This window comes from Aestuariivivens marinum (assembly GCF_022662175.1).
GTDB lineage: Bacteria > Bacteroidota > Bacteroidia > Flavobacteriales > Flavobacteriaceae > Aestuariivivens > Aestuariivivens marinum.
Genome location: NZ_JAKMCR010000006.1, coordinates 57,672 through 115,342, shown reverse-complemented (window position 1 = coordinate 115,342; position 57,671 = coordinate 57,672). Strand labels below are relative to the sequence as shown.

At 35.1% G+C, this 57,671-nt stretch carries 53 protein-coding genes and 2 tRNA genes (2 of these 55 cut by a window edge); 29 read left to right on the top strand and 26 right to left on the bottom strand.

The window, feature by feature from the left end:
• The 7 genes from MR053_RS12935 to MR053_RS12905 form a co-directional block, all read left to right on the top strand.
• A protein-coding gene (locus MR053_RS12935; protein WP_242132834.1) for a MotA/TolQ/ExbB proton channel family protein crosses the window boundary here: on the top strand, positions 1-91 show its final stretch. It extends 608 nt beyond the left edge of the window; the window shows 91 of its 699 coding nt (coding positions 609-699); the start codon falls outside the window, past its left edge; it ends in the stop codon at positions 89-91.
• Between the two features lies 1 nt (position 92).
• Entirely contained in the window at positions 93-485 is a 393-nt protein-coding gene (locus MR053_RS12930; RefSeq protein ID WP_242132833.1) for an ExbD/TolR family protein, read from the top strand.
• The gene (locus tag MR053_RS12925; RefSeq protein WP_242132841.1) at positions 485-1,333 is read left to right on the top strand and encodes an energy transducer TonB; all 849 of its coding nucleotides are present in this window, start codon (positions 485-487) and stop codon (positions 1,331-1,333) included. Before MR053_RS12930 ends, MR053_RS12925 begins: the two co-directional genes overlap by 1 nt.
• Positions 1,334-1,345: 12 nt before the next feature.
• Positions 1,346-2,563: a bifunctional folylpolyglutamate synthase/dihydrofolate synthase gene (locus tag MR053_RS12920; RefSeq protein WP_242132832.1), complete on the top strand. Its 1,218-nt coding sequence runs from the start codon at positions 1,346-1,348 to the stop codon at positions 2,561-2,563.
• 63 nt (positions 2,564-2,626) lie between these two features.
• Positions 2,627-2,701 (top strand) — tRNA-Val (locus tag MR053_RS12915).
• A 57-nt stretch (positions 2,702-2,758) separates the two neighbouring features.
• Positions 2,759-2,833 (top strand) — tRNA-Val (locus tag MR053_RS12910).
• Between the two features lie 153 nt (positions 2,834-2,986).
• Complete coding sequence (locus MR053_RS12905) at positions 2,987-3,757, top strand: LuxR C-terminal-related transcriptional regulator (protein WP_242132831.1); 771 nt, start codon at positions 2,987-2,989, stop codon at positions 3,755-3,757.
• A gap of 131 nt (positions 3,758-3,888) precedes the next feature.
• Here the strand turns inward: MR053_RS12905 and MR053_RS12900 are convergent, their stop codons facing one another.
• Both MR053_RS12900 and gldJ read right to left on the bottom strand, forming a co-directional pair.
• Complete coding sequence (locus tag MR053_RS12900) at positions 3,889-5,166, bottom strand: UDP-N-acetylmuramoyl-tripeptide--D-alanyl-D-alanine ligase (RefSeq protein WP_242132830.1); 1,278 nt, start codon at positions 5,164-5,166, stop codon at positions 3,889-3,891.
• Positions 5,167-5,313: 147 nt separating this feature from the next.
• The gene (gldJ, locus tag MR053_RS12895) at positions 5,314-7,002 is read right to left on the bottom strand and encodes a gliding motility lipoprotein GldJ (protein ID WP_242132829.1); all 1,689 of its coding nucleotides are present in this window, start codon (positions 7,000-7,002) and stop codon (positions 5,314-5,316) included.
• Positions 7,003-7,264: 262 nt separating this feature from the next.
• On the opposite strand from gldJ, the gene porU reads away from it, so the two are divergent.
• From porU to MR053_RS12870, 5 genes are all read left to right on the top strand, one after another.
• Positions 7,265-11,149, top strand: a complete 3,885-nt coding sequence (porU, locus tag MR053_RS12890) for a type IX secretion system sortase PorU (protein WP_242132828.1) — start codon at positions 7,265-7,267, stop codon at positions 11,147-11,149.
• Positions 11,150-11,246: 97 nt separating this feature from the next.
• Positions 11,247-12,452: a type IX secretion system outer membrane channel protein PorV gene (porV, locus tag MR053_RS12885; protein WP_242132827.1), complete on the top strand. Its 1,206-nt coding sequence runs from the start codon at positions 11,247-11,249 to the stop codon at positions 12,450-12,452.
• Between the two features lie 99 nt (positions 12,453-12,551).
• Positions 12,552-13,034 carry a cytidine deaminase gene (gene cdd / locus MR053_RS12880; protein ID WP_242132826.1) on the top strand — a complete coding sequence of 161 codons (483 nt, stop codon included), beginning with the start codon at positions 12,552-12,554 and terminating at the stop codon, positions 13,032-13,034.
• A gap of 294 nt (positions 13,035-13,328) precedes the next feature.
• Positions 13,329-14,327: a pyruvate dehydrogenase (acetyl-transferring) E1 component subunit alpha gene (gene pdhA, locus MR053_RS12875; protein WP_242132825.1), complete on the top strand. Its 999-nt coding sequence runs from the start codon at positions 13,329-13,331 to the stop codon at positions 14,325-14,327.
• 3 nt (positions 14,328-14,330) lie between these two features.
• Entirely contained in the window at positions 14,331-15,971 is a 1,641-nt protein-coding gene (locus MR053_RS12870) for a pyruvate dehydrogenase complex dihydrolipoamide acetyltransferase (protein WP_242132824.1), read from the top strand.
• A gap of 82 nt (positions 15,972-16,053) precedes the next feature.
• Here the strand turns inward: MR053_RS12870 and MR053_RS12865 are convergent, their stop codons facing one another.
• Together MR053_RS12865 and MR053_RS12860 are read right to left on the bottom strand one after the other, a co-directional pair.
• Entirely contained in the window at positions 16,054-16,326 is a 273-nt protein-coding gene (locus MR053_RS12865) for a DUF4242 domain-containing protein (RefSeq protein WP_242132823.1), read from the bottom strand.
• Positions 16,327-16,474: 148 nt separating this feature from the next.
• On the bottom strand, positions 16,475-17,317 hold the full coding sequence (locus MR053_RS12860) for a helix-turn-helix domain-containing protein (protein ID WP_242132822.1): 843 nt from the start codon (positions 17,315-17,317) through the stop codon (positions 16,475-16,477).
• Between the two features lie 118 nt (positions 17,318-17,435).
• Between MR053_RS12860 and MR053_RS12855 the strand changes: the two genes are divergently transcribed.
• Positions 17,436-18,413: a M28 family peptidase gene (locus MR053_RS12855; RefSeq protein ID WP_242132821.1), complete on the top strand. Its 978-nt coding sequence runs from the start codon at positions 17,436-17,438 to the stop codon at positions 18,411-18,413.
• Positions 18,406-19,089 (top strand): SDR family NAD(P)-dependent oxidoreductase, encoded by a 684-nt coding sequence (locus MR053_RS12850; RefSeq protein ID WP_242132820.1) that lies wholly within the window; start codon positions 18,406-18,408, stop codon positions 19,087-19,089. Before MR053_RS12855 ends, MR053_RS12850 begins: the two co-directional genes overlap by 8 nt.
• A gap of 76 nt (positions 19,090-19,165) precedes the next feature.
• Here MR053_RS12850 and MR053_RS12845 read toward each other — a convergent pair whose 3' ends face one another.
• Together MR053_RS12845 and MR053_RS12840 are read right to left on the bottom strand one after the other, a co-directional pair.
• Positions 19,166-19,315, bottom strand: a complete 150-nt coding sequence (locus MR053_RS12845) for a hypothetical protein (RefSeq protein WP_242132819.1) — start codon at positions 19,313-19,315, stop codon at positions 19,166-19,168.
• A 135-nt stretch (positions 19,316-19,450) separates the two neighbouring features.
• The gene (locus MR053_RS12840; RefSeq protein WP_242132818.1) at positions 19,451-19,654 is read right to left on the bottom strand and encodes a hypothetical protein; all 204 of its coding nucleotides are present in this window, start codon (positions 19,652-19,654) and stop codon (positions 19,451-19,453) included.
• A 94-nt stretch (positions 19,655-19,748) separates the two neighbouring features.
• Here MR053_RS12840 and MR053_RS12835 point away from each other — a divergent pair, with 94 nt between their 5' ends.
• The 4 genes from MR053_RS12835 (at position 19,749) to MR053_RS12820 (ending at position 23,875) form a co-directional block, all read left to right on the top strand.
• Positions 19,749-20,345 (top strand): SprT-like domain-containing protein, encoded by a 597-nt coding sequence (locus MR053_RS12835; protein WP_242132817.1) that lies wholly within the window; start codon positions 19,749-19,751, stop codon positions 20,343-20,345.
• A gap of 78 nt (positions 20,346-20,423) precedes the next feature.
• The gene (locus MR053_RS12830; protein WP_242132816.1) at positions 20,424-21,539 is read left to right on the top strand and encodes a mannose-1-phosphate guanylyltransferase; all 1,116 of its coding nucleotides are present in this window, start codon (positions 20,424-20,426) and stop codon (positions 21,537-21,539) included.
• A gap of 3 nt (positions 21,540-21,542) precedes the next feature.
• Positions 21,543-23,009: a DUF389 domain-containing protein gene (locus MR053_RS12825; protein ID WP_242132815.1), complete on the top strand. Its 1,467-nt coding sequence runs from the start codon at positions 21,543-21,545 to the stop codon at positions 23,007-23,009.
• Positions 23,010-23,146: 137 nt separating this feature from the next.
• Complete coding sequence (locus MR053_RS12820; protein WP_242132814.1) at positions 23,147-23,875, top strand: hypothetical protein; 729 nt, start codon at positions 23,147-23,149, stop codon at positions 23,873-23,875.
• 17 nt (positions 23,876-23,892) lie between these two features.
• On the opposite strand, the gene MR053_RS12815 is transcribed toward MR053_RS12820, so the two are convergent.
• Complete coding sequence (locus MR053_RS12815; protein ID WP_223550920.1) at positions 23,893-24,660, bottom strand: ABC transporter ATP-binding protein; 768 nt, start codon at positions 24,658-24,660, stop codon at positions 23,893-23,895.
• Complete coding sequence (locus tag MR053_RS12810) at positions 24,660-25,397, bottom strand: MlaE family ABC transporter permease (RefSeq protein ID WP_223550922.1); 738 nt, start codon at positions 25,395-25,397, stop codon at positions 24,660-24,662. Before MR053_RS12810 ends, MR053_RS12815 begins: the two co-directional genes overlap by 1 nt.
• Positions 25,398-25,501: 104 nt before the next feature.
• Between MR053_RS12810 and pafA the strand changes: the two genes are divergently transcribed.
• Positions 25,502-27,142: an alkaline phosphatase PafA gene (gene pafA / locus MR053_RS12805; RefSeq protein WP_242132813.1), complete on the top strand. Its 1,641-nt coding sequence runs from the start codon at positions 25,502-25,504 to the stop codon at positions 27,140-27,142.
• A gap of 191 nt (positions 27,143-27,333) precedes the next feature.
• Here pafA and MR053_RS12800 read toward each other — a convergent pair whose 3' ends face one another.
• From MR053_RS12800 to gcvP, 4 genes are all read right to left on the bottom strand, one after another.
• A complete protein-coding gene (locus MR053_RS12800; protein WP_242132812.1) occupies positions 27,334-28,185 on the bottom strand; it encodes a glycosyltransferase in 852 nt (283 codons plus the stop codon).
• A gap of 24 nt (positions 28,186-28,209) precedes the next feature.
• Positions 28,210-28,731, bottom strand: coding sequence for a class I SAM-dependent methyltransferase (locus MR053_RS12795; protein WP_242132811.1), 522 nt, complete (start codon positions 28,729-28,731; stop codon positions 28,210-28,212).
• Between the two features lies 1 nt (position 28,732).
• A complete protein-coding gene (locus tag MR053_RS12790; protein WP_242132810.1) occupies positions 28,733-29,791 on the bottom strand; it encodes a 3-oxoacyl-ACP synthase III family protein in 1,059 nt (352 codons plus the stop codon).
• Positions 29,792-29,876: 85 nt separating this feature from the next.
• A complete protein-coding gene (gene gcvP / locus MR053_RS12785; protein ID WP_242132809.1) occupies positions 29,877-32,726 on the bottom strand; it encodes an aminomethyl-transferring glycine dehydrogenase in 2,850 nt (949 codons plus the stop codon).
• Positions 32,727-32,857: 131 nt separating this feature from the next.
• Here gcvP and MR053_RS12780 point away from each other — a divergent pair, with 131 nt between their 5' ends.
• On the top strand, positions 32,858-33,691 hold the full coding sequence (locus MR053_RS12780; RefSeq protein WP_242132808.1) for a hypothetical protein: 834 nt from the start codon (positions 32,858-32,860) through the stop codon (positions 33,689-33,691).
• On the opposite strand, the gene MR053_RS12775 is transcribed toward MR053_RS12780, so the two are convergent.
• The 5 genes from MR053_RS12775 to MR053_RS12755 all read right to left on the bottom strand — a co-directional run bounded on the left by MR053_RS12775 (position 33,688) and on the right by MR053_RS12755 (position 38,677).
• On the bottom strand, positions 33,688-33,948 hold the full coding sequence (locus MR053_RS12775; protein WP_242132807.1) for a hypothetical protein: 261 nt from the start codon (positions 33,946-33,948) through the stop codon (positions 33,688-33,690). The genes MR053_RS12780 and MR053_RS12775 overlap by 4 nt on opposite strands.
• A gap of 3 nt (positions 33,949-33,951) precedes the next feature.
• On the bottom strand, positions 33,952-34,503 hold the full coding sequence (locus MR053_RS12770) for a sigma-70 family RNA polymerase sigma factor (protein WP_242132806.1): 552 nt from the start codon (positions 34,501-34,503) through the stop codon (positions 33,952-33,954).
• Positions 34,504-34,789: 286 nt separating this feature from the next.
• Positions 34,790-36,829 carry a M3 family metallopeptidase gene (locus tag MR053_RS12765; RefSeq protein ID WP_242132805.1) on the bottom strand — a complete coding sequence of 680 codons (2,040 nt, stop codon included), beginning with the start codon at positions 36,827-36,829 and terminating at the stop codon, positions 34,790-34,792.
• Positions 36,830-36,969: 140 nt separating this feature from the next.
• Positions 36,970-37,452: a 5-(carboxyamino)imidazole ribonucleotide mutase gene (purE, locus tag MR053_RS12760; RefSeq protein ID WP_242132804.1), complete on the bottom strand. Its 483-nt coding sequence runs from the start codon at positions 37,450-37,452 to the stop codon at positions 36,970-36,972.
• A 70-nt stretch (positions 37,453-37,522) separates the two neighbouring features.
• Positions 37,523-38,677 (bottom strand): 5-(carboxyamino)imidazole ribonucleotide synthase, encoded by a 1,155-nt coding sequence (locus tag MR053_RS12755; protein ID WP_242132803.1) that lies wholly within the window; start codon positions 38,675-38,677, stop codon positions 37,523-37,525.
• Positions 38,678-38,827: 150 nt separating this feature from the next.
• Between MR053_RS12755 and MR053_RS12750 the strand changes: the two genes are divergently transcribed.
• Positions 38,828-39,937 (top strand): adenylate kinase, encoded by a 1,110-nt coding sequence (locus tag MR053_RS12750; RefSeq protein WP_242132802.1) that lies wholly within the window; start codon positions 38,828-38,830, stop codon positions 39,935-39,937.
• Between the two features lie 55 nt (positions 39,938-39,992).
• Complete coding sequence (obgE, locus tag MR053_RS12745) at positions 39,993-40,991, top strand: GTPase ObgE (RefSeq protein WP_242132801.1); 999 nt, start codon at positions 39,993-39,995, stop codon at positions 40,989-40,991.
• Here the strand turns inward: obgE and MR053_RS12740 are convergent.
• A complete protein-coding gene (locus MR053_RS12740) occupies positions 40,988-41,671 on the bottom strand; it encodes a cell division ATP-binding protein FtsE (protein ID WP_242132800.1) in 684 nt (227 codons plus the stop codon). The two genes, obgE and MR053_RS12740, sit on opposite strands and share 4 nt — an antisense overlap.
• 192 nt (positions 41,672-41,863) lie before the next feature.
• On the opposite strand from MR053_RS12740, the gene MR053_RS12735 reads away from it, so the two are divergent.
• From MR053_RS12735 to MR053_RS12720, 4 genes are all read left to right on the top strand, one after another.
• The gene (locus MR053_RS12735) at positions 41,864-44,881 is read left to right on the top strand and encodes a tetratricopeptide repeat protein (RefSeq protein ID WP_242132799.1); all 3,018 of its coding nucleotides are present in this window, start codon (positions 41,864-41,866) and stop codon (positions 44,879-44,881) included.
• A 38-nt stretch (positions 44,882-44,919) separates the two neighbouring features.
• Positions 44,920-46,644: a porin family protein gene (locus tag MR053_RS12730; RefSeq protein ID WP_242132798.1), complete on the top strand. Its 1,725-nt coding sequence runs from the start codon at positions 44,920-44,922 to the stop codon at positions 46,642-46,644.
• Between the two features lie 138 nt (positions 46,645-46,782).
• Complete coding sequence (locus MR053_RS12725) at positions 46,783-47,265, top strand: DUF1287 domain-containing protein (protein WP_394800340.1); 483 nt, start codon at positions 46,783-46,785, stop codon at positions 47,263-47,265.
• Between the two features lie 17 nt (positions 47,266-47,282).
• On the top strand, positions 47,283-47,768 hold the full coding sequence (locus MR053_RS12720) for a hypothetical protein (RefSeq protein ID WP_242132797.1): 486 nt from the start codon (positions 47,283-47,285) through the stop codon (positions 47,766-47,768).
• A gap of 14 nt (positions 47,769-47,782) precedes the next feature.
• Here MR053_RS12720 and MR053_RS12715 read toward each other — a convergent pair whose 3' ends face one another.
• Positions 47,783-48,478 carry a class I SAM-dependent methyltransferase gene (locus MR053_RS12715; RefSeq protein WP_242132840.1) on the bottom strand — a complete coding sequence of 232 codons (696 nt, stop codon included), beginning with the start codon at positions 48,476-48,478 and terminating at the stop codon, positions 47,783-47,785.
• 56 nt (positions 48,479-48,534) lie between these two features.
• Here MR053_RS12715 and MR053_RS12710 point away from each other — a divergent pair, with 56 nt between their 5' ends.
• Both MR053_RS12710 and MR053_RS12705 read left to right on the top strand, forming a co-directional pair.
• Positions 48,535-49,026, top strand: coding sequence for a YkgJ family cysteine cluster protein (locus MR053_RS12710; protein WP_242132796.1), 492 nt, complete (start codon positions 48,535-48,537; stop codon positions 49,024-49,026).
• Positions 49,027-49,054: 28 nt separating this feature from the next.
• Positions 49,055-49,894: a sterol desaturase family protein gene (locus MR053_RS12705; RefSeq protein ID WP_242132795.1), complete on the top strand. Its 840-nt coding sequence runs from the start codon at positions 49,055-49,057 to the stop codon at positions 49,892-49,894.
• 4 nt (positions 49,895-49,898) lie between these two features.
• Here the strand turns inward: MR053_RS12705 and MR053_RS12700 are convergent, their stop codons facing one another.
• Positions 49,899-51,176, bottom strand: coding sequence for an exo-beta-N-acetylmuramidase NamZ family protein (locus MR053_RS12700; RefSeq protein WP_242132794.1), 1,278 nt, complete (start codon positions 51,174-51,176; stop codon positions 49,899-49,901).
• 8 nt (positions 51,177-51,184) lie between these two features.
• Here MR053_RS12700 and MR053_RS12695 point away from each other — a divergent pair, with 8 nt between their 5' ends.
• A complete protein-coding gene (locus MR053_RS12695; protein ID WP_242132793.1) occupies positions 51,185-52,420 on the top strand; it encodes an ABC transporter permease in 1,236 nt (411 codons plus the stop codon).
• Positions 52,421-52,540: 120 nt separating this feature from the next.
• Here the strand turns inward: MR053_RS12695 and trpA are convergent, their stop codons facing one another.
• The 6 genes from trpA to MR053_RS12665 all read right to left on the bottom strand — a co-directional run.
• On the bottom strand, positions 52,541-53,305 hold the full coding sequence (trpA, locus tag MR053_RS12690; protein WP_242132792.1) for a tryptophan synthase subunit alpha: 765 nt from the start codon (positions 53,303-53,305) through the stop codon (positions 52,541-52,543).
• An 84-nt stretch (positions 53,306-53,389) separates the two neighbouring features.
• The gene (gene trpB, locus MR053_RS12685) at positions 53,390-54,571 is read right to left on the bottom strand and encodes a tryptophan synthase subunit beta (RefSeq protein WP_242132791.1); all 1,182 of its coding nucleotides are present in this window, start codon (positions 54,569-54,571) and stop codon (positions 53,390-53,392) included.
• Between the two features lie 62 nt (positions 54,572-54,633).
• Positions 54,634-55,272, bottom strand: a complete 639-nt coding sequence (locus MR053_RS12680; protein WP_242132790.1) for a phosphoribosylanthranilate isomerase — start codon at positions 55,270-55,272, stop codon at positions 54,634-54,636.
• A gap of 4 nt (positions 55,273-55,276) precedes the next feature.
• Positions 55,277-56,062, bottom strand: a complete 786-nt coding sequence (trpC, locus tag MR053_RS12675) for an indole-3-glycerol phosphate synthase TrpC (protein WP_242132789.1) — start codon at positions 56,060-56,062, stop codon at positions 55,277-55,279.
• A 10-nt stretch (positions 56,063-56,072) separates the two neighbouring features.
• Positions 56,073-57,068 carry an anthranilate phosphoribosyltransferase gene (trpD, locus tag MR053_RS12670; protein ID WP_242132788.1) on the bottom strand — a complete coding sequence of 332 codons (996 nt, stop codon included), beginning with the start codon at positions 57,066-57,068 and terminating at the stop codon, positions 56,073-56,075.
• Positions 57,069-57,175: 107 nt separating this feature from the next.
• Positions 57,176-57,671, bottom strand: the 3' portion of a protein-coding gene (locus MR053_RS12665; protein WP_242132787.1) for an anthranilate synthase component II. 71 nt of this gene lie beyond the right edge of the window; 496 of the gene's 567 nt are visible here — the last part of the coding sequence; its start codon lies off the right edge, out of view; it ends in the stop codon at positions 57,176-57,178.

Below are 57,671 nucleotides of genomic sequence, written 5' to 3'. Positions count from 1 at the left end.
TAACCATTTGGTAGTTAGAACCGATAAAGTCGTGTATCAAATGGAAGCCAATTCGTTAGAGTTCTTAGATCATTTAAACGAGCCAGCTTAATATGAATTTTAGAGGAAGAAATAAAGTTACACCAGAATTCAATATGTCGTCCATGACGGATATTGTATTCTTGTTGCTCATCTTTTTTATGATTGCGTCAACCTTGGTTACTACCAATGCTATAGATATTCTGTTGCCCAAAGCTAGTGGAAAGACTGAGAATAAGCGTTCGGTAGCGGTAAGTATCAAAAAAGATTTAACATACTATATTGATCAAAAAAGGGTAGGTGAAAGCGTATTGGAAAATGAATTGCTAGCAAAACTCTCAGACCAGGACAAACCTACTATTGTTTTACGAGCAGAGAAATCGGTGCCTGTTGAAAATGTAGTCAAAGTAATGGATATCGCCAACAGAAACAAATTTAAAGTGATATTGGCAGTAAAACCTAAATGATGAAGTATTTCGAAACCAAACATGAAAGAGATTCAGCAAAATTAACAGCGTTAATTACTGTTATTATTTTGCTTATGTTATTTGTGGTTGGTACAAAGTACATGGATCCTCCAGAGGAATATGGTGTGGCTGTGAATTTTGGAAACACTGATTTTGGTCAGGGAAACATTCAGCCCAAAGCTCCTGTAAAATCTGAGCCCAAAAACATACCAGAGCCTCCGCAACCGGAGGTTACAAAATCGCAACCCTCTCCTTCAACAGTAACAAAAGAAGAAGTGCTTACTCAAGAAAACGAAGAAGCTATTGCAATAAAAAAACAAAAAGAGGCAGAGGCCAGAGCTAAGGCAATTGCAGAAGCTAAAGCTAAAGCAGAAGCGGAACGTATCGCTAGGGAAAAAAGAGAACAGGAAGAAAAAAAGCGCAAGCTGGATGCTTTAATAGGTGGTGTTAGTAAATCGGAAGGCACAGAAACAGGTAGTGAAGGTAACGATAATAAAGCAGGCGATAAAGGCCAGTTGGATGGTGATCCTTATGCGCCAAGTTATTTTGGTGGTCAGGGTATAGGCAGTGGAGGTGTTGGCTATGGATTAAACGGTCGAGGTCGTGCAACTTATAAAACATTAAAGCAGGACTGTAATGAGTCTGGTTTAGTTATAGTGAAAATTATAGTGAACCAAAATGGGAATGTCATTTCAGCAGAACCAGGTCAAAAAGGTACAACTAATACTGCTCCATGCTTGTTTAAGCCTGCAAAAGAAATTGCCATGTCCCATAAATGGCCTTCAGATCCTAAGGCACCTACAAGACAAATTGGGTTTGTTAGTGTGAATTTTAAATTAAGTCAGTAGTACTGTTACAAAATGACCTATCAAGAAACTGTCAATTGGATGTTTTCACAACTCCCAATGTACCAGCGGCAGGGTAAAACGGCTTTCAGAAAAGACCTGTCAAACACTTTAAAATTTTCAGAATATTTAAATTTCCCAGAACGCCATTTTAAATCGGTTCATGTAGCTGGTACTAATGGTAAAGGTTCTACAAGTCATATGCTGGCTTCAGTTTTGCAAGAAGCAGGTTATAGAGTAGGGTTGTATACCTCTCCACATTTAAAGGATTTTAGGGAGCGTATTAAAATAAACGGAAAACCTGTGAGTAAAATGTTTGTTGCAGGTTTTATAAAGCGTAATAGACCTTTTTTTAAAGCTAATCAATTATCTTTTTTTGAAATGACTGTTGGTATGGCTTTCGATTATTTTTTCAAGCAGCAGGTAGATATAGCCATTATTGAGGTTGGTATGGGTGGTCGCTGGGATTCTACCAATATCATTACGCCAGAACTTTCTGTTATTACCAATATTGGATTGGACCACACGCAATTTTTAGGAGATACTTTAGAGGTTATAGCTTTTGAAAAAGGAGGAATTATAAAAGCTAACGTGCCAGTAGTGATTGGTGAAACCCAAAAGGAAACCAAACTTATTTTTGAAGATTTGGCTCGAAAGGCAAATTCTAATATCGTATTTGCCGATCAGGAACCTAATCAGGTTTTAGCGAGTGACTTAAAAGGACCATATCAGTCTAAAAACATAAAGACTGTGATACAAGCTGTAACAACTCTTAAAAACATCGGGTATATAATAACAGACCTCCAATTGAAAAGTGGGCTTTTACATGTTGTGAAAAATACAGGTTTATTAGGACGTTGGCAGGTTTTGGGTGAAAATCCAAAAGTGGTTTGCGACACCGGGCATAATAGAGAAGGGTTGGCTTATACCATGCGGCAACTTCAACACGAAATCTTTAATAAGTTACACCTTGTTTTTGGGGTTGTTAGCGATAAAGATATAAGTTCTATTGCAGATTTATTGCCAAAAGAGGCGACTTATTATTTTTGTAAACCAGATATTCCTAGAGGAAAGGATGCTACAGAATTAAAATTGACTTTAAGTGAGTTTGGTATTAGGGGCGAGGCTTATAATTCAGTGAGTGAGGCTTATAACAATGCTTTTAAAAATGCTTCTCCCAACGATTTTATTTTTGTTGGAGGGAGTACATTTGTAGTAGCAGAAATAATTTAATTTTTTTAATAAAAAAGTTTTGCCAATAGAAAAACTGCTTTATATTTGCAGTCCAATTGCAAAGGGCGCGTAGCTCAGTTGGTTCAGAGCACTTGGTTTACACCCAAGGGGTCAGGGGTTCGAATCCCTTCGCGCCCACAAAAGCTTCCAAAAAAGGAAGCTTTTTTTATATATTTACTTTTTGAAAATATTAATGGGTCGTTAACTCAGTTGGTTCAGAGTGTTACCTTGACAGGGTAGAAGTCACTGGTTCGAATCCAGTACGACCCACATTTTCTTTTATGATTTTCTGAGTTATCTTTTATAAGAACAGTTAAACGTCCTAAATTTACTTTTTAAGGGGCCTATTTTTTATTTGTTAGAATATGTATTAATTTCATATTACATTGCTATTTATAAATGGTAATGTTTTATACTAAATCTATGCAACATACAGATATAAAAGGTAGATATAAAACAATATTTGAATCTTATGGTAATCCTTCAATAGATGAACATATTAAAAAAATTATAGAACTAGATTGCTTTTTGCCATACAGTTCTACATTTTTTTGTGTAACCAATACACAGGATTTAACCTTTGAATATGTTAGTAAGAATGTAAAGGCATGTTTGGGTATTGAAGCTGATGAAATGCAAAAAAAGGGAATGCGGTATTTTTGGAGTAGGATTCACCCCGATGATATTGATAAGTGGTTGAAGGTACTTAAAGACTTAATGGAGTTTACCCTTTCAGAGATTCCTATTGCAAATCGACAACGAATGAACTATACTTGGAACTATCGGTTGAAGAATAGAAGTGGTGAATATGTAAACATTATACAAAACACAAGTCCTCTAGAATTTGATGCTAACATGAAGCCTATAATTGGATTGGCTCATTATACTATTTTACATGAGAAATTAACCTTGCCATTTACGGCATCTGCTAAGTTTTTAAACGTTAATAATGAATATGAGACTCTTTATTACAATAACTTTTCCCAAAAACTATTAATTGACGGCATTAGTAATAGGGAACGTGATATTGTTAGGTTGTTGGTGTTAAACCATAGTAGTAAAGATATAGCCAATAAATTGAATATAAGCTCTAATACAGTAGATACACATAGGCGAAATATTTTAAAAAAACTAAATATTTCTTCTACAGGGGAACTAGTTGGACTCTTAAAATTAAATACCCATTGGATTTAAAGCTAGAAAAATACTCAATTTGAGTATTGTGAAGTGTTTTTAAAAGTTGGAAATTTACCTTGCTATTAATTTAGTTTTGGGAGAATTTATAAAAGTGTCTTTTCATGTAAATGAAATAGGCACTTTTTATTTTAATAAATAATATCTAAGACCCGTTCCAAAGCCATTCCGCGAGATCCTTTTATTAGTATAGTAGCTTTATTCATTTCGCTCATGTTAAAATGGGTTTTAAAATTATCAAAAGAACTATACGGCTTTACTGTTTTTGAATTGGTTTTTGATTTGTAAAAGTTTTCCCCAACTAAAAAGGTTTGGTCTATATTCAGCAATGCTACTAAATCGGTAATGGTTTGATGTTCCTGTACTGCATAATCCCCTAATTCAAACATATCACCCAAAATCGCTATTTTTTCTCCTGTTTGCTTTTCTAAATTCAATAGGGCAGCGTGCATACTAGTTGGGTTTGCATTATATGCATCCAAAATAATTTTTAGATTCCCTCTTTGAATGATTTGTGAACGATTGTTATTGGGTATGTAGTTTTCTATAGCCGATTTTATGCGCTTATCATCAACTTTAAAATAATGCCCTATGGCAATGGCAACTGCAATATTATTAAAGTTATAATCTCCAATAAGCTGACTGTTTATTTCTAAACCATTATAGCTTAGTTTCACAAGAGGATTGGCTCCTGTAAAATTTATTGTAAGATCTTGTTGTGAATTGCCAAAGGAATAAGTGTTAGCATGTTGGGTTTTTTCAACTTGAATGGAATCGTTGCTGTTAACGAAAATGGTCTTGCTATTGGTAATTAGATAATCATATAGCTCGCTTTTTCCTTTTATAACGCCTTCAACACCACCAAAACCTTCCAGATGTGCTTTTCCAAAATTAGTAATATAACCATAATCAGGCTGTGCAATGTTACACAGACACTCGATTTCTTTTTGATGGTTAGCCCCCATTTCAACTATACCTATTTCTGTATCTTGAGTCATTGACAACAAGGTTAAGGGAACGCCTATATGATTATTCAAATTCCCAATAGTTGCAGTTGTATTGTATTTTTGTGATAATACGGCATTAATCAATTCTTTAGTAGTTGTTTTGCCATTGCTTCCTGTTAAGGCAATGATGGGCAATTTTAAAAAAATCCTGTGATAGGAAGCTAGTGCCTGTAATGTTTCAAGAACATTATTTACAATAATAGTTTGGTTGTTTATTGCAAATTTCGGTTCGTCTATTATAGCATATTTGGCACCAAGTGTTAAGGCTTGTTCGGCGTATGTATTACCATTAAAATTTTCTCCTTTTAAGGCAAAAAACATATCATTTTTAACCATATTTCGTGTATCGGTATTAGCCTTGTTGCATTCTAAAAAAAGCTGATGTAGTTGTTCTATGTTCAATGTTTTTATAATAAGTAACGTTAGATTCAGAAACAACACTTCTACAGGTTTGATGTAGCATCCTAGTGTGACAGTTTCAAAAAAATAAATGTAATAAAAAAGCCCTAACCGAAGTTAGGACTTTTTAAATGTTTTTACCAAATATTTTTAGTTTTTGGTTTTGTTTTTTCTTTTGGTTTTAGAGCCTACTCTAGACATGGCACATCTAAATCCTATATAGTCGGTAGCCATATCTTCAGGGTAATAGCGACGTTGCGCAGGGTCTAACCAATATTCCCTGTCTTTCCACGAGCCACCTTTATAAACCCTAACATTATCATTAATCAATGAGGTTCTATTGTTATCCTTGTCATGTTCTCTTATTAAATTTCCTAAAGAATCACGTTCTACACGATGTCTAGGTGAGTTGTACATCAACTTCGTGTCAGCAGAAGCATCGCCTTCCCCATCTTCATCAAAACTTTCAAAAAATCTTGATGAGCGTTTATCACCATCCCTAAAGTTTATTTGATTACTTCTGTCAAAATTCGTTCTTAGATAGGTTTCATCTTCATCAACAGGAACTTGTAAAATCTCACCAGGTAAATTTCTGGCTACTAGTTTTCCAGTAGATAAGGTGTCATAAACAATATCTTCTGGCGTAACTACTTTAACCTGTCCTTCTTCATCAATAGCGTTTTTAGTATAAACATTCCCTCTAAAATAGTTGAAATCATTAAATTCATCATCAACAATTGGTCGGTATACATCGGCTACCCATTCGGCAACATTACCTGCCATATCGTATAAACCATAGTCGTTTGGATCGTAAGACTTAACTTCATTAGTAATATCGGCACCATCATCGGACCATCCAGCAATTCCACCATAATCACCTTTTCCTTGCTTGAAATTAGCTAATTGATCACCACGTATTCTACGTTTTCCAGCACGGGTATATTGTCCATCCCATGGATATTTTTTACGACCTCTATAAACGTTGTAGCTTCTAATTTCACTCAATCCAAGTGCTGCATATTCCCATTCTGCTTCTGTAGGTAGTCTATATTTTAAAGGAATGATTCCCGATTCCCTTTTAGCATAAATGTTTACAGGATTACCATCGGCATCTACTTGTGCATTTCTATTTCTTCCACTATCCGGATTGATAACTTCTTCGTTTCCACCATAGGTCATGGTTGGAGCATTAATGTAGGTATCAATATTAAATGTAGCATCTGCAGAAACATCTGTAAGGTGAGAGCCTCTTTTGGTATAGCCAGCTTTTTGTAAAGCCATTTCGCCGACACGGTCCGATCTCCAGTTAGCAAATTCAACCGCTTGAATCCAACTCACACCAACTACAGGGTATTCGGCATAGCCCGGGTGACGCAAATAGTTTTCCGTCATAATTTCATTAAAACCTAATCGATTTCTCCATACCAATGTATCTGGTAAGGCACCATGGTAAATGGCCCTAAAATTTTCGTCTGTTGGTGGGTAAACACGTTTAATCCAATCTAAATATTCTAGATACATTACATTGGTAACCTCTGTCTCATCCATGTAAAATGACTGTACGTGCTGTTGGTTAGGTGTATTGTTCCAATCGTGCATTACATCGTCTTGTACACGACCCATGGTAAAAGTACCTCCCTCAATAAAAACTAATCCTGGAGCAGTTTCTTGCTCTTCAAAACGAGTATTGTATTGAAAACCACCTTCACGGTCGTTGATTTGCCATCCTGTAGCTCTGGAAGTATTTTTAGAACTTGTTGACTTTTTACAGCTTATGGCCGCTAAAGACAACCCTAGTATTAGCAGAGTTTTGAATGTTACTACTTTTTTCATATCCATATCTTTAAGTAAGCTAATTTATATTTTGGTGCTGCAATATAAGAATTAAACCGAAGATTGCAAGCAATTTTTAGCATTTTGACCAAAAAAAAGTGTATTTCACCTTATTTTTTATGTATTTCATCGATATTTTTCTTGTTTTTTGGTGTCGATTTGTCTTGTATTAACGTGTGTTTTACAAATTTATTATCGTATTTTTGAAGCGAAAGTAAAAATATTATATTTTTAATAATAACGCCATTTTATTAACGTTATTCTTGCAATGAAAGAGAAATTTTTAATTCTATTTTTGTTTTTTAACGCTTTAGCTTTTTCACAACAAAAACAGTTTACAATTAATTGGGAGGGTGTTCAAAAACTTTCAGCAGGTAATAACACCATCGAAATACCTTCTTTTAATAAAGGCAACTTTAGTTATGATTTTGAAACAGGTCTATTATTTGTTTCACAATGGGAAACCAGTTCACCTATTAATGAATCTTCCATTGTTTTGAGCAATGTAAGCTATAAGCCTATTTCTAAAAGTGATTTAAAAGACCTTGATTTAAATAAAATAACGAATAAACTAATTTATAGTTTGCATAATTCCTATGCTAGGAATAAGAAATATGCCTTTTTTAAGTTGTCGCCAATAATAAAGGATGGGAATGGCAATTATAAAAAAATCATTTCGTTTCAAATTGAATATAAAAGCGGTGAGGTTAACAGGGCAATTTCAAACAAAAGTTTTAAAAGGTCACGTAATATCACAAATTCGGTATTGAATTCTGGTGAGTGGTATCGTTTTTATGTTGATACTACGGGTGTTTATAGGTTGACAAAAAGTTTTTTGCAGCGCTTGGGCGTTAATGTTAATAATGTGGATCCCAGAACCATTAAGCTTTATGGTAATGGTGGCAGAATGATACCATATAGTAATGCGGTAAGCCAGCCATTTGATGTTATGGAGAATGCAATAAAGTTTATTGGACAAGATGATGGGGTTTTCAATGATGAAGATTATATATTGTTTTATGCTGAAGGACCAAAAGGCTTCGATGCTCAAAGTAATACCAATATTAATTGTTATACAGATAAGACCTATTATTATATTAATGTAAGTTCTGGTAATGGCAAACGCATTCAATCCATGGTTCAGCCAGATGCGGTTCCTAATATGACAATTGACACCTATGAAGATTATCAATTCCACGAAAAAGATGAGCAAAATATTGCATCTTTGGGAAGACGTTGGTTTGGAGAGCGGTTTGATATTGAAAATGAAAAATCTTTTGAATTTAATTTTCCTGACTTAATAACTGGAGAGCCTATTCGGCTAAACGTTTATGTAGCTGCAGCCTCATCAGCTCCTAGTACCATGCAAGTTAGCGTGAATGGGAATGAGGTTACTACACTTAACATGGCGGGGGCTTCTGGAGCCAATTTGGCAAGTGCTGCACAGTATAATGGAGATGTTAATGTGGGGTCATCTAATGTTGTTGTAAATTTAATCTATAACAATCAAGGAAACCCAAGTGCTTTGGGGTATTTAGATTACGTTTCAATTGAAGCAACTAGATCACTAAACTTCAACAATAAACAATTTCAGTTTAAAAACAGTAATGTGGTTTCTGCTTTAGGTATAGGGCAGTACAATATCTCGAATGCATCTCAAATCTCCGAGGTTTGGGAGGTTACAGATATATTTAATATTACAAGTTTTGAAAATAACGAATCTTCTCCTACTTTAAGTTTTAAATCTACTTTAGGCGTTTTAAAGACCTTTGTAGCTGTAACTCCACAAGATTATTTCGAACCAAAAGTAGATGAAACAACCACAGTTCCCAATCAAAATATTAAAGGAACGATATTCACCAATTCACAAGGAGAGTTTCAGGATGTTGATTATATTATAGTTGCTAGAAACGATATGTTGGGACAGGCCGAACGCTTGGCAAATATCAATATGGATAGATACGGTATTAATGCAAAAGCTATAGGGTTGAATGAAATTTATAATGAGTTCAGTACAGGAAACACAGACATAGGGGCAATAAGAAATTTAGTGAAATATGTTTATGATAATGCCAGTGCTCCAGAAAAGAAGCTAAAATATTTATGTCTTTTTGGAGATGGTTCTTTCGATTATAAAGACCGTGTACAAAATAACACCAATGTTGTGCCATCTTGGTACTCCCTTAACAGCTTTAATCTTACCAGTTCTTATGTTTCTGATGATTTTTATGGGATGATGGACGATAACGAGGGAATGATGTCCAACAGTGATAAATTGGATATTGCTGTAGGTCGCATACTAGCCGATACACCACAACGAGCAAAGGATATGGTAGATAAGGTGGAATTGTATTATGCTAAAGAAGCTTATGGCAGTTGGCGAAATAATTTTATTGCCGTTTCTGATGATGTCGATGAAGATTGGGAAGGTATTTTGCAACAGACCACTAATAGCTTAGGTGATATGGTCGCAGCTGAAAAGCCGTATATAAATGTTATTAAAATTCATAGTGATGCCTATAAACAGGAAGTTTCGGCTGGGGGAGAACGCTACCCCTTAGTAACCGAGGCTTTGGTTAATGGAATTGATAAAGGGGCTTTGGTGGTTAATTATTTTGGACATGGAGGTGAGGATGGTTTATCGGGAGAACGTATTTTTTTAAAACCAAATATAGAAGATCTGCAAAACATTTGTAAGTTGAATTGTTTTGTGACAGTAACCTGTGAATTTACCAAGTTCGATAATCCGTTAAGGGAAACAGCAGGAGAATTTACCTATTGGAACAAGGAAGCAGGAGCCATAGGGTTAATTACAACCACTAGACAAGTATTTGTGATTTTCGGAACCAATTTCAATAATGTTTTAGAACAGTATTTGTTTTCGTTTAGTGATAATGATACTTATGCTGATTATGAATACCCTTCGGCAGCAGAAGCGTTACGATTAACTAAAAATGATCCTTCCATATCGAGTCAAAGTCAAAGGCGATTAGTGTTTTATATCGGTGATCCTGCGATGAAATTAACGTTTCCCAAGCCAAACATCAGGCTAACAAAGATTAATGATGTTCAAGTGGGACAGTCAACAGATACACTAAAGGCACTAAGTTATGTTAAACTGGCGGGAGAGGTGACAGATGTAAACGGAAATGTGCTGACCAATTATAACGGAACCCTTTCCTCTACCATTTATGATAAGTTTATAGATAGGCAAACCCTAGCCAATGATGGTACACGGGATTCTAATGGACAACTCATTAAGTTAGATTTCAATACATTAGGAGCTACCATATTTAGAGGGCAGGCCTCAATACAAAACGGACAGTTTGAATTCGATTTTGTGGTGCCGAGGGATGTTGGTATTCCTGTTGGTTATGGAAAACTGAGCTTTTATGCCAAAAATGAGGCATCAACCGAGGACCAAACAGGGGCAAGTATTAATGAGGTTAGAATTGGAGGGTTAAACGAAAATGCAGAAGAAGATAATACGGGGCCAGTGATTACCTTGTATATGAATGATGAAAATTTTGTTTCGGGAGGTATTACAAACGAATCCCCGACATTATTGGCAAAGTTGGAAGATTTAAACGGAATCAATACCGCTAGTGGTATAGGCCATGATATTGTAGCCATAATTGATGGCGATGAAACCAACCCATATGTGTTAAACGATTACTATCAAACCGAAGTTGATAATTATCAAAAAGGTGTCGTAAGTTTTCCGTTTAGGGATTTAGAGCCTGGGTTGCACACGTTAACCCTTAAAGCATGGGATGTTTATAATAATTCTTCAATAGCCGAAATACAGTTCATTGTATTTGATAAAGATCAAGAATTGGTTATTAATAATGTGTTGAACTACCCCAATCCTTTTGTAAATTACACAGAATTTTGGTTTAACCACAATAGTTCTGCACCTTTAGACGTTTCAATACAGATATTCACCGTGTCTGGGAAATTGGTAAAGACCATTAATGGGCAAACCAATGCAGGGTCAAAGATTACAAGTTCCTTGTCTCGAGATATGGTTTGGGATGGACGGGACGATTTTGGTGACAAGATAGGAAAAGGGGTTTATATCTATAAACTCACGGTTAAATCGGCAGTATTGAATAAAAAAGTAGAAAAAATAGAAAAACTGGTCATTCTATAGCCCTGGATAAGACATATGACCGAATATTTTTGCAGCTTTAAGGTAAAGGCTGTAACAGTTTAAAATAAAATTTATATTTGTTAACTAAACTAACTTCATGAAGAATAAATTATTGTTTATAATGGCTTTTGCCATTTTGCTTAAATTTGAAGCGCAGAATAATACCATCCCCTTTGAGGATGACTCTCGGGTAATAACAACAGGGATTCCTTTTTTACTAATTGCTTCAGATGCTAGAGCAGCAGGAATGGGAGATATGGGAGTGGCCACTTCAGTCGATGGATTTTCACAACAATGGAATTCCTCAAAATATGTATTTTCTGAATCCAAATCAGGCTTAGCTGTTAGCTACACGCCCTATTTAAGTAAATTGGTCAATGATATCTTTTTAGGAAATGTAACCTATTTTAATAGATTGGATGAACGTAGTGCTTTTGCAGCTAGTTTAAGGTATTTTTCTTTGGGGGATATTGAATTTGTTGATAATGAGTTTGATACTCCAAGAATTCAAAGACCTAGTGAGCTATCACTTGATGTATCCTATGCATTAAGATTGTCAGATCAGTTTGCTATGTCTGTAGCTATGCGCTATTTAAGATCAGATCTAAGGATACAGGGCGTTGATCAGGATGCTTCGGCGGCGAATACCTTTGGCGTGGATATCTCTGGTTATTATCAAAGTGAAGAAGAAGCCTATAATGATTTTAACGGTCGTTGGCGTATGGGGTTTGCCATTCAGAATATTGGACCAAAATTTAAGTATGATGACGGAGGGCTTGATAACTTTCAGCCAACCAATTTGCGTTTAGGTGCTGGATTCGATTTTATTTTCGATGAGTATAATAAAATAGCTGTTACTGCTGAGTTAGCCAAGCTTTTGGTGCCTACACCACCCAGATACGGTTTTGTGGATTCAGATGATGATGGTGAATATGATAGAGGAAGTGAAGAAGTGGTTATCGTTGAGGGTAAAGATCCTAATGTTAATTTCTTATCAGGTATTTTCCAATCGTTTGGCGATGCTCCTGGAGGGTTTAGTGAAGAGTTAAAGGAATTTACCTATGCTTTGGGTGCAGAGTATGTATACCAAGATTCTTTTGCCTTAAGAGCTGGGTACTTTAATGAAGCAGAAGAAAAAGGAGCTAGAAAGTTTTTTGCTTTGGGAGCAGGGTTTAAATACAATGTAGTGAATATAGATTTATCTTATCTTTTCTCTACATCAAAAGTACAAAGTCCATTGGAAGGTACGTTGCGTTTTTCGTTAACATTTAATATTGGTGCAGGTGAATATACCGAGTATTAATTTACTATAGCTATAAACAGCTTCTCAATATAAAAAGACCATTGCTCACCAAGCAATGGTTTTTTGTTTAAATTAGTGTCAGAATACTATATTTTAAATATGGATGAAATAAAAATAGAATGCATACTATATGCTTTCGATGGGTTAGAGCATTTGCCTGAAGATATTAAAAATTTAATGCATCAAGCTATTGAAGCTAGGAAAAAAGCCTATGCGCCTTATTCTAACTTTCAAGTAGGGGCTGCTTTACTGTTAGATAATGGTAAAGTGATTACAGGAAGTAATCAGGAAAACGCATCTTATCCTTCAGGGTTGTGTGCCGAAAGAACGGCTGTGTATTATGCAGGTTCAAAATATTCTGATACCAAAATTTTAAAAATGGCCATAACGGCAGCTTCAAAAAAAGGAAATACTACAGAGCCCACACCTCCTTGTGGAGCCTGTAGGCAAGCCATAGTAGAGTATGAGGTTAAACAAAACCAACCTATAGAAATATACTTTATGGGTGAATCAGGCAAAGTGATTAAATCTAATTCATTGGAAAATTTATTACCTATGGTTTTTAATAAATCGTTGTTGTAGTGTTAGATGTCAAGTTCAGGGTTTATATTACTTGGCGATCACGATAATCAATTTTTAGGTTTTGGAGTTTATATTTTGTGTTCAATTAACTGTCTTTGGCTATCTGTCTTCTGCCTCATGTTTTATCTACTTTCAAATACCACATTTTATAAATAAAAAATCATCAAAAAGATAATCTTAACTTGAATTAAATAAATTTTTCAATATTTTATTAGTTTAATCACCATCCATTTTTCCAATATCCCACAAAATATTACTTTTGTAGCTCGCATAAATTAAACCCTATATAAGTAGATGCAAAAAATAACGAAAGAAGTTTACCTTAAGTGGTATGAAGATATGCTATTCTGGAGAAAGTTTGAGGACAAACTAGCTGCAGTTTATATTCAGCAAAAAGTTAGAGGATTCTTACATTTATACAACGGTCAAGAAGCGATATTAGCTGGTGCTTTGCATGCTATGGACTTGACCAAGGATAAAATGATAACGGCTTATCGTAATCACGTGCAACCCATAGGGATGGGTGTGGATCCTAGACGTGTTATGGCAGAGCTTTATGGAAAAGGAACAGGTACATCACAAGGTTTAGGAGGGTCTATGCACATTTTCTCAAAAGAACATCGTTTTTATGGAGGTCATGGTATCGTTGGGGGGCAAATTCCTCTAGGAGCAGGTATAGCTTTTGGAGATAAGTACCACGGAAGTGACGCTGTGACTTTATGTTGTTTTGGTGATGGGGCGGCTAGGCAAGGTTCGTTACATGAAACCTTTAATTTGGCAATGCTTTGGAATTTACCTGTAGTATTCGTTTGTGAAAATAATGGTTATGCTATGGGGACATCGGTTGAACGAACAGCCAACCATGAAGATATATGGAAGTTAGGTTTAGGCTATGAAATGCCTTGTGGTCCTGTTGATGGGATGAATCCTGTAAAAGTGGCCAAAGCTTTCGACGAGGCCATACAGCGTGCGCGCAAAGGAGGCGGACCAACATTTTTGGAGTTAAAAACTTACCGTTACAGAGGTCACTCCATGAGTGATGCACAACATTACAGAACTAAGGCAGAAGTAGAAGAGTATAAAAAGATTGACCCAATTACTCAGGTTAAAGATCTTATACTTGAAAAGAAATATGCCACAGAAGCAGAAATAAAAGTTATTGATAAACGAGTGAAAGATAGGGTTGCTGAATGTGAGAAATTTGCTGAAGAATCACCTTGGCCAGAAAAGAATGTCATGTACGATGTGGTTTACGAGCAAGAAGATTATCCTTTTATTCAACATAAATTATAAACTATGGCAGTAGTAGTAAATATGCCGCGTTTAAGCGATACCATGGAAGAGGGAACCGTAGCGGCTTGGTTAAAAAAAGTAGGAGATAAAGTTGAAGAAGGCGACATTTTAGCTGAGATAGAAACCGATAAAGCGACTATGGAGTTTGAATCTTTTAACGAAGGTGTATTACTTCATATTGGCGTTCAAGAAGGAGAAACAACCAAAGTCGATGAGTTGTTGGCCATAATTGGAGAAGAAGGCGAGGATATATCAGAATTATTAAATGGAGGAAGCGAAGCTGCCGAACCAAAAAAAGAAGAGGAAAACACAAAAAAAGAAGCTGTCATTCAGAGCGATAGCGAAGAATCTAGTAAATCTGAAGACGTAGAAGAATTACCCGAAGGTGTTGTTGTAGTGACCATGCCACGGCTAAGTGATACCATGGAGGAAGGAACTGTAGCTACTTGGTTGAAGAAAGTTGGTGATATTGTTGAAGAAGGTGATATTTTGGCGGAAATAGAAACCGACAAAGCTACTATGGAATTCGAATCTTTCCAATCGGGAACCTTATTGGAAGTTGGCTTACAGGAAGGCGAATCAGCCAAAGTGGATGCTTTGTTGGCTATTATTGGTCCTGCTGGTGCCGATATTTCAGGCGTTGTAGCTAACTTTAAAGCACCTGCCAAAGCAATCAAAGAAAATGAACCAAAAGTTGAAGCTAAGGTTGAAAAACCAAAACCAGCATCAGTTGTCACTTCGAGCGCAGTCGAGAAGTCTTATGAACATACCCCAACCCCAGTAACAGCAAATGGAAGGGTATTTGTTTCACCTTTGGCTAAAAAATTAGCGGAAGAAAAAGGTATTAACTTAACCCAAGTTAAAGGGTCTGGTGAACATGGACGTATTGTTAAGCGTGATATAGAAAACTACATCCCTACCGCATCTATGGCTTCGGTGGGTAAATTTGTGCCAGCTGGGCAAGAGGATTTTGAGGATATGCCTAATTCACAAATGCGTAAAGCTATTGCCAAGGCATTGACTAATTCTAAGTTTTCTGCGCCACATTATTATTTGGCTGTTGAATTTGATATGGACAATGCCATTGCATTTCGCCAACAATTCAACTCATTGCCGGATACTAAAATATCATTTAATGATATGGTAGTAAAGGCTTGTGCTTTAGCATTAAAACAACATCCACAAGTGAATTCACAGTGGTTTGCTGATAAGATGCGTTTAAATAATCATGTGCATATTGGTGTGGCGGTTGCTGTACCAGATGGTTTGGTAGTTCCAGTTGTGCGTTTTGCAAACGAACAAAGTCTACCACAAATAGGAGTAGCAGTTAAGGAGTTAGCTGGGAAAGCTAGAAATAAAAAGTTAACGCCACAGGAAATGGAAGGTAGTACTTTTACGGTATCCAACTTAGGTATGTTTGGTATTGATTATTTCACATCAATTATCAATCAACCCAATTCTGCCATCCTATCAGTAGGAGCGATTGTTGAAAAACCAGTGGTTAAAAATGGTCAAGTTGTAGTTGGAAATACTATGAAATTAACATTGGCTTGTGACCACAGGACGGTTGATGGTGCAACTGGTGCTGAATTTCTCCAAACTTTAAGAGCTTATATCGAGAATCCGGTTACCATGCTGATTTAAAATATAGTGTCATTTCAAACTTAAATGAGAAATCTCATAAAATAAAAGCCCTTTTCAATTGAAGCGGGCTTTTATTTTATTTCTATTCTGAAGTTGTGGGATCAATAATAGCATAAACTGTACTTACTGAATTAACTGGGAAACCACCTTGTTTAGCATGTTCTCTAACCATGTCCTCATTAGGTGCAATGTAGACACAATAAATTTTGTTATCGGTAACGTAACTGTGTACCCAGTTAATTTTTGGTCCTAAGTTTTCCAAAACACCACAAGATGTTTGAGAAATGGCTTTTAATTGTTCTGCAGATAATTTTCCAGCATCTGGAATTTCACGCTCAATAACATACTTTGGCATAATACATTAGTTTTATTTCCTACTCATAAGGCTTTTCAGTGACGCCCTGTTTTTTAGTGTGGTTTCTAGACTCCACCTTTTTTGGCCATATAAACCTAAATAATAAAATAGTTTATATAAGTTAAGAATGGGTAGATTTAGAGGAACGTTAATTACAATACACATGTTTTTGTAGATAGTTTGAAGGCAAAAGACCATAGTTGTCATAAAAACACTTGGTAAAATAGGTTGAATTATTAAATCCAGTTCTATGGGCTATTTCAGAAATATTACCTTTTTGATTGTATAATAATTCCAATGCCTTGTGTAACCTAAATGCCCTTATAAACTGATTTGGTGATTTCCCCGTGAGGCCTTTTAGATTTCTATTAAGTTGCGATTTGCTATAGCCAATAGACTTACTAAATGCAGACACATCCAATGTAGGGTCGTTCCAATTTTTTTCAATAAATAGGATTAGTTTAGATAAAAACCGTTCTTCTTTTGGCTTTAATAGCCTAATATGTTCGTTATGTAAAAAATCATTTTTATTATTATTTTCATAAAGGTGTTTTACTCCAGAAGTTATAATAATATCTCCCTTTACATATTCGCATAATTTAATAGTATGTGCTACAGCTTCCTTAAAAACATTACCCTCTAATAGGGTAGGTATTAAAGAGACACCTATTTTTAACTGTCTGTAAGTAGGGTCGAAATTAGGTGTAATATAATTTAAATTGCCATAAATTTTTATAGCACAAAAGATGGTATCGTTGGTAGAATTGAATGAAACAATATAAGAGTTGTCTTTTAGTGAAAGTATGTTTCCGTTAAACTTTTCTATAATTTTTTGGGTACTGTTATGAAATTTTTGATGAAAAAGATCGAACTGATTGTCCTTTAGTCGGTGCAAGTAATCACCCGTTTCCAGTGCCATAATAATGTTTTGGCTTGGCTTGGAGTAAATAATTGCACTGGGCTCTGTATGACTATAGATGTTATTTGTCATGACGTTAAAGTGATTCTACAATATAGTGATTTTTAAGGAGATATGGTAGGAATTTTACATTGAAAAAAGAATCGTTACCAATGAAAATAGAAGATAATAAAAATCAAATAACCTAAATATGAATTTCATATCTTTAAAATCAATAAAATTGATGCCAATGCATAAAGTGTTTAGTCTTGTAATTTTACTATTGACCTTAAGCAGTAAAGGAAGGGCACAGAATAATGAAACTATTATTACAGGTAATGAATTGGAAAGCATTGTAAGTTATTTGGCTTCAGATGATTTAAAAGGTAGGGATACGGGAACCAATGGTATATACAATGCAGCCGTATTTATAGAGGATTATTTTGAGAAGCAAAACATCAAATCCTATTTTGAAACGTATCGTGATCATTTTAAGGTAGATAGCCTTGATGCTTTCAATGTTGTTGGGTTTATAGAAGGTCATGACTACAAGTTGAAAAATGAAATCATTATTTTGGGGGCACATTACGACCACATAGGTAAAGGTAGATTAAAAGATAATGACTCGATAGCCAACGGGGCAAACGATAATGCTTCTGGTACTAGTGCAGTAATGGCCATGGCTAAATATTTTTCGACTAAAAAAAGTAATAAGCGTAGTCTAATGTTTGCCTTATTTTCTGCTGAAGAAAGAGGATTGCTGGGCTCTGATCATTTGGCCAAAAGATTAAAAAAAGAATCGACAGATATTTACACTGTTGTTAATTTTGAAATGTTAGGGTTGCCTATAGAAGGTTTTGATTTTATGGGCTACATAACGGGTTATGAGACTTCAAACATGGTTAAGTTTATTAATAATAATGTAGGTGATTCTAAATTTTTAGGCTTATATGAACTGTCTAAAGCTTATGAGCTTTTTAAACGTTCCGATAATTACCCGTTTTATTTAGAATATAATATACCATCACAAACCATTTCAACATCCCATGACTATGAGCATTACCATCAGGTAGGTGATGAGGCTGATATTATGGACTATGTGCATATGGCCAATTTTATAAATAAGTTAATCCCTGCTATAGAAACTATGGCAAATACACCAACTAAAGTTATTAAGCTAAATGAGTAAGCATGTCATTATAACAGGAACGAGTAGAGGTATAGGTTTTGAACTGGTAAAATTGTTTGCCCAAGCAGGACATCAAGTACTGGCATTATCTCGTAATGAAAAGTCCATAAAGGATTTAAAATTGGATAATGTGACCTGTTTTTCATTCGATTTAGGTGATGGTAATGCCTACAGTAAAGTTGAAAGCTTCATTAAAACCCATTGGCAACAAGTAGATATTCTTATCAATAATGCGGGTTCATTGATAAACAAACCGTTTTCAGAATTGACTATGAGTGATTTTGAATCGGTATACAAAACCAATGTATTCGGCGTTGCCGAACTTACTAAAGTGACGTTGCCTTTTATGAAGAACAGGGGTCATGTCGTAACCATAAGTTCTATGGGAGGAGTTCAAGGTAGCGTCAAATTTCCGGGATTAGCAGCCTATAGCTCTAGCAAAGGAGCAGTAATTACATTAACCGAATTGTTGGCCGAAGAATATAAAGATTCTGGAATAAGCTTTAATGCTTTAGCTCTAGGGGCGGTACAAACCGAAATGCTTAAAGAAGCTTTTCCAGATTATAAAGCGCCAACTACAGCTATAGATATGGCGCATTATATTTTTGGTTTCTCATTAAACGGATATAAATACTACAATGGTAAATTGTTGCAGGTGTCTAATTCTACACCTTAGTTTAAAGGGAAAGAAAAACCTATTGTAGCGGCTCTACTAATTTGTTCAGCTGAGTTTTGGAGATAATAAGTTAAAGTTAATTCGTATCTATGGTTTCGTCAATAGCTATTCCTATTTCAACAGGAATATGCATAGATATACCATTAAAGTCTTTTTTGGTTTTAGGAATATATGTTAATAAAGAACCAAAAGTATCTCCAATACCTGTTTTTATATATGGAGCCACCCATGGTGTGGGAAGTGAAACTCTAATTTTTCATCTATCTAAAGGGCTTTAGAGGATACTTTGTGTTGTTATAGATTTTTTGGTCTGGAATCTGATTCTGTTGATGTTAGTATCAATCCAGTATAAGGACGCAAACTAATATTTATTAAAAGCAAAAACATATTTGCCTTGGGCATAAAACCTAGAACCAAAGATGTTCATATTTTCATAAGGACTGGTTAAACCTAAACCAATAGAAGCTTCAATAAATTCTCCTTTGCTAGGTTGGATAAAGCTAAATAAATGATATGCTAAAGTTAAAAAGATGGTTAATGACGTATTCAAAAATGAAGCATACATAAGCAGATTTTTTGAATTTCAATATTACACTTTTTTGTTTATAATGTCAGGTGGCAACAGTTTTTAATACTAAAGATTTCTTTATTTTTACCATATGAAACACCAATTGGAGAAATTCATTCCACAAGCTTCAGTATCCCAAGTTATAGAACTTTTAAAACATGACAGCTTATTGGTTAAAATTAAGAGTGAACGCAAGACCAGACATGGCGATTATAAGGCATTGCCTAAAGGAAAGCATCAAATAACCGTGAATTCCAATTTAAACCCGTATCGGTTTTTAATCACGCTCATCCACGAAATTGCACATTTTGAGGCCTATCAGCAGTACGGACGGTTTATAAAACCACATGGCATAGAGTGGAAACGCACCTTCCAGCATTTAATGTTACCATTTTTAAATCCGAATATTTTTCCAAATGAGCTATTGCCATTATTGGCAAAGCATTTTAGAAACCCTAAGGCCAGTAGTGATAGCGATGTGTATTTAGCATTGGCTTTAAAACAGTTTGACGAACCTAACGATAAAACCTATATTTTTGAAATTCCGTTAGGCAGCAAATTTAAACTGTATAATGGTAAGGTGTTTCAAATGGGACAAAAAAGGGTAAAACGATATGAGTGCCTTGAAGTGAAAACAGGAAGGCTATTTTTATTTAACCCTAATGCAGAAGTTGAATTATTGAATTGAACTAGCTATTGAAGCTAAGAATACTTATTTGTAATGGGTTTTTCACTTCGCTTGGCTTTTTCTGAATGACAGCAAACTATGAATAAAAATTATTATGCAATTTTAATGGCTGGGGGTGTTGGGTCACGCTTTTGGCCAGTAAGTACAAAAGATTTTCCAAAACAGTTTCACGATATGTTGGGAACTGGAAGTACCTTATTACAAAAAACATTTCAAAGGTTATCTCTCCTAATTCCAAAAGAAAACATTTTTATTTTAACCCATGAACACTATAATGATTTGGTTTTAGAACAGCTGCCAAAGTTAAGGCAACATCAAGTGGTTTTAGAGCCAGCTATGAGAAATACAGCACCTTGTATTTTGTATGCGTCATTAAAAATTCAAAAAGAAAATCCAGAAGCGTTGATGGTTGTATCGCCAAGCGATCATTGGATTGAAGATGAAGAAGCCTTTACCAAAAATGTACAACAGGCATTTGATTTTTGCCAAGCTAACGATGCCCTTGTAACCTTAGGAATACGACCTACGTTTCCCAATACAGGTTATGGTTATATTGAGTATGATTTGGATTCTGAATCACAAAATGAGGCTATTGCTGAGCCTATTGAGGTACACGCTGCAAAAGCCGTTAACCAATTTAGAGAAAAGCCTGATTACAAAACTGCCAAGCAATTTATTGCAGCGGGCAATTTTTTGTGGAATGCTGGTATTTTTATGTGGAGTGTGACTTCGGTAGTAAAAGCGTTTCAAAATAACCAACCAGAATTGTTTAAGTTGTTTGAAAAAGGTATTTCAAGTTATAATACTAAAGACGAAGTCAATTTTATAAAGGAACATTATACTAAAGCACAAAACATTTCAGTTGACTATGCCATTATGGAAAAATCGACCAATGTGTATGTAATCGCTGCAGAATTCGACTGGAACGATTTGGGTACTTGGGGTAGTTTATATGATAAATTAGATAAAGGTAAAGCTAGAAATGCTGTAGTGAATGCCCGAACCCTGGTGAACAACGCTTCAGGTAATATGATATGGACCAAGAATGATAAAATTGTGGTGTTGGATGGGTTAGAGGATTATATTATTGTTGATAAAGACGAAGTTTTGCTTATCTTTCCTAAAGCTAAGGAACAGGATATTAAAACAACACTTCAAAATGTGAAAGACCAATTTGGGGAACAATACGGATAAATTATGGACCAAGAATCTAAGTTTAATTTTTCGGAAGAAGACATGACCAATAATGGTGCAGTTGAGCAATCTAAAGAAGCTGTAAAGAAAGATGCTAGGGGATTACTAAAAAGTGTAAAACGTTTTTTTAGTGAACTGCTCGATTTCAGGGAGGATACTGATAGGGGAGCAACTATTGCAGCCATAAAAGGTGATATTTCTTTTAAAGGTGCCACAGCTTGGATTTTGGTATGTTCCATATTTGTAGCCTCTATTGGATTGAATGCCAATGCAACCGCAGTAGTTATTGGTGCCATGTTAATCTCTCCACTTATGGGGCCAATTTTAGGTGTAGGTTTATCTATTGCCATTAATGATATTGATACACTTAAGCGGTCGTTAATCAATTTGGCTATAATGATTTCATTAAGTTTAATAACAGCTTTTTTATTTTTTTGGCTGTTTCCGTTAAGTGAAGATACATCAGAGCTTCTCGGTAGAGTACGCCCTGATATTAGGGATGTACTTATTGCTTTTTTTGGTGGATTGGCTTTAATTATAGCGCGCACTAAAAAAGGTACTATAGCGTCGGTTATTTTTGGGGTAGCCATTGCCACAGCGTTAATGCCACCATTATGTACAGCAGGTTATGGTCTGGCCAAAGGCAACCTCATTTATTTTGGTGGTGCGATGTACTTATTTACTATTAACACCATTTTTATTGCTTTGGCGACTTTTGTGGTGTTAAAACTGTTACGCTTTCCTATGCTTAAATATGTTAATTCTAAAAAAAGACAATTTATTTCCAGAATGGCTACTTTATTGGCGGTAGTTGTAATGGTGCCTGCGGTATGGACTTTTTTAAATGTGTTGTCTGAAAGTAATTTTAATAGAGATGCCAGGGACTTTGTGGCCAATGAATTAGCAACATTGCCTCATTCCGATTACCTAAAAAGTAATGCTATATATAATTATGTTGATAGTGAAAATTCGTTTATTGAGTTGAATACTTTTGGATTGGACGAGATTCCTGAATCGACTATAGCCATATTGCAAAACAGATTGAAAGATTATAACGCTTTGGGGAATACACTTTTAAAAGTTAACCAGAATAAAAATAAAAATTTGGATAATCTGCGCTATATGGAAGAGTTGCGTACACGCGATTCCTTAGACCTCTTGTCACAAACCGAAAAAATAAACTTTTTGGAAAATAAGGTTAGGCAACTATCCAAACTCGAAAAGAACTACATCGCTTTTGAAGAGTTGGCCCAGGAAGTTAAAGTCAATTACGAAACCATTGAAAGCCTGTCTTATGCTAATGTCATTAGTTCCAATTTTAGAAAAATGGACACCCTTTCAGTGTTTACCGTAAAATGGGTGGATTCCTTGACCAAAGAGGAAACTAGAAAAAAGGATAAAGACAAACTTGAAAAATGGTTAAAACTTAAATTGAATTTAGATACCTTGGTGGTAGCTGAACGTAAATAGCACATCAGAAAAACAAAATTTAATTTGAGTTTTTTCTTCTTTTAAAAAACCATTCAATTCAAAAAAAACGTATATTTAAGATACTTGAATTAGTCTTCTAATAGAATGCAAATTACAAGGGTTTATATATTGAGTATATGGGAAAGAATTTTTTCATTTATGCTTTAGCCCTTAATTCAATCATTTCTTATAGTCAAGGGGTTAATGATTATAGCTTAGGATTAAATTTTATTAAACAAGATTCTTTTAATAGTGTATCTAACGATGAGACACTTTTTAAGTGGCGTCATGGCCCAGGGTTGTATTTAGGATACGTTGTACTCGCAGATGATTTAGGTGATAACTTTAAAAATTTCATAGACTTTGGTCTATCTTGGACTTTTGAATATAAGAGAGTTATTGCTTTAGGTGTTAGGATTGACTATGGTGTTAGTAAAACAAAACAAGATATTTCATTGGATACGACTACTTGGAACCATAAAACCAGAGCTTACTTTTATAGAGGAGAATTGTTTTTAGGTATTAATATTTTTGAGAGTCGTGATTTTAAAATTATGCCAATTGCAGGAATTTCATCGATAAGTATAATGTCTAAATCACTAGATCCAAATTTCCCGTATTATATAGAAGATGAAAAAGTTATATTTGATTATGAGAAAGAAAAGATAACATTCGAAAAAGGAGCAACACTATTTGGGATTACCATAGATTTCAAGATTAGAAAACAAAGATTTAAAGCCAACGAATTTGCAGCAATTAAATTGAATTACTCTTATTATATGTCTAATTTTGAAAAGAAGTATGGAATGTTTAATGGAAATATTCAAAGCATAACCATAGGAGCAGGAGGACTATTTGGATTATGATATAATTTAGTAAAATATTATTGGTTCTCCTCTAAATACATTCTACGTACTTTTTTAAAGAGATTAGAAGAATAAACAAAATCGGTAACAGCAACATTGTCTGTTTTAAAAATAGTGTCCTTAGAGCCTTCCCATTCCTTAAAGCCATTTTTAAGGAACACAATTTTTTCGCCAATTTCCATAACAGAGTTCATGTCGTGCGAGTTGATTACCGTAGTGATTTGGTATTCATCCGTAATTTCCTGAATCAGGTTATCAATTACTATGGCCGTTTTTGGGTCCAAACCCGAATTAGGTTCGTCGCAAAATAAGTACTGAGGTTTGTTTACAATAGCCCTAGCAATGGCTACTCGTTTTTGCATACCGCCCGAAGCCTCACTGGGCATTTTATTATGGGCATCGGCCAAGTTCACCCTTTTTAATACAAAATCGGCACGATCTTCCATTTCACTTTTACTCATTTTAGTAAACATTTGTAGCGGAAACATCACATTTTCGGCAATAGTCATAGAGTCAAACAAGGCACTGCCTTGAAATACCATGCCAATTTGCGATCTTAAATCCCGTTTTTGGTCTTCACTCAATTGGGAAAAAATCTTACCATCGTATGCTATTGATCCATCTTCATAGTCAAACAAACCTAATAAACATTTTAAAAACACTGTTTTTCCAGATCCACTCTGGCCTATAATCAAATTGGTGTGACCTTTTTCAAAAGTTGTGCTAATACCCTTTAAAATATGGGAGTTTCCAAATGATTTATGTAATTCTTTTACTTCTATCATCAGCCTAACATAATATCTGTTGAAATATAGTTTAATAAAATAATGACCACACTGGTCCAAACAAAGGATGTGGTACTGGCTTTACCAACTTCAAGTGCACCACCTTTCATATAGTAACCGTGATAGGATGGTATGGTAGCCAACACAAATGCAAAAATAAAAGTCTTTATAAACGAATAGGTAACATGAAAGGTGTCAAAGTCGGTTTGAATTCCCAAGATATAATCCGGCACCGTTGCATAGCCTCCATAAACACAAGCAGCCATACCACCCAAAATTCCTAAGAACATACCGACGGCAATAGCAAAAGGATAGAACAATAATGCAATCACTTTAGGGAAAACCAAATAGTTTATGGAGTTAATGCCCATTACCTCTAAGGCATCAATCTGTTCGGTAACTCGCATGGTTCCTATACTAGACGTAATAAAAGAGCCTACTTTACCTGCCATAATAATCGATGTAAACGTAGGGGCAAATTCTAAAACTACCGATTGTCTGGTAGCAAACCCAACCAAATATTTTGGAATTAATGGGTTACTTATGTTTAAGGCTGTTTGAATGGTTATTACACCACCAACAAAAAATGAAATGAAAGCAATAATTCCTAATGAACTAATAACCAAATCATTAACATCTTTAAAGATTAAGGATCGCATCACGGACCATTTGGTGGGTTTGCGAAACATTTCGGCAATCATTAAAAAGTAAGTCCCTATATGATGAAAATATGCCATATAATAAATTATTAATGCTAAAGTAAAAAAAACTTAGTGGTGTTTGACCTAAATTTTAATTTATGATTTCCTATTTTTGAGAAATTGCAAAAATAAAGGTAAAGATGAAATACATTACCCTAGTACTTTTGGGATTAAGCTTAGTAATATCCTGCAAAGTAAAAGAAGAAAATAAGGAAGTACTGAGGAATCCCAAATTGGTGGTTGGCATAGTGATTGACCAAATGCGGTATGATTATTTGACACGTTTTTATAATAAGTATGGAGATGGAGGGTTTAAGCGTATGATCGATGAAGGTTTTAATTGTAAGAACAATCATTTTAATTATATACCTACCTATACAGGTCCAGGACATGCTTCAGTTTATACGGGAACAACACCAAAATATCACGGTATAATTAGCAATGGTTGGTATGATAAGGATATAAAGCAAGATGTGTATTGTGCAGGAGATACATCGGTGCGATCGGTAGGCACTAATGATCGATCAGGTCAAATGTCTCCACATAGATTAAAAACAACCACATTAGCCGATGAAAATCGATTGTTCACACAAATGAGAGGAAAAACGATAGGAATTTCAATAAAGGATAGAGGAGCTATTTTACCAGCTGGCCATTCAGCTAATGCAGCATATTGGTTTCAGGGAAAGGATGAAGGGAACTGGATTTCCAGTACCTATTATATGGACGACTTGCCTCAATGGGTAAAGGATTTTAATGCCGAACATTCAGTATCCAAATATTTAAGGGAGTGGAATACATTGTATGATATAGAAACTTATACAGAAAGTGGTAATGATTTAAACGATTTTGAAGGTGGATTTAGAGGGAAAGAAACAGCTACGTTTCCATATCAGTTAGATGTTTTAAAAGATTCGAATGGAGGATACGATTTGTTAAAGGCAACAGCTTATGGCAATAGTTTAACAACCGACTTTACTATTGCAGCTTTGAAAGGAGAGGGTTTGGGTAAAGACACTATAACCGATGTGTTGGCAGTAAGCTTTTCCAGTCCCGATTATGTGGGACATAATTTTGGTGTGAATTCTAAAGAAATAGAAGATACTTATATCCGATTGGATAAAGATTTAGAACGTTTCTTTGTGGTATTGGACGAACAAGTAGGAAAAAATAACTATACTGTTTTTCTAACAGCCGATCACGCAGCCGTTAATGTTCCGGCATATTTACAGTCCGTTAAAATTCCGGCAGGCTATTTAGATAATGCTAAAACCAGAATTAAATTCAATGCATTTATGGAGCAAACTTTTAAAGCTCCAGATTTAGTAGAAAATGTAAGTAATAACCAAATCTTTTTAAACAGGGATAAGGTTAAAGCTATGGGTTTAAAATTAGAGGATATACAGGAAGCAATTGTTAATGAATTGATTGCTTACGACCATGTAGATAAAGTATATTCTGCAACCACACTTAGTACTACAGAGTTTGTAACAGGTATTGAAGCCTTACTTCAAAAAGGATATAACCAAAAGCGTTCTGGCGATGTTTTAGTGGTGACGGATCCAGGATATATTTCTTATCCTAAAACAGGATCTACACATGGTAGTGGATTTAGTTATGATACACATGTGCCGCTTTTGTTTTTTGGAAAAGGAATTGCCCATGGCGAAACCATTAAAAAAACAGAGATAACCGATATTGCACCGACCATTTCCTCACTTTTGGGTATAAGTTTTCCCAACGGTACTACAGGTCAGCCTTTAGACTTTGTTCTTGAATAATTGAAAGACTTTAAACTTTACAATGAAGATGTGTCATTTAGCAGACAATCTAAACTTAAGGACTTAAATGTAAGCGATTTTAAAAGTGGATTCTACTTTGTAGAAGAACTAGTGTAGAGACTAGTGGTAGTGTTTCTAAACAATTGTTAATAAAATAGCTAACAATCCTAAAGGTTCTAACATAAATAAAGTTAGAGCATTTTTCTTTGAAGCAGTCCACGCCATCTAAGATGTCTTATAAATTGTCCTTGTTCTTCGGTGACCAAAAATTCCAATCCTTCCTTTTTTGCTTTAAAGTAACCGCCCATATAATCCTTAAACAATTGAAGCTTTTTTTTCTTGAAAGCCAGTTTTAAAGCCGAAATTAACGTAATTAAAAAACCATAGCGCATTTTATACATGGCTTCGCCTTGTAAATATTTTGAATTTTTGTTGTAGCTAGCTCCTGTAGGTTTTAGGTGTTTTACGTGTAAAGACTCATCAGTTATAATTTTCCAACCATAGAATTTGGCCAAAAGTTCATCAACTGTGTCCCAGCCCATAGATGGTTTTAATTTACCTATTTGTATAAAGCAATCTTTTCGATAGGCTTTTAGGGCACCACGAATATGATCTTTTCTAGTTAAGTTTTCCAAGACCCATTGACCATTTTTTTCAACGTAGCAAAATCCTGAAATTAATCCTAAATTGGGACTTGAGTTAAAATGAACGGCCAAGCATTCTAAATAGTTAGGTGGAAAAATTAAATCGGCATCAAACTTACATATCACATCGTAATCTTCATCTATGGTATTATAACCTTTATAAAATGCATTAATAATTTTTGAGCCTGGTAAATGTTCGTTAGAAGACTTTGAGTTTACTAATGTTATCCAAGCATGTTTTTCAGTATAATCTTTAACTATATCTTTTGTACTGTCGGTAGAATTGTCATTAACTACAACCAGCTTTTTAGGCAATAATGTTTGGTTTAGCAACGAATCTAAGGTAAGCCCAATAACACGAGCTTCATTATGGGCGGGAATTACTATATAGAAATTCAAAAGTATAAAAGTTAAAGTTTAAATTTAAACTCTTTCAGCATAAACAATATAGTATCTTGGTGTAAACCATCTTAAAATAGGGCGTATGCCAATTTGTTTTGTGGGATGTGTCCATTTCCTTCGTTCAATAATCTTCCATCCTGCTTTTTCCAATAACCAATCGAATTGCCAATCTTCAAACTCGTGGTAATGTCTGTCCCACAAATCTGTTTCGCTTTTATAGGCTTTAGAAAACCATAATCTAAGTGGTACACTAGCTATAAGTTTATTGGCTTTAATACTTTGTAAAACGGTAAAAGGAGAGATGAGATGCTCAAAAATCTCAAAGGCAGTAACAACCTCAGCATCTGAATCCTCAATAGTTGAAGTGTCTAAATCCAAATCCTCTCCTTTAGTATTTTCAACTTGGTAACCCCTAGAGCCCATTATTTCAGAAAATGGGTTTTTAATACCTAAATCGAGTATTCTTTTTGATTTAGAAATATGCTTTTCTAAAAATTCAAGGGTAAGTTTAAAACGTTTATTTGGATAGGTTTTTGCGTACATATTAGCACTTATAAACTATGGCATTAATATGCATGCCTGCACCAACGCTGGCAAATATAATGACATCACCTTTGCTTAAATGATGGTTGTCCAATTTATTGTTTTTTACCAAATCGAAAAGTGTAGGTACTGTTGCCACCGAACTATTACCCAATTTTTGAATACTCATCGGCATGACATATTCTGGAATTTCTGTTCTGTAAAGTCTATAGAAGCGTTTTAAAATAGCTTCATCCATTTTTTCATTGGCTTGATGAATTAATATTTTTTTAACCTCCTTTATATCTACACCACTATTATCCAAACAGGTTTTCATTGCTTTTGGAACATTATTTAGGGCGAATTCATAGATTTTTCTTCCGTCCATTTTAATATAGCGAGTATCTCTACATAGCTCTTGCTTATTAGAGTTTCCAAAGAAGAGATAGTAGGCTTCATCATATGTGAAGCTTCCAGATTCATGTGCTAAAATACCGCCTTCTTCATCTGTAGCTTCAATAATAGTTGCACCTGCACCATCTGAAAAAATCATAGAATCCCTATCGTGTTTGTCGACTACCCTGGATAAGGTTTCTGAGCCAATTACCAAACAACGTTTAGCCAAACCAGATTGTATAAAGGCTTTTGCTTGGATAACGCCTTCAATCCAACCGGGACAGCCAAAGAGAATATCATAAGCAATGCATTTTGGGTTTTTAATCCGCAAGCTATGCTTTACTCTCGAAGCTAATGAAGGTAACATATCACTTTGAATGGTGTTGTGCTTTACATCACCAAAATTGTGTGCCACGATAATATAATCGATAGTTTCCGGATCTATTTTGGCATCTTCAATGGCTTTTTCAGAGGCAAAAAAAGCAAGATCGGAGGCATTTAAATGCGGTTTAGCATAACGGCGTTCAATAATCCCTGTTATCGATTTAAACTTTTCGACAATAATTTCGTTGGGATCGTTTATGGAAGAACCATCTGAATTTAAAAATTCATGATCATGGAAACTCTCATTTTTTTCAATATCATCGGGTATATAGCTTCCAGTTCCAGTTATTTTTATGTTCATAGTTTAAACTTAAAGAGCTAATATAATTTCTTTAATTGATATGACGAATTTTCATGGAATGACTTTACGATGTTCAGTTACTAAATTATGCCTCTACAAAGTCCTCAATAGGTGCACAAGTACATATTAAATTCCTATCTCCGTAAGCATCATCTACACGTCTTACGCTAGGCCAAAACTTATTGTCTTTTACATAGTCCAATGGGAAAGCTGCTTTTTCACGGGAATAAGGAAGCAACCATTTGTCGTCGGTTACCATTTCCAAAGTATGCGGTGCATTTTTCAGAACATTATTATTATCTTCAATGGAAACTGCATCAATCTCTTTTTTAATGGAAATTAACGCTTCACAAAAACGATCAATTTCAGCCTTGCTTTCACTTTCTGTTGGCTCAATCATTAAAGTTCCTGCTACAGGGAAAGATACGGTAGGGGCATGGAATCCATAATCCATTAAACGTTTAGCAATGTCTGACACCTCTATACCTTTGGCTTTAAATGGACGACAGTCTACAATCATCTCATGAGCAGCTCTACCACGTTCACCTGAGTATAAAGTGTCAAAGCTACCCTCTAAACGCTTTTTCATGTAATTGGCATTCAGTATAGCGATCTTGGTGGCTTCTGTCAAGCCTTCTGCACCTAACATTTTAATGTAGCCATAAGATATTAAACAGGCTAAGGCCGAACCATATGGTGCTGCTGAAATTGCTGTTATTGCTTTATCACCACCTACTTTCTTAACAGGATTGCCCGGTAAAAAAGGAACTAACTGTTTAGCTACGCATATTGGACCAACACCTGGACCACCACCACCATGGGGAATAGCAAATGTTTTATGTAAATTTAAATGACATACATCGGCTCCAATGTTGCCCGGGTTTGTCAGGCCAACCTGTGCATTCATATTGGCACCGTCCATATAAACTTGTCCGCCATTATCATGAATAATTTTAGTTATCTCTTTGATAGCCGATTCATATACGCCATGTGTAGATGGGTAGGTGACCATCAAGGCGGCTAAATTATCTTTATGTAATTCGGCTTTTTCACGAAGGTCATTAACATCTATATTGCCTTCGTCTGTAGATTTAGTTACTACTACTTTCATGCCAGCCATAACAGCACTCGCGGGATTGGTACCATGGGCAGATGAGGGTATTAAACATATGTTTCTATGATGGTCACCTCTCGATTCATGATAAGCTTTAATAACCATAAGTCCTGCAAATTCCCCTTGGGCTCCAGAGTTGGGTTGTAATGAAGTGGCTGCAAAACCAGTAATTTCGGTTAATTGGTCTTCCAAAGACTTTAAGACCTCTAAGTATCCCTTAGCTTGCTTTAGTGGTGCAAATGGGTGAATGTTTCCCCATTTAAACCAACTTAACGGCAACATTTCTGAGGCTGCATTTAGTTTCATGGTACAGGATCCCAAAGAAATCATGGAATGGTTAAGTGATAAATCCTTGCGTTCTAACTGCTTGATATAACGCATTAATTCAGTTTCAGAATGGTAACTGTTAAAAATAGGCTCGGTTAAGAAAGGTGTTATTCGTTTAACCGAGGCATCTATATTATTCGCTTCGGTTATTGAGTCTATTACTATAGTTTCTTTATTTGCTGCTTCTGCAAAAATGGAGATTAGATAGTTAATGTCTCTAATTGAAGTCGTTTCATTTACTGAAACTGTAACCGTATTTTTATCAGGATAACAAAGATTGACCCTTTTTTCTGTAGCAACTTTCTTTACTTTTTTTGCTTTGGTTTTTATTTGAAGCGTGTCAAAAAACGATGTATTAACCTGATTGTAACCTAAACTTGCTAATGCTTCTACAAGTTTAGATGCTTTATTATGAATTTTGTTTGCTATAAACTGTAATCCTTTAGGGCCATGATAAACTGCATACATTCCAGCCATAACAGCCAAAAGCACTTGAGCTGTACAAATGTTTGATGTTGCTTTATCACGTTTTATGTGTTGCTCTCGTGTTTGTAGAGCCATACGCAGCGCCCTGTTGCCATTGAGGTCTTTAGTAACACCTATAATACGTCCGGGAATATCACGTTTGTAAGCTTCTTTTGTTGCAAAAAATGCCGCGTGAGGCCCACCATACCCCATGGGAATTCCAAAACGTTGGGTCGTTCCAACTACAACATCAGCTCCAAACTTACCAGGGGCTTCAAGTTTTACCAAACTTAAAATATCGGCAGCTACAGCTACTTTTATGTTGGCAGCGTTAGCTTTTTTAATAAAAGCTTCAATATTAGTTATCTGGCCATCTCTCCCTGGATACTGTAGAATTGCTCCAAAAAAAGTTTCGGAAAAATCAAAATCTTTTTCATTACCTACAACCAATTCAATACCAATAGGTGTGGCTCTAGTTTGTAATACCGAAAGTGTTTGGGGTAAGATGTTTTCTGAAACAAAAAATTGATTAACACCAGCTTTTTTCTGTGCTCTGTCACGAACGGCGAATAACAATCCCATAGCTTCAGCAGCAGCCGTACTTTCATCAAGTAATGACGCATTGGCTATTTCCATACCGGTAAGGTCGGTAACCATAGTTTGAAAATTTAAAAGAGCCTCCAACCTTCCTTGTGCAATTTCGGCCTGATAAGGGGTGTATGCGGTGTACCATCCTGGGTTTTCCAAAATATTACGTTGAATAACCGCAGGCATAACTGTTGGATGATATCCAAGGCCGATATACGTTTTTCTGGCTTTATTTTTCTTGGAAAGGTCATGAATATGTAATAAATACTCATGTTCCGTCATGGGTTCTTCCAAATTCAGTTTCTTTTTTAGACGAATATCATCTGGGATGGTTTCATAAATAAGCTGATCTATGGAGTTTAAACCTAAAGCTTCCAACATTAGGTTTTGGTCATTTTCATTGGGGCCAATGTGACGCAGAGCAAAAGCGTTAGTATTCATTAATTATAGTCGTTAAGATGATTTATTATATAGTTTGCAAAAATACGTAATAATTAATGTTATTTATTAATGGATTAACAAAGTTTTTAACCATTTAAAGCCGTTATCAACACTTTAGTTAATTTTGTAATATGGGGTTATTAAAACAGCTTTTTAATTTCTATATTAATAGCAGTCTGCATGTAGCATTGGCTGTTGTTTCCCTCACCTATATTACAATTCTAGATTACGACATTTCAGTTGATTCCACAATACTAATGTTTGTGCTATTTTCATCTGTTACGGGATATAATTTTGTCAAATATTATGGCTTAGCTAAATTTCATCATAGGAGTTTGGCCAATTGGTTAAGGTATATTCAGGTTTTTTCATTGCTTTGCTTTCTGTTTATGTGTTATTATGTGTTTTGGTTACCTCTTGAAAAAATTCTTTTCATTTCGGTTTTGGCTATGCTAACATTTTTGTATGCGATACCATTTTTACCAAAACGTTTTTTTTTGGATAACAAGCATAATTTAAGGAGTATTGGCGGACTTAAAATATATTTAATAGCATTGGTTTGGACAGGGGTAACGGTTTACTTTCCATTTGTCGGCACAAATTACAGCTTTGATTCTGATTTAATTTTAACGGGTATACAGCGTTATGTCTTAATAATTGTTTTAATGTTGCCTTTCGAAATCAGGGATTTACGATACGATAGTTTGAAGCTTTCCACAATCCCACAAAAAATAGGTGTTAGACAAACCAAACAGGTTGGTGTGTTTTTATTGGTTGTATTTTTTTTATTGGAATTATTTAAGAAGGAATTTGTGTTTTATGGAGTGTTGGCGTTATTTATAGTTACATTGGTCACACTTTTACTTTTAATATTTGCAAAAGTTGAACAAGGCAAATATTATAGTGGATTTTGGGTAGAAGGGCTGCCTATATTTTGGCTTGCTCTAATATTACTGTTTCGTTAGCGGGATTGTTCTTCTATAGCATTATCCAAGGTTTTTTTCATCTTAACCTTAGTAGATTGGTCTAAACATTCAACCTTCGATTTCTTAATGGCTTTGGTGAGTTTGGTATTGTTTTTTGTGTAATCCCTACAGGCCCTACAATATAAGAGGTGTATGTTAAGTTTTATTTTTTCCCAAAGGGTAGCATTCTTGTATTGTGTTTTATCACAAACATGGTTGGCTTCGTCGCAAGGAATAACAATTTTAATCTTACTCATAATTTAAAACCAATTTTGTTTTAAGCAATTTGCCATGGCGGTTCGTGCTCTATGGATGATAACCCAAAGGTTAGACGGTGTTATGTTTAACTCATTACAAATTATTTCGGTTTCAAAGCCTTGAATGGTTTTGAGTTTAAAAACATCTGCTTGCTTTTGGGGTAGTTTGCTTAAACAGTCGTGTATGGCATCCCCAAGCTCACTATTTTGAATACTATCTTCGGCAGTCCTATCAAAAGGATCGGCAACACGTTCTTCTAGCCAATCACCTTCATTTTCAGTATCGTTGTAGTTAATTCTAATTTCGGCCTTCCCTTTGTTGGAATTTATTTTGCGGTAATTATCAATAATTTTTCGCTTTAAAATGGAAACTAACCATGTGCGCTCACTGGCCTCTCCTTTAAAGTTTTCCATTGATTTTAAACCGGCTAAAAACGTATCCTGAACCAAATCCTGTGCCATCTCCCGATCCCTAACCCTTGATATGGTATAGTTGTATAAGTAATCGGAATACAAATCGATCCAATTGTTAGGATTTATTTGGTGTTCAGGCATTATAGCATTTTTTTGAGTATCAAAAATAGGACAAAAAAATGAATAATTAATAAACCTCAATTCATGTAGTTTATTGTAATATACCTTTTTCTATACACACTTTAGATCCATCTATAAAGTATCTACATAGATGTTTTAGATTTTTAAATTTTGAAGATAAAAGTTGAAATAGTTTATTATTAATGCAGTAAACTTAGATTTTATTAGTTCTCAATGGGCTTTAATAAATATTGAAAGTTTATTTGTATATATTTTTTTATGAAAGCCCGAGTAAAAAGAATTCAACTTATTTTATCAAACCCGCCCTTTTTAACAGGGCTTCTGGCTTAGGTTCTTGTCCTCTAAAACGTTTATAGAGAGTCATGGGTTTTTCGGTGCCACCTCTTGATAATATATTGTCTTTAAATTTATTGGCTACGGTTTTGTTGAAAATACCTTCCTCTTTAAAATATTCAAATGCATCGGCATCCAATACTTCAGCCCATTTATAACTGTAATATCCAGATGAATAACCACCTTGAAAAATATGGGAGAAGGCTGTACTCATACAAGTGTTTTCTGTTTCTGGATATAAAGTTGTGTTTTTAAAGGCTTTTAATTCGTGTGCTTTTACATTTTTAATAGTCTCTGGTGATTCGCCAGCATGCCAGCTCATATCCAATAAACCAAAACTTAACTGACGCAAGGTTTGCATACCCTCATGAAAGTTAGCAGATTCCTTGATTTTTTCAACCAAGTCCATAGGAATAACTTCGCCAGTTTGGTAATGCATCGCAAACAATTCCAAAGCTTCTTTTTCGTAGCACCAATTTTCCATAATCTGACTGGGCAGTTCCACAAAATCCCAATATACATTAGTGCCCGACAGACTAGGGTAGGTGGTATTAGCCAGCATGCCATGTAGGGCATGTCCAAACTCATGGAACAATGTTGTTACTTCATTAAAAGTTAATAAAGAGGGTTTTGAATTTGTTGGTTTTGTAAAGTTGCAGACAATAGAAATATGGGGTCTGCTATTTTCTCCATTCTTAGTGTATTGAGGTTTGTAAGAGGTCATCCATGCACCATTACGCTTTCCAGGTCTTGGGAAGAAATCGGCATAAAAAATAGCAATAAAATCACCTTGGGTATTTGTAACTTTATATGTTAAAACATCCTTATGGTATTTGTCAATCGTATTAATTTCTTGAAATTGTAGGTCGAATAATTTATTGGCTACAGTAAAGGCACCATTAATAACATTTTCTAACTTGAAGTAGGGTTTTAGCTTTTCATCATCTAAGTCAAACAGTTTTTGTTTTAATTTTTCCGAATAATAAGCACCATCCCATTTTTTAAGCTGATCGATGTTGTCCAATGTCTTAGCAAACTGTTCTAAATTTTCAAACTCTCGTTCCGCAGCTGGTTTGGCTTTTTCCAATAATTCATTTAAGAAACTTTCTACATTCTCTGGTGTTTCTGCCATGCGCTCCTCTAAAACAAAATGGGCATGGGTTTTATAACCCAATAAATTGGCACGTTGGTGGCGCAAGTTGGTAATTTCCAAAACGTTTTTTTGGTTGTCTAGATCATCATTATGAAAGCCTTTACTTCCAGCAGCAAGTGTTATTTTTTTACGTAGGTCGCGGTTATCGGCATATGTAACAAATGGAATGTAACTAGGGTAATCCAGTGTGAAAAGCCAACCTTCTTTGTTTTTAGATTCAGCGAATTGTTTGGCCGCTTCTTTTGTGCCTTCGGGTAAACCGGACAAATCACTTTCGTTAGTGATTAGCATTTCAAAGTTATTGGTTTCTGCTAATACATTTTCGCCAAATTTCAGTTTTAACTTACTGAGTTTTTTATCAATTGACCTAAGTTTTAATTTCTTATCCTCTGTGAGGTTTGCACCATTTCTTGAAAAGCTTTTATATTTTTTCTCCAGTAATGTTTGTTGCTCTGTGCTTAGATTTAGTTCGTCTTTAGACTCATAAACTATTTTAATTCTTTTAAATAAAGATTCATTTAAAGTAATGTCATTACTAAATTCAGATAAAAGAGGTGAAACTTCCTGTGCAATTTTTTGAATGGTGTCGTTGGTTTCAGCCGAATTTAGATTAAAAAATAAACTTGAAATTCTGTCTAATTGTTCACCAGAAAATTCTAAAGCTTCAATGGTATTTTTAAAGGTAGGTGCCTCAGTATTATTTATTATAGCATCGATTTCCAATTTAGTAATTGCAATGGCTTTTTTAAAGGCGGGTAGGAAATGCTGGTCTTTAATTTTCGAAAAAGGTACAGTTTGAAAAGGAGTTTTGAATTTCTGATTAAGAATATTGCTGGACATAAAAATAATTATGTTAATTTTAAATAATGTTATGCGCGCATAATAAAAATTTTATATATTTGCCGCAGGAATTAAAAGAGTGACTAACTCATTAGAATTTTTGTTAATAGCTAGAAACCTCAAAGAGATTTGAGGTTTTTTTATTTTAAACTTTTAGTAGATTCGTTTACCTTAATTTTAAGGCCTTCTTTGTAAGCTATAATTTTATCCAATACACATTTGTCATGAGATCCAATAATTTGAGCCGCTAAAATTCCTGCATTTTTGGCACCATTTAATGCTACGGTCGCTACTGGAACACCTCCTGGCATTTGTAGAATGGAAAGTACCGAGTCCCAACCGTCTATAGAATTGCTGCTTTTAACCGGAACACCAACTACTGGTAGTGGGGATAACGAGGCTATCATGCCGGGTAAATGTGCCGCTCCACCAGCTCCTGCAATAATTACAGAAAAGCCTCTACTATGTGCGTTTTTTCCATAATCAAATAATTTTTCCGGAGTGCGGTGTGCCGAAACAATGTCGACTTCAACTTCAATATCAAAACCTTTTAAGATGTCTATGGCATCTTGCATAATGGGAAGGTCACTTTTACTTCCCATGATTACACCTACTTTACTCATAAAATTCCAAATTTTAAATTCCAAAATCAAAAACATCTATTTTTGTAATTCGGAATTTGGTTGTTGTGATTTAATCACTTATAACTTGTATTGTTTTTTTAACTGCTTCAGCAATGCGTCTGGCTTTATTTAAATCTTCATTAACTATGGTAACATGACCCATTTTTCTAAAAGGACGGGTTTGTTTTTTACCATAAACGTGAGGTGTTACACCATCCATTTGCATTATGTTTTCAAGATTTTTGTAAACTACATTACCGGTGTAACCTTCGGCACCAACTAAATTCACCATAACACCGCCAACTTTACTATCGGTTCTACCTAAAGGTAAGTCCAAGATAGCTCTTATGTGTTGTTCAAATTGTGATGTATAACTTGCTTCAATAGTTTGATGCCCAGAATTATGTGGTCTAGGAGCCACTTCGTTTATTAAGATTTCATCATTTTGGGTTTGGAACATTTCTACAGCGAGCAAGCCAACATGGTTAAATGCTTTTGAAGTTCTTAAAGCGACATCTTTTGCTTTTTTGGCAATATTGTCAGGTATTCTAGCGGGGCAAATTACATACTCAACTTGATTGGCTTCTGGGTGAAATTCCATTTCCACAACGGGGTAACTTTTAATTTCACCCGAGGCATTTCGAGCTACAATGACGGCTAATTCATTTTTAAATGGGATTAAGGTTTCTGCAATGCATTCTACATTGGGTAAGCCTTCTAAATCCTTTAATGTTTTTACAATTTTCACACCTTGACCATCGTAACCAAATTGGGCCGATTTCCATACAAAGGGTAAGGTTAGACTACCATGGTTTATAGCATCTTTTATTTCAGAAGTGTAAGCAAATCGCAAAAAGGGAGCTGTTGGTAACTCATTGTCTACATAAAACAATTTTTGCTTAGCTTTATTTTGTATGGTCCGCAAGGTCTTAGAAGCTGGATATACTTTTATGCCTTCTTTTTCTAGAGCTTCCAGGGCGTCGACATTAACGTTTTCAATTTCAATGGTTAGTATGTCAACCTGTTTTCCAAAATTAAAAACCGTTTCATAATCCATCAAATCACCTAAGTGGAATTCATCACAGGCAATTTTACATGGAGCTTCATTATTGGCTTCTAAAACACATGTGTAGATATCAAATTTTCTAGTATTGTAAAGTAACATTTTACCAAGTTGTCCACCACCCAAAATACCAAGTTTAAAACTTGAAGAGAAATAGTTCATTGTATAAGTTTTGCTCGAAACTAAATTAAGGTTAGGCAAAAATACATTTTAATATCAAAAAAGCTTGTATAACGTATTTCAAAATTCTCATCTCGATAACTATCGAGACAAAAATCATTTACTATCTTTGCTTTTTTAAAATTAATTACGTTGATAAAACTTCACGATAAATACTTTAAACCGTTTATCTCTGCCAAAGAAATTGATGATGCACTAACAAGAATGGCAAAGGATATAGCCAATGATATTGGTGATGATATTCCTGTTTTTGTTGGGATTTTAAATGGTTCGTTTATGGTGGTAAGTGATTTTGTAAAAAAATATCCTAAACCTTGTGAAGTTACGTTTATTAAGCTAGCATCCTATGAAGGGGTGAAATCTACGGAGGATATTCAACGTTTAATTGGATTGACTCAGGATTTAACTGGACGTACTGTAATAATTTTAGAAGATATTATTGATTCGGGAAATACCTTGTCTGAAGTACACCGTATTTTTAAAAATGAAAAGGTGAAAACTTTGAAAATAGCAACTTTATTTTACAAGCCCGAAGCATATAAAAAAGATTTTAAACTCCATTACATTGGTATAGAGATTCCTAACAAATTTATAGTTGGTTTTGGTTTGGACTATGATGGACTAGGAAGGGATATACCAGAAGTATATCAAATAAAAGAAACACAACATATGACAAATCTAGTGCTTTTTGGCCCTCCTGGGGCAGGAAAAGGAACCCAAGCTGAATTTTTAAAGAAAAAATATAATTTAGTGCATATCTCTACCGGGGATGTATTTAGATATAACATTAAAAATGAAACAGCACTAGGGATGTTGGCTAAGTCTTATATGGATAAGGGGGAATTGGTGCCAGATCAAGTCACTATTGATATGCTCAATGCAGAAGTAGAAAAAAATGCCGACGCCAATGGATTTATTTTTGATGGGTTTCCACGCACTAATGCACAAGCTCAAGCATTGGATAAATTAATGGATAGCAAAGACTCTCAAATTAATGCGATGATTGCTTTAGAAGTTGACGATGAGATTTTAGTTGAGCGTTTACTAAAAAGAGGTGAAACCAGTGGTAGGGCAGATGATGCGGATGAATCTATTATAAGAAACAGAATCACCGAATATTACAATAAGACAGCTGTACTGAAAGATTACTATTCGGCACAAAACAAATACTTTGGTGTTGACGGTGTTGGTAGTATAGAAGATATTACTCAGCGTTTGAGTGCTGTTATTGACAAACTGTAAACTTCAATAGAGTTTAAACGTTGAACTTTAAACTTTATAAACTTTAAACTCAAACATGACCGAAGGCAATTTTGTTGATTATGTAAAGATGTATGTCGCTTCCGGTAACGGGGGTAAAGGCTCTGCGCATTTACATCGCGAAAAATATATCGCCAAAGGAGGACCCGATGGAGGAGATGGTGGGCGTGGTGGTCATGTTATTATTCGAGGTAATTCTAACCTATGGACACTTTTTCATTTAAAGTTTAAAAAACACGTTCGGGCAGGTCATGGAGAGCATGGTGGTAGCAGTAGAAGTACAGGGGCCGATGGAGAAGATGTGTATGTAGATGTGCCATTAGGTACGGTAGTTAGAGATACGGAAACCAATACCGTTATTTTTGAGATTACCGAACATGGTGATGAAAAAATAATAGCCAAAGGTGGCAAGGGAGGATTGGGAAACTGGCATTTTAAATCGGCTACCAACCAAACACCACGTTATGCGCAACCTGGATTACCTCTTGAGGAAAAATATATTACGCTAGAATTAAAGGTGTTGGCTGATGTAGGCTTGGTAGGTTTCCCCAATGCTGGTAAATCTACCTTACTCTCAGTAATGACTTCAGCCAAACCTAAGATAGCTGATTATGAGTTTACTACCCTTAAGCCTAATTTGGGTATTGTAGAGTATCGCGATTTTAAGAGTTTTGTGATGGCAGATATTCCAGGAATTATTGAAGGGGCTGCCGAAGGTAAAGGTTTGGGATATTATTTTTTAAGGCACATTGAACGTAATTCGGTTTTGTTGTTTTTAATTCCTGCTGATGCCGATGATATTAGAAAGCAATACGATATATTGTTGGATGAGTTAAGGCGCTATAATCCAGAAATGTTGGACAAGGAGCGTATAATAGCCATATCAAAATGTGATATGCTAGATGGTGAACTTAAAGCCGAATTAAAAACAGAATTGAATAATGAGTTGCCTATTCCTTATGTATTTATTTCATCGATAGCACATCAGGGCATTCAAGAGCTAAAAGACAAGCTTTGGAAGTTATTGAATGATTAAGCCTTTCTTTGTACGACTTCATAAACTTCATTATTATCACACTTTAAGGTTTTGCTTGGGTATTTAAGCAAAAGAGCATAGTCGTGTGTGGCCATTAAAATGGTGTTGCCATTTTTATTAATATCCTGAAGCACTTCCATAACCTCTACACTAGTTTGTGGATCGAGGTTCCCAGTAGGTTCATCAGCCAAAATAAGCTCAGGATTATTTAACAAAGCTCTTGCAATTGCAATACGTTGTTGCTCTCCACCAGAAAGTTCGTGTGGAAATTTAAAACCCTTGGTTTTCATGTCTACTTTTGTTAAAACTTCTTCAACACGGTTGTCCATTTTGGTTTTGTCCTTCCACCCTGTTGCTTTTAAAACAAATAATAAATTATCCTTAACTGTCCTATCAGTAAGTAATTTAAAATCCTGAAAAACCACACCTAACTTGCGTCTTAAAAATGGAATATCTTTTTCTTGGAGCGTTTTTAAATTGTAATCTACAATATGACCTTCACCCTCAGCTAAGGTGAGGTCGCCATATAGTGTTTTCATAAAACTACTTTTTCCAGAGCCTGTTTTACCAATTAAGTACACAAAATCACCTTTGTTTACTTCTACGTTAACATTTGAAAGTACAAGGCTCCCACCTTGATAAATGGATGCGTTTTTTAATTGTAGAATAGGATTGGGCATATTTTTAAGTTCAGAGTTTAAAGCTCAAAGTTAAAGGTTTTCAAACAAATATTGCGCTATCTAGACTCTATAATATAAACTCCATTGTCTAAAAATCACATTTAATAACTCCGTTTATAATTATAGCACGATTGTTGCGTTATAAGGTTTAGATTAAATTATCTTTGATTTTAAATTTAAACCCCAACGTTAATGACTATTAATAAATTAGCAGTACTAGTGCTGGTTTTGCCGTTTAGTTTTTATGTGTTTTGCCAGCAATCTGCAACATACACTAGTAATTTAGTAGACTATCAAAAAGCACTTTCCTTATATAAAAATCAGCAATATTTAGCAGCACAATCCATGTTTAGACATGTTAAAAAAACGGCTGATGAAGAAGTTCTGCAATCAGACTGTGACTATTATATCGCCAACTGTGCTGTGCGCTTAAACCAGCAAAACGCCGATGGTTTGGTAGAGGATTTTGTAGAAGAATACCCAACCAGTACCAAACGGAATACGGCCTTTATTGATGTTGGAGATTACTATTTTGAAAATTCTAAATATGCCTATGCCAAGAAGTGGTACGATAAAGTAAATGAAGATGCATTAAGCAGGGGTGAACGTGAAAAATTTAATTTCAATAATGGCTATGCTGCATTTTCAACGAAGCGTTACAAGGAGGCAAAAAAATATTTGAACCGAGTGGAAAATTCACAAAAGTATGGTTCACAAGCAAAGTATTATATTGGTTTCATGGCCTATGAAAGTGACGATTACGATCAAGCCAATGAATATTTCGACCAAGTAAGTGACCAAGAACGTTATCAAGAGAAGCTGTCGTATTACCAAGCTGATTTAAATTTTAAACTTGGAAAATTTGAAAAAGCAATTGAACTGGCAAAAGATCGTTTGGAGACTAGTGATCAAGCAGAGGTTTCCGAACTTTCTAAAATTATTGGAGAGAGCCATTTCAACTTAAAACAGTATGAAGAAGCTATTCCATACCTAAAGGCCTATAAAGGTAAGCGCGGCAAGTGGAACAACACCGATTTTTACCAATTAGGTTATGCTTACTACAAGCAAGGCGATTATAAAAGTGCTATTTCAGAATTCAATAAAATTATTGGAGGAAATAATTTTATTGCTCAGAATGCCTATTATCATTTAGGTGAGAGTTATATCAATTTAGATAAAAAGCACGAGGCTTTAAATGCCTTTAAGAATGCTTCTGAGATGGATTTCGATTTAAAAATCCAAGAAGATGCATGGTTGAATTACGCAAAGATTAGTTACGAAATAGGTAACCCTTATCAGCCAACACCACAAGTTTTGGCTGGGTATTTGGATAAATACCCCAATACAAGTTATAAAGAAGAAATAGAAACCTTATTAATCGACTCTTACATTACCTCAAAAAATTATAAGGAAGCCTTAAACTTATTGGAAGGTAAGCGGAGTTTTGAAAATAAAGTTGCTTATCAGAAGGTGGCATTTTATAGAGGTATTGAACTTTTTAATGAGGGACGATATTTGGAGGCTTTAAATTTGTTTAATGCCTCGTTAAAAGAACAAAGGGATTCCAATTATACGGCTAGGGCCACATTTTGGAAAGCCGAAACCGATTATAATTTAACCAATTATAATGATGCATTGGTAGGTTTTAAACAGTTTGAACAGCAAGGACAATCTGCATTTCCAGAAATGGAGAATATAGATTATAATATAGCCTACACCTATTTTAAACAAAAGAATTATGCCAAGGCAATAGAGTATTTCAATAAGTTCATTAAAAACACAAAAGAAGATAAAGTAAGGCTTAATGATGCCTATTTGAGATTGGGAGATGGTTATTTTGTGTCCAGCGATTATAACAAAGCCATAAGTGCTTATGAAAAAGCGATTGAAATTAATGAAATAGATTCCGATTATCCATTTTTTCAGAAGGCATTAAGTGTGGGCTATTTAGGAAAGTCATCAAAAAAAATAACAGAACTGGAAACGTTTATAGAGGCGTATTCCGATTCGAAATTAAGGGATGACGCCATGTATGAGCTTGGTAATTCTTATGTAAAAGAAGGGCAAACGGATAGGGCTATGACAGCTTATAACCGTTTAAATAGTGAGTACCGTATGAGCTCTTTTGTGCCTAAAGCCTTGTTACGTCAAGGGTTGGTTTATTATAATGGCAGCCAAAATGAACAGGCTTTGTCTAAATTTAAAAAAGTAGCTAACGATTTTCCTAATACCCCAGAAGCACAACAGGCGGTATCGACGGCACGATTGATTTACATTGATTTGGGACGGGTAAATGAATATGCTAATTGGGTACGCGGTTTGGATTATGTTGAAGTTACTGATGCCGATTTAGAAAATGCGACTTACGAAGCGGCTGAAAAACAGTATTTGGATAACAATACCGATAAGGCTATTAAACAATTTAATGGTTATTTAAATGAGTTCCCTAATGGAATACATGCCTTACAATCCCATTTCTATTTAGCGCAGTTGTATTTTAAAAAGGATTTGAAAGGCAACGCGGCACCACATTACAAATATGTGGTTGAGGCCTCACAAAACGAATTTACTGAAGAAGCATTATCACGTTTGTCCCAATACCATTTGGAAAGCAAAAACTGGAACGAAGCCATGCCACTATTGTCACGCTTGGAGCAAGAGGCTAACTTTCCGCAGAATGTCATTTTTGCGCAGTCTAATTTAATGAAGGCCAATTATCAATTGGAAAAATACAATGAGGCGGTAAGCTATGCTGAAAAAGTATTGGGTAATTCCAAAATTGATAATAAAATTAAAAGTGACGCTTATATCATCATAGCCCGTTCGGCTATAAAAACTGGAGATGAAGCCAAAGCTAAGACAGCTTATGTCAAGGTAGAAACCGTAGCAATGGGAGAAACTGCTGCTGAGGCACTTTACTATAATGCCTATTTTAAACATAAGGATGGTCAATTTGAAGCCTCAAATAAATCGGTTCAAAAATTGGCCAAGGATTTTTCAGGATATAAATATTATAGTGCCAAAGGATTGGTGTTGATGGCTAAAAACTTTTATGCCTTAAACGATGCATTTCAGGCCACTTACATCTTAGAAAGTGTTATTGAAAACTTTAAGGAGTTTGATGATGTTGTAACTGAAGCTAAATCAGAATTAAATAGAATTAGGCAAGAAGAGGCAAAAACAAATTCATCTATTCCAACCGAAGATTAATTAAAAATTTGTCAATCGTTAATCGTAAATCAAAACTTATGCGAAAGCACATAAAACATATAACAGTAATTGTTTTTTTATTAGGAATAACATTGGTATTTGCTCAAAGAAAGCAAAGCGACACACTTAAAACAGGGGTTATAGATGTTGTTAAACCTTATACGCCATCTATATCCGATGCTTTTAAAGTAAAGGAGACCCCAACCTTAGATGATGCCGTAACAGAAACAAAAAAAGATATCAAATATAACATTTTCTCTATTCCAGTAGCATCAACCTTTACGCCTGCAAAAGGAAAAGCAGCTCTGGTTGAAAAGGCAAAACCCACTAAGCTATATGATAATTATGCTACTTTAGGTGTAGGTACATATACAACACTTTTGGGCGAGTTATATTTAAATCATGCCATTAGCAGAACCGAAAGCGTTGGAGGTTATTTAAGTCATCATTCCTCACAGGGCGGTATTGAAGGCGTACAGTTTGAAGATGATTTTTCAGATTCTAAAATCAATGCCAATTATTCGTCACAATTACGAGATTTATCTTGGAATGTAGAAGGAGGTTTTCAAAGACAGACCTATAATTGGTATGGTGTAGAAGAGGCTTTGGTTAATTTTGCTAAATCCAGTAATATCCAAGTAGATCATTCGTTTTACAGTGCCCATTTTGGTGGCGACATCGCTTTTGAAGACACCTATATTAATTCAGGAAGTTTCTTTTTTAGACGTTTTGGGGATAATCATGGATCGGGTGAAAACCGTTTCAAATTTAAAACGGCAGTTGATATTCCCATTGGAGAGGAGGAATTGTCCACAGATTTGGTTTTTGATTACATAGATGGGTCTTTCGATATAAGTGAAGCCTTAAATTATGGGAACTTTCAAATAGGGGTGGGGTCACAGTATGAGATGAAACAGGACGATTTAACTGTTAATTTTGGTGTATCGCTCTTTTATTTAAGCGATAAGGAAAGTGGTGATAGTAAGTTTTATATCTACCCAAAAATAACAGCCACTTACCGCTTGGTTAATGATGTGTTGATTGCTTACGGTGGTATTGAGGGGGGATTGATACAAAATTCGTATTACGATTTTGCAAACGAAAATCCTTTTGTGTCGCCAACATTGTTTGTTATGCCCACAGACCAGCAGTACAATGCCTATGTTGGTTTAAAGGGAAAGCTGTCTAGTAATATGAGTTATAATATAAGTGGGGGCTATTTGGCCGAAAGAAATAAGGCATTGTATAGACATAATACAACCTTTTTTGACTTTACCGATGCCGAAGATTATCAATACAGTAATTCTTTTGGTGTAGTTCATGACGATGTGGACACCTTTAGTCTTGCAGGGGAGATAAATGTAGATGTTAACCGGAATTTTACCTTAGGCATTAAGGCAGAATATTTTAGTTATTCTACAAATGATGAAGAAGAAGCATGGAATTTACCCGATATTAAGGGGTCGTTGTTTTTAGATTACCAAATAGATGAACATTGGTTTGCAGGAGCTAATTTGTTTTACTTAGGAGAGCGTAAAGATTTATTAAGTATGATAGAGCCATTCCAAGAGCCACAAGCTATGGTGGTGACCTTGGATAGTTATTTTGACGCCAATGCCCATTTAGGTTATAACATTAATGATAAAATTGCGGTTTTTGCAAAAGCTAACAATATTGCGAACAACACCTACCAACGATGGATGTTTTATCCTGTACAAGGGATACAGTTTTTAGCGGGAGCGACGTTTAAGTTTGATTTTTAAGCCTAATTTGGACATTACTCTCATAAAGTATTTAAAGGCTATGAAAAGAATAACACTAGTTTTTTATTTCTTTTTAGCCTTGTTTGCACATCGCAGAGTGCTACTTCAGCATTAGCATTATCTGATGCGGCTTTACAATTGACACAGCAAAAAGTGACTTACGATCCCAGTTACTTTTCAATTCCTTACCCTAATGGTGATGTGCCTAGTGACAAAGGTGTTTGTACCGATGTCGTGATTAGGGCTTACCGAAAATTAGGCGTGGATTTGCAAAAAGCGGTTCATGAAGACATGAAAACCAATTTTAACGTTTATCCAAAATTGTGGGGATTAAAAACAACCGATAAAAATATCGACCATAGGCGCGTTCCTAATTTAATGACTTATTTTAAAAGACAAGGGGCAGAGCTACCAATCTCATTAAAAGTCAATGATTATATTCCAGGAGACATTGTCTGTTGGAATTTAGGAGGTGTGATAACGCACATAGGAATAGTTGTCAATATAAAATCAAAAGATGGCAAGCGTTTTTTAATTGTTCATAATATTGGAAGGGGACAGGTGTTGGAAGACTGTTTGTTCGATTTTAAGATTATTGGGCATTATAGATTTAATGATTGATTCAATTATATTTTAAAATGAAGAAAGTAGTTTTTCTTGTTTGTTTAACAATTCCCATATATATGCTTTATGGACAGGATTTTTCAAGTAGAAAAGTTATTAAATTAATAGAAGAATTAAAGAAATCTTCTACGGATATTCCTTCATTTTATAATGATACTACCTATTTTGTTGTAGATAATTGGACCCAAAATATGATTTATAAAAATAAAAATTATATAGACAATGAAGTTCATAAAGTTTTTTTGAAAGTTGTCAAAAAAGCAAAAGTTGATGATTTAGTATTAATGTCTAAAAATGATTATCCAAATATTAGGATTTATGCTTTTTGGGGATTGTTAATGCGTAATAAAAGAGAATTGGCTAAAATTGTATTAATAGATGAAATTAAAAGAAGAAACGAGAAAGTATGGTTTGATAGTTTTGGAGATTTAATATTAGATTTTACCCCAATAGAACTAATGAATGAGCTGATTCGAATTAAAAATTACAATTTAGATTAATAAGTTTTAAAGAATTAATGCAACCTCGCTAAATAATCAAAGTGCTCGCCTTCCATAACCAATTCACAATTTAGGCCAACGGTATTGCAAGCTAGATTTAAGGTATCAAAATCCAAGTAAAGCCATTTCATGGGGTATTCATTTTCACCTTTATAGGACAAGTAATAATCCAATTCACCATAATAACCAGCATTGGTATCTATCCAGAAGCCACCATCGTCGTCTTCGTACATGTATTTAATATCGGATGAGTCGATTAAAATTTGCCCATTGCGTTTCAACAGACTTTTTAAATGGATTAAATAGTTTGAAACCTGTACCATTTCTTGAAATATGCCGGTGCCATTCATAAGCAATAAAATGGTATCGAATGTTTCGGTTTCCTTTAAAACATTTAAGACTTTGGCATGTTTTACACCTCTTTCTTGGGCCACTTGTATCGCACCTTGTGAAATATCAATGGCTTTTACATGTAATCCTTTGTTTTGAAGGTATAGGCTATGGCTGCCACTTCCGCAGCCTACATCCAAAACATTGCCTTTGGTCATTTGCAGAGCCTTCTGTTCTAATTTGGGCATGTCCTTAAAATCACGAAATAAATAGGACAAGGGCAAAACATCATCATCAGAAATACTGGTTGAAGTGATAAGGTCTTCCGTATAATTTCCGTTTTGGTAATCTAATAATGCGTTTCCGAAGAGATCTTTCATCATTTTCTCATGCTGAACTAGTTTCAGCATCTCATTATTAATAGTATTTTTACACCATGCAAGACCAAATAAACAATCTTCCAAAGCTAGCCAAAGATAAGCATAACGAGAACAAAAAGTTCTTTGCCAAGCTTAAAAAGAAACCGCCTAAGGATTTGGATTACATCATGCAGGAATTGCACGATGAGGAGTTTCAACAAACCGATTGCTTGCAATGTGCCAATTGCTGTAAAACCACAGGGCCTTTGTTTACTGACAAGGACATAGAGCGTATTGCTAAGTTCTTTAAACAGAAGCCACAACAATTTATAGAGCACTATTTACGTATTGATGAGGATAATGATTATGTGCTACAACGTGTGCCTTGTGTATTTTTAGGAGCGGATAATTATTGTGCTATTTATGATGTGCGTCCAAAAGCCTGTCGTGAATTTCCTCATACCGACAGGAAAAAGTTTCAGCAAATTTCTAATTTAACCTTAAAAAATGTAGCCATTTGCCCAGCGACTTTTAACATTTTGGAGGCTATGAAGAAACGGATAAAATAATTATTTTAGTCAGTAAATTATTGTTATTGTGGATACCATTTTACATTATTTTGAAACTATCCCAAGACACCATCGCGTTATCTTAATTGTTAGTGGGTTGACCTTGTTTTGGATTATCGAAGGGTTAATACCCTTATTTAAATTCAATTACAGAAAATGGCGTCATGCAATACCTAACTTGTTTTTCAACATAACTCTAATATTGGTCAATTTGCCTTTAGCCTTTATATTGTTACAAACGGCTGATTGGGTTAAGGATAACCATTTTGGAATTATTAATTGGTCACCTGAGATGCCTTTGTGGCTATACAGCATTGTTGGGTTAGTATTAATGGATTTTTTCGGAGCTTATTTACCACATTATATAGAACATAAAGTGAAGCCACTGTGGATGGTACATTTGGTACACCACACCGATGATAAAGTAGATACCACGACGGCTAATAGACACCATCCCATAGAAAGTATTATTCGATTTTTCTTTACCGTGTTTGGGGTGTTTGTAGTTGGTGTTCCTATTGGATTGGTTTTTCTTTACCAATCCTTGTCAGTGTTGGCGACCCAATTCAGCCATGCCAATATTAAATTGCCCAAGAGAATTGACAACGCTATAAGTTATGTGCTTGTATCTCCAGATATGCACAAGGTACATCATCACTATAGAATGCCTTACACCGATTCTAATTATGGGAATATTTTTTCAATTTGGGATAGGCTTTTAGGTACTTATATGAAATTGGATACAAAAGATATCATTTATGGAGTAGATGTATTTTTAGATGAAAAACAAAACAGCAATATAAAGGATTTGTTGATTCAACCCTTTCAAGAATATCAAAAACCTACATTTAAACCAGATAAAGATTAATAGCTTAGAGATAGATTAAATACTTTTTTCTTATGGCTTTAAAAGCGTTTAAATCTTCTTGCCAAGAAGCTTTAATTTCGGTTTCTGTTAGGCCAGCTTCAATTTGTTGTTGCAAGGTATTAGTGCCTGCTAGTTTTGTAAAAAATGAATTGAAAAAATCCTCTTTATTTTTTGTGTTGTTATAGGCTTTAATCAACCAGCTTAAATTTAAGTTATTCAAATTTTTAACTTCAGTTAAATTCTCACCATAACATAACTTGTCCTGATGCTTTGGGTATTTAGCACCTTCATTAGATTTTGGAGTGTAGTTAAATTTAAAAAGTTGTGGATTTAGAAAAGGACTTCCAAAAATTTGAAATTGCATATTGGTGCCACGTCCGGCATTGACGTTCGTGCCTTCAAAAAAACATAGGCTTGGATATAAATTAATGGATTGGTCGTTTGGTAAATTTGGACTTGGCTTTATAGGTAGGCTATAAGTTAAAAAATGATTGTAATTTTCGACGGGAATAATTGTTAATTTACATTGTATGCCATTATTTAACCATTTTTCACCATTAATCATTTTGGCGTATTCTCCTATAGTCATCCCATGGACAACAGGAATAGGATGCATACCTACAAAACTTTTATGCTCTATCTCTAAAACAGGGCCATCAACATAACGTGAATTTGGGTTAGGCCTATCTAAAATTAAAACGGGGATATTGGCTTCGGCACAAGCTTCCATAACATAATGTAATGTTGAGATGTAGGTATAAAACCTTGCGCCAACATCTTGGATGTCAAAAATCATCAAATCCAAGTGCTTCAATTGCTCTGGAGTCGGTTTTTTATTACTACCATAGAGTGACACGATTGGTAAATTGGTTTTAGTGTCAATGCCATCTTTAACCAGTTCACCTGCATCTGCTGTGCCACGAAACCCGTGTTCAGGAGCAAAGACTCTTTTAATGTCTATATTTAATGATAATAGTGAATCTACCAGATGTATGAAAATAAGATTTTGCGAAATGTTCGTGTCTGAGTAACTCGAAGATACCCTGTTTTTAAATATTACCGAAGTTTGATTAGCAACAATGCCAATACTTTTGTTTTTTAGTAGGGGTAAATAGGACTCTGTTTGATTGGCACCAACAATAATAAGACTATCCTTCTTTACTTTATTACATATTTCTTTAACTTCATCATTATTTTTTGCTTTAGAACCACAGGAAATCATTAAAACAATACCAATAATTATCGGGAATAAAACTGTATTTTTGAACAGATAAAAAGTCATAGCAAATTTTGAATTACGAATATTTTATAGCTAAACGCATTATAGCAAGTAAAGCATATAAAAGTAGTATTTCGGCACCAATAATAAAAATTGGAATTGCCGCAATTGCTATAGGTATTGTGGTTATGATGATTGCTATTGCAACGGGCATAGGACTTCAACAAAAGATTCGTGATAAAGTGGTGGCGTTTAATGGTCATGTAACTATTGCCAATTACGATAGTAATAATTCTCAGGAAAGCATTGTTCCCATATCAAAAAAACAAGAATTTTATCCCGAGTTTAAATCGGTTGCAGGGATAACTCATATTCAAGCTGTTGCAACTAAACTAGGCTTGATACGAACTGAAAACGATTTTGAAGTTGCCGTTTATAAGGGCGTGGGAATGGATTACGATTGGAAATATTTTGAAGCGTTTCTAGTTCAAGGACGTAAACCAAGTTTTGAAAAGAAATGGAGTGAGGAAGTACTTATTTCACAATATTTGGCTAATCGTTTAGGGTTCAAATTAGGAGATAGTTTCCAAATGGTTTTTGTAAATAGTGACCCAGAAAAAGCTCCAAATTATGTAAAATGCCACATTGTAGGTGTGTATAGTTCTGGGTTTCAGGATTTGGATAAACAATACCTCATTGGAAATCTGCGTCATATTCAACGGTTAAATACATGGGATGAAGATGATATAGGGAATTTTGAGGTTTTTATTGACGATTATAGTGAGTTGGAGAAAAAGGGTATTGAAATCTATAAAAACACACCTTCAGAATTAAATACCCAAACCGTTTCCGATAAATATTATTCCATTTTTGAATGGATTAAGATTTTCGATACTAACATTTATGGCATTATTGGTATTATGATTCTTATTGCTGGCATCAACATGATAACTGCTTTGTTGGTGCTTATTTTAGAGCGTACCCAAATGATAGGCATCTTAAAAGCATTGGGTAGCGATAATTGGAGTATCCGAAAATTATTTATTTATAATGCTTACTATTTGATAATCCTTGGGTTGTTTTGGGGAAATAGTATTGGATTAGGACTTCTTTTTGCTCAAAAATACTTTAAATTGTTTCCGTTGGATCCTAGTGTTTATTATGTTACCGAAGCCCCTGTGTTTATTAACGTGGGCTATATTGTTGCTTTAAATTTTGGTACAATGGCAATATGTTTGTTAATGCTATTAGTGCCATCGTATATCATCACTAAAATTTCACCTGTTAAGGCCATTCGATTTGAATAAAAACTTATAAAATTTGGAGTTTCTTTCGGGCATTCTCATATTATCTTTAATTTATTGAACCCCTCTTTCTAAACCGCCAAATTAAATGATGGAGCTACAATCACCTGCGCAAAATAATTCTTAACCTAAAACCGTCTTCACAAAACCAGAAATTGAATTTGTTCCATGCGTCTTTAAATACTTAACGAATGCACTACCAATAATTGCGCCTTTTGCATAAGCCGTGGCTTGTGTAAATGTTTGGTTATTACTAATACCAAAACCAACAATTTGTGGGTTTTTAAGGTTTAGATTGGCAATGCGCTTAAAGTATTGGTTTTGTTCATCGCCAAATCCAGATTTAGCGCCCGTAGTGCTGGCACTACTTACCATATAAATAAAACCGTTGGAAACAGAATCGATATACCTAATACGCTCGTCACTGGTTTGTGGCGTAATTAAAAAGATATTGGTTAACCCATATTTTATGAAAGTAGATTGATATTCTTCATGGTATACATCAACAGGAAGATCAGGAATAATGAGTCCGTCAATGCCAAGTTCTTGACATTTTTGGCAAAATGCTTCAACACCATATTGTAACATGGGGTTGAAATAGCCCATAATGATTAGAGGAATGGAAACGGTTTGTCTAATATCCTTTAATTGGTTAAACAGAATTTCTGTGGTCATTCCATTTTTTAAAGCCTGTGTCGAACTATGTTGAATGGTGGGGCCATCGGCGAGCGGGTCACTAAATGGTAGGCCAATTTCAATTAAATCAACACCATTTTTTTCCAAATCTTGAATGATAGAAACGGTATCATTCAAGTTTGGATATCCAGCAGTGAAATATATGGACAATAACTTTTTGTTTTCTTGTAGTTTATTTTGAATGCGGTTCATTGCTTTGTTTTTAGTGTCATTGTGAGGAACGAAGTGACGTGGCAATCTGTTTCTAGTGATTTCACCACTGCGTTCGGGATAACGTTAAATCTTAAAATACTCAATATAATTCTGTAAATCTTTATCACCACGTCCAGACAGACTCAATACCACGACATCATTAGGCTTAAACTGTTTTTGTTCAAAAATGGCCAAGGCATGCGAGCTTTCAATGGCAGGAATAATACCTTCTAATTTACAGAGTTCCAACCCTGCGTTCATGGCTTCATCATCGGTAATCGACATAAATTCGGCACGGCCCGTTTTACACAAATGAGCATGCATGGGCCCAACACCTGGATAATCCAATCCAGCCGAAATGGAGTAGGGTTCTGTAATCTGTCCATCTATGGTTTGCATCAACAAAGTTTTACAACCATGAATAATACCCTCTCTACCAAGAACTGAAGTTGCTGCACTCTCCCCTGAATGTATACCTAAACCAGCCGCTTCAACCGCAATGATGTTCACATCTTCTTCATGTAAAAAATGATAATATGTGCCGGCCGCATTACTACCACCACCAATACAAGCAACCACGTAATCTGGGTTTTCCTTGCCTTCGTGTTCCTTTAACTGCCATTTTATTTCTTCTGAAATGATAGCCTGAAAGCGGGTCACCATGTCTGGGTAGGGATGTGGGCCAATTGCCGAACCGATTATATAATGTGTGTTAACGGGGTTATTTATCCAATCGCGAATAGCTTCATTGGTAGCATCTTTCAAGGTTTTGCTTCCCGATGTTGCAGGAACCACTTTAGCACCCAGCATTTTCATACGGGCTACATTGGGGGCTTGTCTGGCTATGTCTATTTCTCCCATATATACAATACATTCCAATCCCATTAAGGCACACACGGTAGCTGTGGCCACACCATGTTGTCCTGCACCTGTTTCGGCTATAATACGGGTTTTACCCAAACGTTTGGCCATAAGGATTTGCCCAATGGTATTGTTTATTTTATGGGCACCTGTATGGTTGAGGTCTTCACGTTTTAAGTAGATTTTGGTATTGTATTTTTTTGATAAGCGCTTGGCGTAATACAAAGGTGAAGGTCGTCCTACATAATCCTTTAAAAGTTGGTTGAATTCCTTTTGAAATTCGGGTTCGGCCATGACCTTTAAATAGTTTTGGCGCAATTCCTCTACATTGGGGTACAACATTTCGGGGATGTAAGCACCTCCAAATTCACCATAATAACCCTTTTCGTTTACGTTGTAGTTCATTTTATTGTGTTAATGTCTATTGAACAAAGTGAAGTGTTACTGATAAAGTGCTTCAACTGCGCTCAGCATGACAGATGTTGTTTAAATTCCTTTAATAATTCTATATCTTTTAAACCAGGTTTAATTTCAAACTTACTGTTAACATCTAGGGCAAAACAGTAATATGAAGCTTTGCTTTGTTGAAATGATTTTATATCATTTATTTGGTCGATACCAATTCCGCCACTTAAAAAGAACGGTTTAGTTGATGGGTATTGGTTTAGTACATCCCAATTGAATGTATAGCCATTCCCTCCAGGGAGTTTGCCTTTAGTATCGAACAAATAATAGTCACAAACCGTTTCGTATGGTTTTAAAGCTTCAAAATTAAACTCGTCTTTTATTGAAAAGACCTTTATTATCTCTATTCCGCTTGATATTATTATTTTGTTACGCCGTAATTTACTACAATATTCTGGTGATTCACTACCGTGCAATTGCACTACTTGTAAATTGTATTTGTTTACTATGTTAATGACTTCTTTCAAATGGGCATCTACAAAAACACCTACTTTTTTTATGGTATTGGAGACTTCAGGGATATTATCATTAAAAAACCTTGCAGACTTATCATAAAATATAAAGCCCAAATAATCGGGTTGCAAAGTAGTAACCTGTTTAATGTTATCTGGATATTTCATGCCGCAAATCTTCAGTTTCATTGTCTTAATTTTCTAATTCATTTATAAAAACTTTTGCACTGGCTCCTGGGTTATCGGTCTTCATAAAATTTTCACCTATTAGAAAACCTTGGTAACCATAATGCTGAAGCTCTTTTATAGCTTTAACAGTACTAATGCCACTTTCAGAAACTTTCACGAAATCATCTGGAATAAGAAGGCTTAAGGTTTTACTAGTATCGAGACTTACCTCGAACGTTTTTAGGTTTCTGTTATTCACCCCAAGCATATCCAAACTGGGCATTAAGGATTTATGTAATTCTTCTTCATTATGAACTTCAAGAAGTACATCCAGATTTAGATTTTTTGCAAATTCTGAAAAATGTTTGATTTCTTCTCGTGTTAAGATAGCAGCAATCAACAAAATAACATCGGCGCCATAGCTTCGGGCTTCTAATATTTGGTATTCGTCTATAATGAACTCTTTTCGTAACAAAGGTAAATGACAACTGGCACGGGCGGATAACAAGTCATCTAGAGCCCCCCCAAAATACTTGCTGTCGGTTAAGACAGACATACCACAGGCTCCTGCATTTTCATAACCAGATGCTACATCAAATACATTCAAGTTGTTATTGATAACCGCTTTTGATGGTGAACGGCGTTTGTGCTCTGCAATAATTCCAGAATTACTGTTCCTTAATTTTGTGGCTAAAGAAATTGTATTTCTCTCAAATAAATCAGATTGCTCCAATTGTTGGGTTGAGATTAAACTTTTCTTAAGGGCTATTTCTTTGCGCTTATCTTCTACTATTTTATCTAGTATATTCACTCTAAAAGTCTTAATTTTTACTTAATTCAATCAACTTATCCAAGCTAGCTTTTGCTTTTCCTGAGAATAACGATGCTTTTGCAAGTTCAAACCCTTCCCTGTGTGAAATTTGTTTGGAGGTTGCTATTGCTAATCCGGCATTGGCACATACTACATTATTTTGGGCCTCTGTACCATTCCCTTTAATCACATTCATAAATATTTTAGCAGCATCTTCTACGGTACTTCCTCCAAATATTTCTTCTTGCTTAATTTCAGATATGCCTAGATCGTTTGCACTAAACATGGTTTCGGCTTGGTTTGAAATCACCTTAGCCTTCCCTGTAAGTGAAATTTCATCATAGCCATCAAGAGCATGAACTATGCTATAGTTTTTATTGGTTTGTTGGTATAAATAACCATATAAGCGTTGTAATTCTAAATCGAAAACCCCAACCATTTGATTTTTAGGAAATGACGGGTTAACCATAGGTCCTAACATATTGAAAAAAGTTTTTACGCCTAATTCACGACGTATAGGAGCAACGTTCTTCATGGCGGGATGAAATAAGGGTGCATGTAACACACAAATACCTGCTTGGTCTATGGAACGTTTTAAAAAATCTTCATCATTTGAAAATTTAATGCCCAAATATTCCATCACGTTTGATGAGCCACAGGCCGAAGACACACCATAGTTTCCATGCTTGGCCACATGAACACCGGCACCTGCAGTTACAAAAGATGCTAAAGTTGAAATGTTAAATGTGTCTTTACCGTCACCTCCCGTACCGCATAAATCGATAGCGTTAAAATCATTTAAATCTATAGCAATACACAGTTCTAAAAGCGCATCCCTGAACCCTTGTAATTCTTCAAGCGTAATACTTCGCATCATAAATACCGTTAGGAATGAAGCAATTTGGTTTTGGTTATACATGCCGTTGGAAATATTCACCAATACTTGCTTGGCTTCTTCTGTGGATATGTTTTCGTGGTTTATGAGTCTGTTTAGTAATTTTTTCATGTGTTTATATATTGTTTTTTAAAGGACACATGCTACATCCAAATAGTCATTATTGCTATGAATCAAAAAACTTAGCTATGGATGTTTCATATCTTAACGGTATACTGCTAACTGGATATCCAGTTTTCTAATATCTTTTTTCCATCGGGTGTTAATACCGATTCAGGATGGTATTGTACTCCTTTTACATCGTATATTTTATGGCGTAAGGACATGACTTGTCCATTAGCATCAAAGGATGTGGCTTCTAATTCCTCGGGTAAATTATGATGAACTACCCATGAGTGATAGCGTCCAACATCGATACTTTTGTCCAATCCCTTAAACAGGATTTCGTCATCAACACAAATTTTTACTTTTGTAGCCACACCGTGATAAACTTCATCTAAATTAATGAGAGAGCCACCAAAAACCTCTCCAATAGCTTGTTGGCCAAGGCATACACCTAAAATACTTTTTGTAGGAGCATACGCTTTGATGATTGGTTTTAATAGTCCTGCTTCATCTGGGATACCTGGACCTGGTGATAATACAATTTTATCGAATGGGATTATATCCTCCAATGTTAATTTATCATTTCTATATACAGTGACATCACAGTTC

Bases quoted from the DNA above. Each gene is read 5' to 3' on its own strand.
- MR053_RS12930 (WP_242132833.1), top strand. From the start codon at position 93: ATGAATTTTAGAGGAAGAAATAAAGTTACACCAGAATTCAATATGTCG.
- MR053_RS12925 (WP_242132841.1), top strand. From the start codon at position 485: ATGAAGTATTTCGAAACCAAACATGAAAGAGATTCAGCAAAATTAACA.
- MR053_RS12920 (WP_242132832.1), top strand. From the start codon at position 1,346: ATGACCTATCAAGAAACTGTCAATTGGATGTTTTCACAACTCCCAATG.
- MR053_RS12905 (WP_242132831.1), top strand. From the start codon at position 2,987: ATGCAACATACAGATATAAAAGGTAGATATAAAACAATATTTGAATCT.
- gldJ (WP_242132829.1), bottom strand. From the start codon at position 7,002: ATGGATATGAAAAAAGTAGTAACATTCAAAACTCTGCTAATACTAGGG.
- porU (WP_242132828.1), top strand. From the start codon at position 7,265: ATGAAAGAGAAATTTTTAATTCTATTTTTGTTTTTTAACGCTTTAGCT.
- porV (WP_242132827.1), top strand. From the start codon at position 11,247: ATGAAGAATAAATTATTGTTTATAATGGCTTTTGCCATTTTGCTTAAA.
- cdd (WP_242132826.1), top strand. From the start codon at position 12,552: ATGGATGAAATAAAAATAGAATGCATACTATATGCTTTCGATGGGTTA.
- pdhA (WP_242132825.1), top strand. From the start codon at position 13,329: ATGCAAAAAATAACGAAAGAAGTTTACCTTAAGTGGTATGAAGATATG.
- MR053_RS12870 (WP_242132824.1), top strand. From the start codon at position 14,331: ATGGCAGTAGTAGTAAATATGCCGCGTTTAAGCGATACCATGGAAGAG.
- MR053_RS12865 (WP_242132823.1), bottom strand. From the start codon at position 16,326: ATGCCAAAGTATGTTATTGAGCGTGAAATTCCAGATGCTGGAAAATTA.
- MR053_RS12860 (WP_242132822.1), bottom strand. From the start codon at position 17,317: ATGACAAATAACATCTATAGTCATACAGAGCCCAGTGCAATTATTTAC.
- MR053_RS12855 (WP_242132821.1), top strand. From the start codon at position 17,436: ATGAATTTCATATCTTTAAAATCAATAAAATTGATGCCAATGCATAAA.
- MR053_RS12850 (WP_242132820.1), top strand. From the start codon at position 18,406: ATGAGTAAGCATGTCATTATAACAGGAACGAGTAGAGGTATAGGTTTT.
- MR053_RS12840 (WP_242132818.1), bottom strand. From the start codon at position 19,654: ATGTATGCTTCATTTTTGAATACGTCATTAACCATCTTTTTAACTTTA.
- MR053_RS12835 (WP_242132817.1), top strand. From the start codon at position 19,749: ATGAAACACCAATTGGAGAAATTCATTCCACAAGCTTCAGTATCCCAA.
- MR053_RS12830 (WP_242132816.1), top strand. From the start codon at position 20,424: ATGAATAAAAATTATTATGCAATTTTAATGGCTGGGGGTGTTGGGTCA.
- MR053_RS12825 (WP_242132815.1), top strand. From the start codon at position 21,543: ATGGACCAAGAATCTAAGTTTAATTTTTCGGAAGAAGACATGACCAAT.
- MR053_RS12820 (WP_242132814.1), top strand. From the start codon at position 23,147: ATGGGAAAGAATTTTTTCATTTATGCTTTAGCCCTTAATTCAATCATT.
- MR053_RS12815 (WP_223550920.1), bottom strand. From the start codon at position 24,660: ATGATAGAAGTAAAAGAATTACATAAATCATTTGGAAACTCCCATATT.
- MR053_RS12810 (WP_223550922.1), bottom strand. From the start codon at position 25,397: ATGGCATATTTTCATCATATAGGGACTTACTTTTTAATGATTGCCGAA.
- pafA (WP_242132813.1), top strand. From the start codon at position 25,502: ATGAAATACATTACCCTAGTACTTTTGGGATTAAGCTTAGTAATATCC.
- MR053_RS12795 (WP_242132811.1), bottom strand. From the start codon at position 28,731: ATGTACGCAAAAACCTATCCAAATAAACGTTTTAAACTTACCCTTGAA.
- MR053_RS12790 (WP_242132810.1), bottom strand. From the start codon at position 29,791: ATGAACATAAAAATAACTGGAACTGGAAGCTATATACCCGATGATATT.
- gcvP (WP_242132809.1), bottom strand. From the start codon at position 32,726: ATGAATACTAACGCTTTTGCTCTGCGTCACATTGGCCCCAATGAAAAT.
- MR053_RS12780 (WP_242132808.1), top strand. From the start codon at position 32,858: ATGGGGTTATTAAAACAGCTTTTTAATTTCTATATTAATAGCAGTCTG.
- MR053_RS12775 (WP_242132807.1), bottom strand. From the start codon at position 33,948: ATGAGTAAGATTAAAATTGTTATTCCTTGCGACGAAGCCAACCATGTT.
- MR053_RS12770 (WP_242132806.1), bottom strand. From the start codon at position 34,503: ATGCCTGAACACCAAATAAATCCTAACAATTGGATCGATTTGTATTCC.
- MR053_RS12765 (WP_242132805.1), bottom strand. From the start codon at position 36,829: ATGTCCAGCAATATTCTTAATCAGAAATTCAAAACTCCTTTTCAAACT.
- purE (WP_242132804.1), bottom strand. From the start codon at position 37,452: ATGAGTAAAGTAGGTGTAATCATGGGAAGTAAAAGTGACCTTCCCATT.
- MR053_RS12755 (WP_242132803.1), bottom strand. From the start codon at position 38,677: ATGAACTATTTCTCTTCAAGTTTTAAACTTGGTATTTTGGGTGGTGGA.
- obgE (WP_242132801.1), top strand. From the start codon at position 39,993: ATGACCGAAGGCAATTTTGTTGATTATGTAAAGATGTATGTCGCTTCC.
- MR053_RS12740 (WP_242132800.1), bottom strand. From the start codon at position 41,671: ATGCCCAATCCTATTCTACAATTAAAAAACGCATCCATTTATCAAGGT.
- MR053_RS12735 (WP_242132799.1), top strand. From the start codon at position 41,864: ATGACTATTAATAAATTAGCAGTACTAGTGCTGGTTTTGCCGTTTAGT.
- MR053_RS12730 (WP_242132798.1), top strand. From the start codon at position 44,920: ATGCGAAAGCACATAAAACATATAACAGTAATTGTTTTTTTATTAGGA.
- MR053_RS12720 (WP_242132797.1), top strand. From the start codon at position 47,283: ATGAAGAAAGTAGTTTTTCTTGTTTGTTTAACAATTCCCATATATATG.
- MR053_RS12715 (WP_242132840.1), bottom strand. From the start codon at position 48,478: ATGAAAGATCTCTTCGGAAACGCATTATTAGATTACCAAAACGGAAAT.
- MR053_RS12710 (WP_242132796.1), top strand. From the start codon at position 48,535: ATGCAAGACCAAATAAACAATCTTCCAAAGCTAGCCAAAGATAAGCAT.
- MR053_RS12700 (WP_242132794.1), bottom strand. From the start codon at position 51,176: ATGACTTTTTATCTGTTCAAAAATACAGTTTTATTCCCGATAATTATT.
- trpA (WP_242132792.1), bottom strand. From the start codon at position 53,305: ATGAACCGCATTCAAAATAAACTACAAGAAAACAAAAAGTTATTGTCC.
- trpB (WP_242132791.1), bottom strand. From the start codon at position 54,571: ATGAACTACAACGTAAACGAAAAGGGTTATTATGGTGAATTTGGAGGT.
- MR053_RS12680 (WP_242132790.1), bottom strand. From the start codon at position 55,272: ATGAAACTGAAGATTTGCGGCATGAAATATCCAGATAACATTAAACAG.
- trpD (WP_242132788.1), bottom strand. From the start codon at position 57,068: ATGAAAAAATTACTAAACAGACTCATAAACCACGAAAACATATCCACA.